The sequence below is a fragment of the Pseudomonas azerbaijanoccidentalis genome, assembly GCF_019145495.1.
Lineage (GTDB): Bacteria > Pseudomonadota > Gammaproteobacteria > Pseudomonadales > Pseudomonadaceae > Aquipseudomonas > Aquipseudomonas azerbaijanoccidentalis.
The window spans coordinates 282,299-339,482 of sequence record NZ_JAHSTU010000007.1; the positions used below are offsets into that span (position 1 = coordinate 282,299).

General features: G+C 59.3%; 54 protein-coding genes (2 of these 54 cut by a window edge). 24 read left to right on the plus strand and 30 right to left on the minus strand.

The window, feature by feature from the left end:
• A protein-coding gene (gene bfr, locus KVG88_RS22555) for a bacterioferritin (RefSeq protein WP_150704012.1) crosses the window boundary here: on the plus strand, positions 1–82 show its end. Its footprint begins 392 nt before the window's first position; 82 of the gene's 474 nt are visible here — the last part of the coding sequence; its start codon lies off the left edge, out of view; it ends in the stop codon at positions 80–82.
• 171 nt (positions 83–253) lie between these two features.
• On the opposite strand, the gene grxD is transcribed toward bfr, so the two are convergent.
• The 3 genes from grxD to plzR form a co-directional block, all read right to left on the minus strand.
• Complete coding sequence (gene grxD / locus KVG88_RS22560) at positions 254–592, minus strand: Grx4 family monothiol glutaredoxin (protein WP_217872805.1); 339 nt, start codon at positions 590–592, stop codon at positions 254–256.
• Between the two features lie 97 nt (positions 593–689).
• Positions 690–2,798, minus strand: a complete 2,109-nt coding sequence (locus tag KVG88_RS22565) for a molybdopterin oxidoreductase family protein (RefSeq protein ID WP_217872806.1) — start codon at positions 2,796–2,798, stop codon at positions 690–692.
• Positions 2,799–2,932: 134 nt separating this feature from the next.
• Positions 2,933–3,223, minus strand: coding sequence for a PlzR type 4 pili assembly inhibitor (plzR, locus tag KVG88_RS22570; RefSeq protein WP_150704015.1), 291 nt, complete (start codon positions 3,221–3,223; stop codon positions 2,933–2,935).
• 407 nt (positions 3,224–3,630) lie between these two features.
• Between plzR and argF the strand changes: the two genes are divergently transcribed.
• Together argF and KVG88_RS22580 are read left to right on the plus strand one after the other, a co-directional pair.
• Positions 3,631–4,551, plus strand: a complete 921-nt coding sequence (gene argF, locus KVG88_RS22575) for an ornithine carbamoyltransferase (protein WP_150702868.1) — start codon at positions 3,631–3,633, stop codon at positions 4,549–4,551.
• Entirely contained in the window at positions 4,548–5,657 is a 1,110-nt protein-coding gene (locus KVG88_RS22580; RefSeq protein WP_150702869.1) for an ABC transporter ATP-binding protein, read from the plus strand. The genes argF and KVG88_RS22580 overlap by 4 nt, the downstream gene beginning before the upstream one ends.
• A gap of 87 nt (positions 5,658–5,744) precedes the next feature.
• Here the strand turns inward: KVG88_RS22580 and KVG88_RS22585 are convergent, their stop codons facing one another.
• Together KVG88_RS22585 and ybaK are read right to left on the minus strand one after the other, a co-directional pair.
• Positions 5,745–6,527, minus strand: coding sequence for a PhzF family phenazine biosynthesis protein (locus KVG88_RS22585; RefSeq protein WP_150702870.1), 783 nt, complete (start codon positions 6,525–6,527; stop codon positions 5,745–5,747).
• Positions 6,528–6,629: 102 nt separating this feature from the next.
• On the minus strand, positions 6,630–7,100 hold the full coding sequence (gene ybaK / locus KVG88_RS22590) for a Cys-tRNA(Pro) deacylase (protein ID WP_217872807.1): 471 nt from the start codon (positions 7,098–7,100) through the stop codon (positions 6,630–6,632).
• A 338-nt stretch (positions 7,101–7,438) separates the two neighbouring features.
• Here ybaK and KVG88_RS22595 point away from each other — a divergent pair, with 338 nt between their 5' ends.
• The 4 genes from KVG88_RS22595 to glpD all read left to right on the plus strand — a co-directional run bounded on the left by KVG88_RS22595 (position 7,439) and on the right by glpD (position 12,505).
• Positions 7,439–8,290 (plus strand): MIP/aquaporin family protein, encoded by an 852-nt coding sequence (locus KVG88_RS22595; protein WP_150702872.1) that lies wholly within the window; start codon positions 7,439–7,441, stop codon positions 8,288–8,290.
• A 73-nt stretch (positions 8,291–8,363) separates the two neighbouring features.
• Complete coding sequence (gene glpK, locus KVG88_RS22600) at positions 8,364–9,869, plus strand: glycerol kinase GlpK (RefSeq protein WP_150702873.1); 1,506 nt, start codon at positions 8,364–8,366, stop codon at positions 9,867–9,869.
• A gap of 95 nt (positions 9,870–9,964) precedes the next feature.
• Positions 9,965–10,720: a DeoR/GlpR family transcriptional regulator gene (locus KVG88_RS22605; protein WP_007971301.1), complete on the plus strand. Its 756-nt coding sequence runs from the start codon at positions 9,965–9,967 to the stop codon at positions 10,718–10,720.
• Between the two features lie 246 nt (positions 10,721–10,966).
• Entirely contained in the window at positions 10,967–12,505 is a 1,539-nt protein-coding gene (gene glpD, locus KVG88_RS22610) for a glycerol-3-phosphate dehydrogenase (protein WP_150702874.1), read from the plus strand.
• Between the two features lie 120 nt (positions 12,506–12,625).
• On the opposite strand, the gene KVG88_RS22615 is transcribed toward glpD, so the two are convergent.
• The 3 genes from KVG88_RS22615 to KVG88_RS22625 all read right to left on the minus strand — a co-directional run bounded on the left by KVG88_RS22615 (position 12,626) and on the right by KVG88_RS22625 (position 16,286).
• Positions 12,626–13,732: an NADH:flavin oxidoreductase/NADH oxidase gene (locus KVG88_RS22615; protein WP_150702875.1), complete on the minus strand. Its 1,107-nt coding sequence runs from the start codon at positions 13,730–13,732 to the stop codon at positions 12,626–12,628.
• Positions 13,733–13,976: 244 nt separating this feature from the next.
• Entirely contained in the window at positions 13,977–15,686 is a 1,710-nt protein-coding gene (gene recJ / locus KVG88_RS22620; RefSeq protein ID WP_150702876.1) for a single-stranded-DNA-specific exonuclease RecJ, read from the minus strand.
• Positions 15,687–15,743: 57 nt separating this feature from the next.
• On the minus strand, positions 15,744–16,286 hold the full coding sequence (locus tag KVG88_RS22625; protein ID WP_150702877.1) for a YaeQ family protein: 543 nt from the start codon (positions 16,284–16,286) through the stop codon (positions 15,744–15,746).
• Between the two features lie 147 nt (positions 16,287–16,433).
• Here KVG88_RS22625 and KVG88_RS22630 point away from each other — a divergent pair, with 147 nt between their 5' ends.
• Together KVG88_RS22630 and KVG88_RS22635 are read left to right on the plus strand one after the other, a co-directional pair.
• On the plus strand, positions 16,434–17,633 hold the full coding sequence (locus KVG88_RS22630; RefSeq protein WP_217872808.1) for a CaiB/BaiF CoA transferase family protein: 1,200 nt from the start codon (positions 16,434–16,436) through the stop codon (positions 17,631–17,633).
• A gap of 67 nt (positions 17,634–17,700) precedes the next feature.
• The gene (locus KVG88_RS22635) at positions 17,701–18,555 is read left to right on the plus strand and encodes a TIGR02285 family protein (protein WP_437179964.1); all 855 of its coding nucleotides are present in this window, start codon (positions 17,701–17,703) and stop codon (positions 18,553–18,555) included.
• 170 nt (positions 18,556–18,725) lie between these two features.
• On the opposite strand, the gene KVG88_RS22640 is transcribed toward KVG88_RS22635, so the two are convergent.
• From KVG88_RS22640 to xerD, 6 genes are all read right to left on the minus strand, one after another.
• A complete protein-coding gene (locus tag KVG88_RS22640; protein ID WP_150702880.1) occupies positions 18,726–19,013 on the minus strand; it encodes a DUF3509 domain-containing protein in 288 nt (95 codons plus the stop codon).
• A 162-nt stretch (positions 19,014–19,175) separates the two neighbouring features.
• Complete coding sequence (locus KVG88_RS22645; protein WP_150702881.1) at positions 19,176–20,531, minus strand: transporter substrate-binding domain-containing protein; 1,356 nt, start codon at positions 20,529–20,531, stop codon at positions 19,176–19,178.
• A 120-nt stretch (positions 20,532–20,651) separates the two neighbouring features.
• On the minus strand, positions 20,652–22,061 hold the full coding sequence (gene thrC, locus KVG88_RS22650; RefSeq protein WP_150702882.1) for a threonine synthase: 1,410 nt from the start codon (positions 22,059–22,061) through the stop codon (positions 20,652–20,654).
• A gap of 66 nt (positions 22,062–22,127) precedes the next feature.
• A complete protein-coding gene (locus KVG88_RS22655) occupies positions 22,128–23,432 on the minus strand; it encodes a homoserine dehydrogenase (protein WP_150702883.1) in 1,305 nt (434 codons plus the stop codon).
• Positions 23,433–23,565: 133 nt separating this feature from the next.
• Positions 23,566–24,297 (minus strand): DsbC family protein, encoded by a 732-nt coding sequence (locus KVG88_RS22660; protein ID WP_217872810.1) that lies wholly within the window; start codon positions 24,295–24,297, stop codon positions 23,566–23,568.
• Positions 24,298–24,499: 202 nt separating this feature from the next.
• Entirely contained in the window at positions 24,500–25,396 is an 897-nt protein-coding gene (gene xerD, locus KVG88_RS22665) for a site-specific tyrosine recombinase XerD (protein WP_150702885.1), read from the minus strand.
• Positions 25,397–25,503: 107 nt separating this feature from the next.
• On the opposite strand from xerD, the gene KVG88_RS22670 reads away from it, so the two are divergent.
• Positions 25,504–27,303: a cation:proton antiporter gene (locus KVG88_RS22670; RefSeq protein ID WP_217872811.1), complete on the plus strand. Its 1,800-nt coding sequence runs from the start codon at positions 25,504–25,506 to the stop codon at positions 27,301–27,303.
• Positions 27,304–27,459: 156 nt separating this feature from the next.
• Here KVG88_RS22670 and rplS read toward each other — a convergent pair whose 3' ends face one another.
• The 5 genes from rplS to ffh all read right to left on the minus strand — a co-directional run bounded on the left by rplS (position 27,460) and on the right by ffh (position 31,031).
• A complete protein-coding gene (gene rplS / locus KVG88_RS22675) occupies positions 27,460–27,810 on the minus strand; it encodes a 50S ribosomal protein L19 (protein ID WP_003175895.1) in 351 nt (116 codons plus the stop codon).
• A gap of 45 nt (positions 27,811–27,855) precedes the next feature.
• Complete coding sequence (trmD, locus tag KVG88_RS22680) at positions 27,856–28,608, minus strand: tRNA (guanosine(37)-N1)-methyltransferase TrmD (protein WP_150702887.1); 753 nt, start codon at positions 28,606–28,608, stop codon at positions 27,856–27,858.
• A gap of 2 nt (positions 28,609–28,610) precedes the next feature.
• Entirely contained in the window at positions 28,611–29,147 is a 537-nt protein-coding gene (gene rimM, locus KVG88_RS22685) for a ribosome maturation factor RimM (RefSeq protein ID WP_053155094.1), read from the minus strand.
• 5 nt (positions 29,148–29,152) lie between these two features.
• A complete protein-coding gene (rpsP, locus tag KVG88_RS22690) occupies positions 29,153–29,404 on the minus strand; it encodes a 30S ribosomal protein S16 (protein WP_003198088.1) in 252 nt (83 codons plus the stop codon).
• Positions 29,405–29,654: 250 nt separating this feature from the next.
• Entirely contained in the window at positions 29,655–31,031 is a 1,377-nt protein-coding gene (gene ffh, locus KVG88_RS22695; RefSeq protein WP_075945558.1) for a signal recognition particle protein, read from the minus strand.
• A gap of 195 nt (positions 31,032–31,226) precedes the next feature.
• Here ffh and KVG88_RS22700 point away from each other — a divergent pair, with 195 nt between their 5' ends.
• The 5 genes from KVG88_RS22700 to rlmF all read left to right on the plus strand — a co-directional run bounded on the left by KVG88_RS22700 (position 31,227) and on the right by rlmF (position 39,233).
• Positions 31,227–32,039, plus strand: coding sequence for a cytochrome C assembly family protein (locus tag KVG88_RS22700; RefSeq protein WP_150702888.1), 813 nt, complete (start codon positions 31,227–31,229; stop codon positions 32,037–32,039).
• Positions 32,040–32,051: 12 nt separating this feature from the next.
• Positions 32,052–33,287: a transporter associated domain-containing protein gene (locus tag KVG88_RS22705; RefSeq protein WP_150702889.1), complete on the plus strand. Its 1,236-nt coding sequence runs from the start codon at positions 32,052–32,054 to the stop codon at positions 33,285–33,287.
• 278 nt (positions 33,288–33,565) lie between these two features.
• Complete coding sequence (locus tag KVG88_RS22710; protein ID WP_217872812.1) at positions 33,566–34,885, plus strand: MFS transporter; 1,320 nt, start codon at positions 33,566–33,568, stop codon at positions 34,883–34,885.
• Positions 34,886–35,114: 229 nt separating this feature from the next.
• Entirely contained in the window at positions 35,115–37,961 is a 2,847-nt protein-coding gene (locus KVG88_RS22715) for a valine--tRNA ligase (RefSeq protein WP_150702891.1), read from the plus strand.
• A 240-nt stretch (positions 37,962–38,201) separates the two neighbouring features.
• Positions 38,202–39,233, plus strand: coding sequence for a 23S rRNA (adenine(1618)-N(6))-methyltransferase RlmF (gene rlmF / locus KVG88_RS22720; RefSeq protein WP_217872813.1), 1,032 nt, complete (start codon positions 38,202–38,204; stop codon positions 39,231–39,233).
• 145 nt (positions 39,234–39,378) lie between these two features.
• On the opposite strand, the gene KVG88_RS22725 is transcribed toward rlmF, so the two are convergent.
• On the minus strand, positions 39,379–39,660 hold the full coding sequence (locus KVG88_RS22725) for an HU family DNA-binding protein (protein WP_007905514.1): 282 nt from the start codon (positions 39,658–39,660) through the stop codon (positions 39,379–39,381).
• A 476-nt stretch (positions 39,661–40,136) separates the two neighbouring features.
• On the opposite strand from KVG88_RS22725, the gene yejK reads away from it, so the two are divergent.
• Together yejK and KVG88_RS22735 are read left to right on the plus strand one after the other, a co-directional pair.
• Positions 40,137–41,141, plus strand: coding sequence for a nucleoid-associated protein YejK (gene yejK, locus KVG88_RS22730; protein WP_150702893.1), 1,005 nt, complete (start codon positions 40,137–40,139; stop codon positions 41,139–41,141).
• Complete coding sequence (locus KVG88_RS22735) at positions 41,141–41,491, plus strand: glutaredoxin family protein (RefSeq protein WP_150702894.1); 351 nt, start codon at positions 41,141–41,143, stop codon at positions 41,489–41,491. Before yejK ends, KVG88_RS22735 begins: the two co-directional genes overlap by 1 nt.
• Before the next feature lie 60 nt (positions 41,492–41,551).
• On the opposite strand, the gene KVG88_RS22740 is transcribed toward KVG88_RS22735, so the two are convergent.
• From KVG88_RS22740 to KVG88_RS22760, 5 genes are all read right to left on the minus strand, one after another.
• Positions 41,552–42,487 carry a glutathione S-transferase family protein gene (locus KVG88_RS22740; protein ID WP_150702895.1) on the minus strand — a complete coding sequence of 312 codons (936 nt, stop codon included), beginning with the start codon at positions 42,485–42,487 and terminating at the stop codon, positions 41,552–41,554.
• Between the two features lie 88 nt (positions 42,488–42,575).
• Entirely contained in the window at positions 42,576–42,887 is a 312-nt protein-coding gene (locus tag KVG88_RS22745; RefSeq protein ID WP_217872814.1) for a GIY-YIG nuclease family protein, read from the minus strand.
• 40 nt (positions 42,888–42,927) lie between these two features.
• On the minus strand, positions 42,928–43,398 hold the full coding sequence (locus tag KVG88_RS22750) for a nuclear transport factor 2 family protein (protein ID WP_217872815.1): 471 nt from the start codon (positions 43,396–43,398) through the stop codon (positions 42,928–42,930).
• Positions 43,399–43,510: 112 nt separating this feature from the next.
• Positions 43,511–44,809, minus strand: a complete 1,299-nt coding sequence (locus KVG88_RS22755; RefSeq protein WP_150702898.1) for a CynX/NimT family MFS transporter — start codon at positions 44,807–44,809, stop codon at positions 43,511–43,513.
• Positions 44,799–45,458, minus strand: a complete 660-nt coding sequence (locus KVG88_RS22760) for a FadR/GntR family transcriptional regulator (RefSeq protein WP_217872816.1) — start codon at positions 45,456–45,458, stop codon at positions 44,799–44,801. Before KVG88_RS22760 ends, KVG88_RS22755 begins: the two co-directional genes overlap by 11 nt.
• A gap of 165 nt (positions 45,459–45,623) precedes the next feature.
• Here KVG88_RS22760 and KVG88_RS22765 point away from each other — a divergent pair, with 165 nt between their 5' ends.
• Complete coding sequence (locus KVG88_RS22765; protein ID WP_150702900.1) at positions 45,624–45,935, plus strand: type II toxin-antitoxin system MqsR family toxin; 312 nt, start codon at positions 45,624–45,626, stop codon at positions 45,933–45,935.
• Positions 45,932–46,435 (plus strand): type II toxin-antitoxin system MqsA family antitoxin, encoded by a 504-nt coding sequence (locus KVG88_RS22770; RefSeq protein WP_217872817.1) that lies wholly within the window; start codon positions 45,932–45,934, stop codon positions 46,433–46,435. The genes KVG88_RS22765 and KVG88_RS22770 overlap by 4 nt, the downstream gene beginning before the upstream one ends.
• A 46-nt stretch (positions 46,436–46,481) precedes the next feature.
• Here KVG88_RS22770 and KVG88_RS22775 read toward each other — a convergent pair whose 3' ends face one another.
• The 4 genes from KVG88_RS22775 to KVG88_RS22790 all read right to left on the minus strand — a co-directional run bounded on the left by KVG88_RS22775 (position 46,482) and on the right by KVG88_RS22790 (position 50,661).
• Complete coding sequence (locus tag KVG88_RS22775; RefSeq protein WP_003178331.1) at positions 46,482–47,246, minus strand: amino acid ABC transporter ATP-binding protein; 765 nt, start codon at positions 47,244–47,246, stop codon at positions 46,482–46,484.
• Positions 47,247–47,274: 28 nt separating this feature from the next.
• Positions 47,275–48,372 (minus strand): amino acid ABC transporter permease, encoded by a 1,098-nt coding sequence (locus KVG88_RS22780; protein ID WP_150702902.1) that lies wholly within the window; start codon positions 48,370–48,372, stop codon positions 47,275–47,277.
• Positions 48,373–48,382: 10 nt separating this feature from the next.
• Positions 48,383–49,564, minus strand: coding sequence for an amino acid ABC transporter permease (locus KVG88_RS22785; RefSeq protein WP_150702903.1), 1,182 nt, complete (start codon positions 49,562–49,564; stop codon positions 48,383–48,385).
• Between the two features lie 65 nt (positions 49,565–49,629).
• Complete coding sequence (locus KVG88_RS22790; RefSeq protein ID WP_150702904.1) at positions 49,630–50,661, minus strand: amino acid ABC transporter substrate-binding protein; 1,032 nt, start codon at positions 50,659–50,661, stop codon at positions 49,630–49,632.
• Between the two features lie 468 nt (positions 50,662–51,129).
• Between KVG88_RS22790 and KVG88_RS22795 the strand changes: the two genes are divergently transcribed.
• The 5 genes from KVG88_RS22795 to KVG88_RS22815 all read left to right on the plus strand — a co-directional run bounded on the left by KVG88_RS22795 (position 51,130) and on the right by KVG88_RS22815 (position 56,326).
• Positions 51,130–51,786 carry an alpha/beta hydrolase gene (locus KVG88_RS22795; RefSeq protein ID WP_217872818.1) on the plus strand — a complete coding sequence of 219 codons (657 nt, stop codon included), beginning with the start codon at positions 51,130–51,132 and terminating at the stop codon, positions 51,784–51,786.
• Positions 51,787–51,885: 99 nt separating this feature from the next.
• Positions 51,886–53,373, plus strand: a complete 1,488-nt coding sequence (rhlB, locus tag KVG88_RS22800; protein WP_217872819.1) for an ATP-dependent RNA helicase RhlB — start codon at positions 51,886–51,888, stop codon at positions 53,371–53,373.
• A gap of 125 nt (positions 53,374–53,498) precedes the next feature.
• Entirely contained in the window at positions 53,499–54,443 is a 945-nt protein-coding gene (locus tag KVG88_RS22805; RefSeq protein ID WP_217872820.1) for an ornithine cyclodeaminase family protein, read from the plus strand.
• 21 nt (positions 54,444–54,464) lie between these two features.
• Positions 54,465–55,592, plus strand: a complete 1,128-nt coding sequence (locus tag KVG88_RS22810) for an NAD(P)/FAD-dependent oxidoreductase (RefSeq protein WP_217872821.1) — start codon at positions 54,465–54,467, stop codon at positions 55,590–55,592.
• A gap of 92 nt (positions 55,593–55,684) precedes the next feature.
• On the plus strand, positions 55,685–56,326 hold the full coding sequence (locus KVG88_RS22815) for a helix-turn-helix transcriptional regulator (protein WP_217872822.1): 642 nt from the start codon (positions 55,685–55,687) through the stop codon (positions 56,324–56,326).
• A gap of 85 nt (positions 56,327–56,411) precedes the next feature.
• Here KVG88_RS22815 and KVG88_RS22820 read toward each other — a convergent pair whose 3' ends face one another.
• Positions 56,412–57,184: the 3' portion of an ABC transporter substrate-binding protein gene (locus tag KVG88_RS22820; RefSeq protein ID WP_217872823.1), read on the minus strand. Its footprint extends 4 nt past the window's final position; the window shows 773 of its 777 coding nt (coding positions 5–777); the start codon falls outside the window, past its right edge; its stop codon occupies positions 56,412–56,414.

Sequence of the window (57,184 nt, forward strand, 5' to 3'; positions counted from 1 at the left end):
CGACTGGCTGGAAACCCAACTGGGCCTGATCGACAAAGTGGGTCTGGAAAACTATCTGCAATCGCAGATGGGCGAAGAGTAGGAGCTGTCGAGTGAAACGAGGCTGCGATCTTGGTAGCGCGCCTCTCCAGTAACTTGTTAAGCAAATAAAAAGCCCCGCCACCTCATTAGAGGGGCGGGGCTTTTTAGTGGCTGGAGATCAAGGATCGCAGCCTTGTTTCACTCGACAGCTCCTACAGGGAGCTAATCGAAATTACGCTTCGGACTTGGCAGCAGCAGTTTCAACAGCAGCCTTGATGGTGGTTTGCAGCGAACCGTCTGCAGCCATCTCGGTCATGATGTCGCTACCGCCAACCAGCTCACCACCGACCCACAGTTGCGGGAAGGTTGGCCAGTTAGCGTATTTTGGCAGGTTGGCGCGGATTTCCGGGTTCTGCAGGATGTCCACGTACGCAAACTTTTCGCCACATGCCATCACGGCCTGCGCGGCTTTAGCGGAGAAGCCACACTGCGGGGCATTCGGCGAGCCTTTCATGTAAAGCAGAATGGTGTTGTTGGCAATCTGCTCTTTAATCGTTTCGATGATATCCATGGAGCACCTCGGCTGAACTTTCCGACTCATGGGTCGGCACGGTGGCGCATTGTAACGGAAAGCCGAGCGCCCTGCTCGGTCTCTCCGTCAGATCCGGTCATGCCGCCGCCACAGTCACAGGGACGCCATTGAGCGCCGCATTCCCTGACAGCTCGTCGAGCTGGCATTCATCCGTCAGGTCGTTGGCGCTGGAGCCCGGCTGGCCACTGGCAATGGTCATCTGTACGCCCGGGCGCGCATGACCCCAACCGTGTGGAAGACTGACCACACCTTTCATCATATCCGGACTTCCCAGCACTTCCACTTCAATGACCCCGACCCGCGAGCTGACCCGCACACGCTGGCCGTCGCTCAACCCCCGACTGGCCAGGTCCTGCGGATTCATCAACAACTGATGGCGCGGTTTGCCTTTCACAAGACGGTGGTAGTTGTGCATCCAGGAGTTGTTACTGCGCACGTGGCGACGGCCGATCATCAACAACTCATCAGCCGCTGGGGCCTGAAGTGTGGCAAACCGCGCCAGGTCGGACAGGATCGCGGCGGGTGCAGCCTGAATGCGCTGATTGTCGGTTTTCAGACGAGGCGCCAGATTGGCTTTCAACGCGCCCAGATCAACCCCGTGAGGATGATCGAACAACGTCGCCAGCGACAGTTTTTGCTCCGAGGCATCGCCGTACTGCCCCATGCGTAAACCACGATCGATCATTTGCGCCGGCGCGATGGTCGGCTTCAGCTCCTTGCCGGTCTTCGCGGCAAACGCCTTGGCCAGCCCGACGAAAATTTCCCAGTCATGCAACGCACCTTCAGGCTTGGGCAGGATCGCCCGGTTGAAGCGGCTGACATTGCGCACGGCGAACATATTGAACGTCGTGTCGTAGTGATCGTTTTCCAACGCCGAAGTGGACGGCAGAATCAGGTCGGCGTACCGCGTGGTTTCATTGATGTACAAGTCGACACTGACCATGAACTCCAGGCCATCCAGTGCTTGCTCCAGTTGACGACCGTTGGGCGTCGACAACACCGGATTACCGGCCACGGTGATCAACGCACGAACCTGCCCTTCCCCTTCGGTCAGCATTTCTTCGGCCAGCGCCGACACGGGCAGTTCACCGGCGTACTCCGGGCGCCCGGAAACCCGACTCTGCCACAAGTTGAAATGCCCACCCGAAGTGGAGGCCACCAGGTCCACCGCCGGCTCAGTGCACAAGGCGCCGCCAACGCGATCGAGATTACCGGTGACCAGGTTGATCAGTTGCACCAGCCAATGGCAAAGCGTGCCGAACGCCTGGGTCGAGACGCCCATACGCCCGTAACAAACCGCACTCGGCGCTGCGGCGAAATCCCGCGCCAACTGGCGGATCTGTTCGGCGGGCACTGCACACAGCGGGCTCATGGCGTCGGCGGTGAATGTCGCGATTGCCTCGCGCACTTGATCCAGTCCGTCCACCGGCAAGTGGCTGTCGCGGGTCAGTCCTTCAGCGAACAACGTGTTCAACAGGCCAAACAGCAACGCTGCATCGCCGCCAGGACGCACGAACAAATGCTGATCGGCGATCGCCGCCGTTTCGCTGCGCCGCGGATCGACCACCACCACTTTGCCGCCCCGGGCCTGAATGGCTTTCAAGCGTTTTTCAACATCGGGCACGGTCATGATGCTGCCGTTGGAAGCCAGCGGATTTCCGCCGAGGATCAGCATGAAGTCGGTGTGATCGATGTCCGGGATCGGCAGCAGCAAACCGTGGCCATACATCAAATGACTGGTCAGGTGATGGGGCAATTGGTCGACCGACGTCGCGGAAAACCGATTGCGGGTTTTCAGCAGGCCGAGAAAGTAATTGCTGTGGGTCATCAGCCCATAGTTGTGCACACTGGGGTTGCCCTGATAGACCGCCACCGCGTTTTGCCCGTGACGCTCCTGAATCGCCGCCAGGCGTTCGGCGACAAGGCTGAAGGCGTCTTCCCACTCGATGGGTTGCCATTCGCTGCCAACGCGGCGCATTGGCTGGTGCAGGCGATCAGGATCATTCTGAATGTCCTGCAGGGCCACAGCCTTGGGGCAGATGTGCCCGCGACTGAACGTATCCAGCGGGTCACCCTTGATCGAGGTGATCTGCAGGCTGCCGGATTCGGCCTCGGTGGTTTCAATGGTCAAACCGCAGATGGCTTCACACAGGTGGCACGCACGGTGATGGAGAGTCTTGGTCATGGCCAGTCTCTATTTTGTTCTGGGCGGGCAATGTCGGCCGCGGGAACAAAACTATGGCGCGTGCCCCGCTGGCGTGCCAGCGACGTTCGTCTCGTGAATCGGTGACCATCAGGCCAGCCGATGGTCGCCGCCCATCAGCTCGATGGCAGTCTTGGCGGCGCTTGCAACTGGATTTCCTGAATAGTTTCGATCTGCTCATGGGCAACGTGCACGCCAGTCAGTTCACCGATCAACCGCCAGTGCTCGTCGAGCCCGGTACTGATGGTGGCCATGCGGTCGATCATGCGGCGACCCGCATCCCTTGTCACTGGATCGCTGCTACGCAGCAATTCGAAAGACATCGAGGTCATTGACGCGGTCAGGTGTGTCAAGGAGCGGGCTGTGAGGCCTAGTAATTCCATTAGCTGCTGTTCTTTCGATTCCATCGCGGTGGCTTCCTGCGTCGCTCGTGATTTATTTATAACCCAGCACTTTGCATTAGCAAATATTTCAGATCAGACGCACGGCCCCCAAACTTCGCGAATTACGGACCGCAAACCGACCACCACGGCACCCACAGCGCCCCGTTTGATTGCCAAGCGGCGCAGGCACGGTGTACAAATGCTTCGCTGCTGTCAGGAAACAGGCTTCAAAAGCGCTACTGCGGTCACCCCGTAGCCCCTCTGAAATCCCCTAAAAACCGTAGCCCTATTGGTAAGACGCGACATTTAATTATAAGATCGCGCCTTCCCCTATTTCGTCGCCCCGTGCGGCTTACGCCGCAGGTCTCGCCCGTTGTTCCGTTAAACAAGGCTTTGAGCATCTGCGGTTTGTAGCAAAAAGGTAGTCAATGATGAGCGCAAGGCACTTTCTCTCCCTGATGGATTGCACGCCCGAAGAGCTGGTCAGCGTGATCCGTCGAGGCGTTGAGCTCAAAGACCTGCGTAACCGCGGCGTACTGTTCGAGCCCTTGAAAAACCGCGTGCTCGGGATGATTTTCGAGAAGTCCTCGACCCGCACCCGTATTTCCTTCGAAGCCGGCATGATCCAGCTCGGTGGCCAGGCGATTTTCCTGTCGCCCCGTGATACCCAACTGGGCCGTGGCGAGCCGATCGGCGACTGCGCCATTGTCATGTCGAGCATGCTCGACGCGGTGATGATCCGTACCTTTGCCCACAGCAACCTGACCGAGTTCGCCGCCAACTCCCGCGTACCGGTAATCAACGGCTTGTCCGACGACCTGCACCCCTGCCAGTTGCTGGCCGACATGCAAACCTTCCTCGAACACCGTGGCTCCATCCAGGGCAAGACCGTGGCCTGGATCGGTGACGGCAACAACATGTGCAACAGTTATATAGAAGCGGCGATCCAGTTCGACTTCCATCTGCGCGTTGCCTGCCCGGAAGGCTATGAGCCCAATCCCGAATTCGTCGCCAAGGCCGGAGACCGCGTCACCATCGTTCGCGATCCGAAAGATGCCGTGCGCGGCGCCCATCTGGTCAGCACTGATGTCTGGACCTCCATGGGCCAGGAAGAAGAAACCGCCAAGCGCCTTCAGCTGTTCGCCCCTTACCAGGTCAACCGCGCGCTGCTCGACCTGGCAGCGCCGGACGTGTTGTTCATGCATTGCCTGCCCGCTCACCGCGGCGAAGAAATCAGTGTCGATCTGCTCGACGACGCGCGTTCGGTGGCCTGGGATCAAGCTGAAAACCGCCTGCATGCACAAAAGGCCCTGCTCGAGTTTCTCGTCGAGCCGGCGTACCACCACGCATGAGCCAGCCATTACTGCTTAACCTGCGCAACCTGGCCTGCGGTTATCAAGACCAGCGGGTGGTGCAAAATCTCAACCTGCATTTGAACGCCGGTGACATCGGTTGCCTGCTCGGCTCTTCAGGCTGCGGCAAGACCACCACGCTACGCGCCATTGCCGGTTTCGAACCGGTGCATGAAGGTGACATTCAACTGGCGGGCGAGACCATCTCCAGCGCCGGTTTCACCCTCGCACCGGAGAAGCGTCGCATTGGTATGGTGTTCCAGGACTACGCCCTGTTTCCACACCTGAGCGTGGCCGACAACATCGCCTTCGGCATTCGCAAGCATCCACAAAAGGATCGCGTCACCGAAGAGCTGCTGGAACTGGTCAACCTCAAAGGCCTGGGCAAGCGCTTCCCCCATGAGCTTTCCGGCGGCCAGCAGCAACGTGTCGCACTGGCCCGCGCCCTGGCGCCGGAGCCGCAATTGCTGTTGCTCGACGAACCGTTCTCCAACCTCGATGGCGAATTGCGCCGCAAGCTCAGCCACGAGGTTCGCGACATTCTCAAGGCCCGTGGCACCAGCGCAATTCTGGTGACTCACGATCAGGAAGAAGCGTTCGCCGTCAGCGATCACGTCGGTGTCTTCAAGGAAGGTCGACTGGAGCAGTGGGATACGCCCTACAACCTCTATCACGAACCGCTGACGCCGTACGTGGCCAGTTTCATCGGCCAGGGGTACTTCATTCGTGGTCAGTTGAGCAGCCCGGAATCGGTGCAAACCGAACTGGGCGAGTTGCGCGGAAACCGGGCCTACACCTGGCCGGTGGGCGGCGCGGTGGACGTGTTGCTGCGGCCGGACGATATCGTTTATGCGCCAGACAGCGCGTTGAAGGTGCGCATCGTCGGCAAGTCGTTCCAGGGCGCATCAACGCTTTACCGCCTGCAACTGCCGACCGGCACGCAACTGGAGTCGATCTTCCCGAGCCATGTCGATCATCAGATCGGCGCAGAGGTCGGCATTCGTGTCGCCGCGGAACACCTGGTGCTGTTTCAGGCGAGCGGCAGCATGGCGGCGCAAATTCCGGCGGTTGAATCCGGTGTTCGGCGGCATAGCACCGCTCACTGAAACGGATCAAAAGATCGCAGCCTTCGGCAGTTCCTGCATGGCTTGTGTACGCCAGTAGGAGCTGCCGAAGGCTGCGATCTTTTGCTTTCAACCCAACATCAGCGTCCCACTCGCCACCAGCGTCGCATTCCCGCCGATCTTCACCCGATCGCCTTCCAGTCGGCAGAACAACTCGCCACCCCGCGCCGAACACTGGTACGCCGTCAAACCCGACTTGCCCAAGCGCTTGGACCAATACGGAATCAGGCTGCAATGGGTCGAACCGGTCACCGGGTCTTCATTAATGCCAATGGCCGGCGCGAAGTAACGGGAAACAAAGTCGTGCTTGCTGCCCCGGGCTGTCACGATGGCGCCCAGCCATGGCAGTTTTGCCAATGCGGCCATGTCCGGTTTGCAATCGAGCACCGCCTGCTCGGACTCCAGCACCACGAACAATTCATTCGAGCCCAACACATCGACCGCTTCGACGCCGAGCGCGCGCTCGACGTCCAGGGTCACGCCCACTTCCGACGGGATGATCGCCGGAAAATCCAGCCACAATCGCCCACTCTCGCGGCTGACACTCAGCGGGCCGGACTTGCAGGTGAAGTCCAGGCGCTCAACCGGTTCCTTGTAGATCTCGAACAAAACGTAAGCACTGGCCAGCGTTGCGTGGCCGCACAACGGGACCTCGGTGGTCGGGGTAAACCAGCGAATGTGCCAGCCCTGCCCTTCTCGTACGACAAATGCCGTTTCGGCAAGATTGTGTTCAGCGGCGATCTTTTGCATCAACTCATCGGCGAGCCAGGCGTCCAGCCGATAGACCATTGCCGGGTTGCCACGAAAGGGTTGATCGCTAAACGCGTCGACCTGATGAAACTCAAGTTGCATAACCATCTCCCTATGTCAGGTCGTCGAGCATGCGGTCGCCGGGGAAAACACACCAGTGACAGAACAGACCGATTTTCGCCATACAGCGCCGTGTCTGATCCCTCAGGCCCGGCCGATGTCAGCGAATGTCGCCTGAGTATGTTCAGCCAGCACCGCCGGTGCCAATTCGACCTCCAGGCCACGTCGACCGGCGCTGACAAAAATGCTCGCGAAGGGCTGGGCGGAGTTATCTATAAAGGTGCGCAAACGCTTCTTTTGCCCCAACGGGCTGATACCGCCTAACAGATACCCCGTCGAACGTTGCGCAGCGGCGGGGTCGGCCATTTCGACTTTTTTCACCCCGGCGGCGTGTGCCAGGCCCTTCAAGTCCAGGCTGCCGACCACCGGCACCACCGCCACCAGTAACTCGCCTTTCTCGCTCGCCGCCAGCAAGGTCTTGAAGACCTGCGCCGGATCCAGGCCGAGTTTTTCTGCAGCTTCTAGCCCGTAGGACGCAGCCTTCGGATCATGTTCGTAACTGTGCACTCGGTGTTCGGCCCGAACCTTTTTCAGCAAATCCAATGCGGGTGTCATGACAGCTCCAGACTTGGCGGGAGTAAAAAAATCCTGCGCCGGATTCTAGGACATTGATTCATAAAAGGCTCTATCCGGCACCGTTTGCACGGGCAACCCACCGTCACCCGTTACGATCATTCACCGAACTAATAGTTTCTTTGTGACCAACGGTTCACTTTCGACCTTTGACAGCAGTGTTTCTTGTCTATATTTTTTCGTTTCTGAAACTGTACGAAAAGCCTTACCGCAGTGCCCCGCTGTAAACCGGGAACAGGATGGGGATCCTGCCTCGGGGAAAAACGCGCTTTGACCCTCAAGGAATGAAAGCGCCAGACAAGAAAAAAAATGAGGTTTCAATGACTACTGCTTTAAAACCACCGTCGCTCTCGAGCCAATGCATGGCCGAGTTTTTGGGGACTGCGCTTCTGATCTTTTTTGGTACCGGTTGCGTTGCCGCGCTCAAGGTCGCGGGCGCCAGCTTTGGATTGTGGGAAATCAGCATCATCTGGGGCGTCGGCGTGAGTATGGCGATCTACCTGACCGCCGGGGTTTCGGGGGCACACCTCAATCCAGCCGTCAGCATCGCGCTGAGCATTTTTGCCGACTTCGAAAAGCGCAAACTGCCGTTCTATATTTTCGCCCAGGTCGCAGGGGCCTTCTGCGGCGCCCTGCTGGTGTACACGCTATACAGCAACCTGTTCTTCGATTTCGAACAAACCCACCACATGGTTCGTGGTACTGAAGCCAGCCTCGAATTGGCATCGGTGTTCTCGACGTTCCCCAACCCGAGCCTGTCCACGGCGCAAGCGTTTCTGGTCGAAGTCATCATTACCGCCATCCTGATGGGCGTGATCATGTCGCTGACCGATGATAACAACGGCCTGCCCAATGGCCCGCTGGCGCCGATCCTGATCGGTTTGCTGATTGCGGTGATTGGCAGTTCGATGGGGCCGCTGACCGGTTTCGCGATGAACCCGGCTCGTGACTTCGGCCCCAAGCTGATGACTTTCTTCGCGGGCTGGGGTGAAATTTCCTTCACTGGCGGCCGCGATATTCCGTATTTCCTGATTCCGATCTTTGCACCGATCGTCGGTGCCTGCCTGGGTGCAGCGGCCTATCGCGGCTTGATTGCCCGCCATCTGCCGAGCGCCGTACCTGCTACAAAGGAAGCACGACCTGCCATTGACGGCAAACCGAGAATTTCTTGATACCGTTGGCGCATGATCCTGCCGAACAGATCGCGCCAGAACTCGCTCCCTTATTTCGTCCAAGGCAATCGACATGACCGACATTCAGAATAAGAACTACATCATTGCCCTCGATCAGGGTACGACCAGCTCGCGCGCGATCATTTTCGACCGCGACGCCAACGTAGTCTGCACCGCTCAACGTGAGTTCGCGCAGCATTACCCGCAAGCCGGTTGGGTCGAACATGACCCGATGGAAATCTTCGCCACCCAAAGCGCGGTGATGGTCGAGGCCCTGGCGCAGGCTGGCCTGCATCACGATCAGGTCGCGGCCATCGGTATCACCAACCAGCGTGAAACCACCGTGGTCTGGGACAAGAACACCGGGCGCCCGATCTACAACGCCATCGTCTGGCAATGCCGGCGCAGCACCGAGATCTGCCAGCAACTCAAGCGCGACGGCCACGAGCAATACATCAGCGACACCACTGGCCTGGTGACCGACCCGTACTTCTCCGGCACCAAGCTCAAGTGGATTCTCGACAACGTCGAAGGCAGTCGTGAGCGCGCGCGCAACGGCGAACTGCTGTTCGGCACCGTCGACAGCTGGTTGATCTGGAAATTTACCGGCGGCAAGGTGCACGTCACCGACTACACCAACGCTTCGCGCACCATGCTCTTCAACATCCACACGCTGCAGTGGGACGCGAAGATGCTGGAGGTGCTGGACATCCCGCGTGAGATGCTCCCGGAAGTGAAATCGTCGTCGGAAATTTACGGCCGCACCAAAAGCGGTATCGCCATCGGCGGCATCGCTGGTGACCAGCAAGCTGCGCTGTTCGGCCAGATGTGCGTCGAGGCCGGCCAGGCCAAAAACACCTACGGCACCGGTTGCTTCTTGCTGATGAACACTGGAGACAAAGCCGTGAAATCCAATCACGGCATGCTCACCACCATCGCCTGCGGCCCGCGTGGCGAAGTGGCTTATGCGCTGGAAGGCGCGGTGTTCAACGGTGGCTCCACCGTGCAATGGCTGCGTGACGAGCTGAAGATCATCAACGACGCCCACGACACCGAATACTTCGCCAACAAGGTCAAGGACAGCAACGGTGTGTACCTGGTCCCGGCGTTTACCGGTCTGGGCGCGCCGTACTGGGACCCGTACGCCCGTGGCGCACTGTTCGGCCTGACCCGCGGTGTGCGTGTGGACCACATCATCCGCGCCGCGCTGGAGTCGATCGCCTACCAGACTCGCGACGTGCTCGACGCCATGCAACAGGACGCTGGCGAACGCCTCAAAGCCCTGCGCGTAGACGGTGGAGCGGTGGCGAACAACTTCCTCATGCAGTTCCAGGCCGACATTCTCGGCACACAAGTCGAGCGCCCGCAAATGCGCGAAACTACGGCGCTGGGCGCGGCTTACCTGGCGGGCCTGGCCTGCGGTTTCTGGGGCAGCCTGGAAGAGTTGCGCGGCAAAGCTGTCATCGAACGCAAATTCGAACCGACACTGGACGAAACCGCGAAGGAAAAACTCTACGCTGGCTGGAAAAAAGCCGTCAGTCGCACCCGCGATTGGGCGTCTGAAGACGAAGCCGAATAAGCCAAGCTGAGGACTCGTATCCGCATGTAACTGGTCGGGAGCAGATTCCTGCGGCATCATGGGCAAATTTTGCACGGCAGCCCAAAGGACGCCCCATGAATCTGCCTCCCCGTCAGCAGCAAATCCTCGAACTGGTCCGCGAACGCGGCTACGTCAGTATCGAGGAAATGGCCACGCTGTTCGTAGTTACCCCGCAAACCATTCGCCGCGATATCAATCAGCTGGCGGAAGCCAATTTACTGCGTCGCTACCATGGCGGCGCAGCTTACGACTCCAGTGTCGAAAACACCGCTTACGCCATGCGCGCCGATCAGATGCGCGATGAAAAGCAGCGTATCGGCGAAGCCATCGCCGCACAGATTCCCGACCATGCCTCGTTGTTCATCAACATCGGCACCACAACCGAATCCATCGCCCGCGCATTGCTCAATCACAGCCATCTGAAGATCATCACCAACAACCTGCATGTGGCCTCGATGCTCAGCGCCAAGGACGACTTTGACGTACTGCTGACCGGCGGCAACGTGCGGCGCGACGGTGGCGTGGTCGGTCAGGCCAGCGTCGATTTCATTAATCAGTTCAAGGTCGACTTCGCCCTGGTCGGCATCAGCGGCATCGACGAAGACGGCAGCCTGCTGGATTTCGATTATCAGGAAGTGCGGGTGTCACAGGCGATCATCGCCAACGCCCGGCAAGTGATACTCGCCGCAGACTCCAGCAAATTCGGGCGCAACGCCATGATTCGCTTGGGGCCGATCAGCCTGGTCGATTGCCTGGTGACTGATCAGCAGCCGTCGCCAGCGCTGGCGCAGTTGTTGAACCAGCATAAGGTTCGGCTGGAAGTGGTTTAAGGCTTTTCAGCCTCAAAAGATCGCAGCCTTCGGCAGTTCCTACAGGATCCATGCACCTGTAGGAGCTGCCGAAGGCTGCGATTTTTTGCTTTTATGTTCGTAAATTTTCCTTTATCTGCCCTTCGATGAGTATTTTCAATCGAAGCCGACTGGCTGCGCGCGTCTTTATCGGCTAGTATTTTCGCAAATGAACATTTATGTTCGAATTCAAATACAGAAAATCAAAAAAGTCCGAGGCCTTAGCCGATGCCCACTTCTACCTTGCCTACGCCCCCTCTTGCCGAGGTCTACGATATCGCCGTCATCGGTGGCGGGATCAATGGTGTGGGGATCGCAGCAGACGCCGCCGGTCGTGGCCTCTCGGTGTTCCTTTGCGAAAAGGATGACTTGGCCAGCCATACCTCATCGGCCAGCAGCAAGCTGATCCACGGCGGCCTGCGTTATCTCGAACATTATGAGTTCCGCCTCGTACGCGAAGCCCTGGCCGAACGTGAAGTGCTGCTGGCGAAGGCGCCGCACATCGTCAAGCAAATGCGCTTCGTGCTGCCACACCGCCCGCACTTGCGTCCGGCCTGGATGATCCGCGCGGGCCTGTTTCTGTACGACAATCTCGGCAAACGCGAACAGCTCCAGGGTTCGAAAAGCCTGAAGTTCGGTGCCGACAGCGCACTGAAAAGCGAAATCACCAAAGGCTTTGAATACTCCGACTGCTGGGTCGACGATGCGCGCCTCGTGGTGCTGAACGCCATGGCCGCCCGGGAAAAAGGCGCCCACGTCCATACTCAGACCCGTTGTGTCAGCGCTCGCCGCACCAAAGGCTTGTGGCACCTGCACCTGGAACGCGCCGACGGCAGCCTGTTTTCGATTCGTGCCAAAGCATTGGTGAACGCGGCGGGCCCTTGGGTGGCCAAGTTCATTCGCGACGATTTGAAAATGGAATCCCCGTACGGCATTCGCCTGATCCAGGGTAGCCACCTGATCGTGCCGAAACTCTACGAAGGCGAACACGCGCACATTCTGCAAAACGAAGATCAGCGCATCGTGTTCACCATTCCGTACCTGAACCACTTCACCCTGATCGGCACCACCGATCGCGAATACACGGGCGATCCGGCAGCGGTTGCGATCACCGAGGGTGAAACCGATTACCTGCTGAAAGTGGTCAACGCCCACTTCAAAAAGCAGATCAACCGCGACGACATCCTGCACAGCTACTCCGGCGTCCGCCCGCTGTGCAATGACGAATCGGACAACCCATCGGCCGTGACCCGCGATTACACCCTAGCGCTGTCGGGTTCCGGCGAAGAAGCCCCACTGTTGTCGGTGTTCGGCGGCAAGTTGACCACGTATCGCAAACTGGCCGAGTCGGCGCTGGCGCAATTGGCACCGTACTTCACGCACATCCAACCGAGTTGGACTGCCAGTGCGCCCCTGCCGGGCGGCGAAGACATGAGCACGCCGCAGGCGTTGAGCTCACAAATTCGTGACCGGTTCGATTGGGTACCGACGGAAATCTCGCGCCGCTGGGCCACCACCTACGGCAGCCGAACCTGGCGCATGCTCGAAGGCGTGCAAAACCTGAGCGATCTGGGTGAACACATCGGCGGCGGTCTCTACACCCGTGAAGTCGATTACCTGTGCAGCGAAGAATGGGCCACCACCGCCCACGACATCCTGTGGCGTCGCAGCAAGCTTGGTTTGTTCACCACACCGGCAGAACAGGACAAGCTCAAGGACTACCTGAACAAGGTCGAGCAGAACCGCAGCAAGATCGAAGCAGCCTGATCGACAAAGATCAAAAGATCGCAGCTTCGCTTCACTCGCAGCGCCTACAGAGGAACGAATTCCCCTGTAGGAGCTGCGAGTGAAACGAAGCTGCGATCTTTTTTTTCGTATTTGGCAGGTTTAGTCGCGAAGGTCCGACTCGTGGATGGGTTGATCACGATGAGTGGCGCGTTGGTACTGCGCCGGCCAGATGGCCTTGCGTCCCCCGAGATCATCATCGGCGTGCAGCGGCCAGTACGGATCGCGCAACAGTTCGCGCGCCAGGAAAATGATATCCGCCTGACAGGTGCGCAGAATGTGCTCGGCCTGCGCCGGCTCGGTAATCATCCCCACGGTGCCGGTGGCGATGTCGGCTTCTTTGCGCACACGCTCAGCAAAGCGCGTTTGATAGCCAGGCCCGGTCGGGATCTCCGCGTTGACCGCCGTGCCGCCCGACGACACATCGATCAGGTCTACCCCCAGCGCCTTCAGGCGTCGCGCCAGTTCGACGGTTTCATCCGGATTCCAGCCATCCTCTACCCAATCCGTGGCCGAAACCCGGACGAATAGGGGCAATTCTTGCGGCCATACCGCACGGACCGCCTCCGTAACCTGCAACACCAGGCGAATGCGGTTTTCGAAGGAACCGCCCCATTGATCGCGCCGCTGATTACTCAGCGGTGAAAGAAATTGATGCAGCAGATAACCATGGGCCGCATGCACTTCCACCACTTTGAACCCGGCTTCCAGCGCGCGCTTGGCTGAATCGACAAAGGCCTGAATCACCTCGGCGATTTCATCGTCGTCGAGCTGTTTGGGTTGTGTGTGCTGAGGGTCGAATGCAATTGGCGATGGGCCGACCGGCAACCAGCCTCCGTCGTCCGGTTTTACACTGCCGTGCTTGCCGAGCCACGGCCGATAGGTGCTGGCCTTGCGCCCCGCATGGGCCAACTGAATGCCCGCTACGCCGCCCTGAGCAGCGATGAAACGGGTGATGCGTTGCAGCGGTTCGATCTGTTCATCGTTCCACAGACCCAGGTCTTGCGCGGTGATGCGGCCGTCGGCGGTGACCGCCGTGGCTTCGGTAAACACCAGCCCCGCTCCGCCGATCGCACGGCTGCCGAGGTGGACCAGGTGCCAGTCATTGGCCAGGCCATCGACGCTTGAGTATTGGCACATCGGCGATACCGCGATGCGGTTGAGCAGGGTCAATTGGCGAAGGGTATAGGGTTCAAGCAGCAGACTCATGGGGCACCTCTCGAATCAGTGGTCAGGCTCCAGGGTTCTGTTTGAAAAGTCGACGAGTGACAGGAAAAAGCTAAGGCACCCGCCCCCGCGGGCAAAAAATTCGACAAGACGTCACAAGGATAATCAAGCAGTGTTTAGAGACTAGTCGACATCGGGGCTCAGTGGGGGGTTCAACAAAAGATCGCAGCCTTCGGCAGCGGCCAAAGGCCCGTAGGAGCTGCCGAAGGCTTCGATCTTTTTATGCTTAACGCGGTTCGATATGGGCAATCATCAACTGAACCGTCTCATTGCCGCGAAACTCGTTTACGTCGAGCTTATAGGCCAACTCCACCCACTTGATGGTCGGATTCGGCCACACCTCCCGGTCGATGCCAAAGGCAATGCCATCGAGCTTGACCGAGCCACACTCGCTTCTGAGCACCACTTTCAGGTGCCGTTCGCCGACCACGCGCTGCTCGACCAACTGGAACACCCCGTGAAACAGCGGCTCCGGAAAGTGCTGTCCCCAAGGCCCGGCATGGCGCAGCGCGCGGGCCAGTTCCAAGTGAAACTCCTCGACCGCCAGCGTGCCGTCCGACAGCAAGCGCCCGGTCAGGTCTTCTTCGCGCAATTGCCGACGCACCTCGGCATCAAACGCTTCGGCAAACAGCGGGAAATTCGCTTCCGGCAACGTCAGGCCGGCAGCCATCGCGTGGCCGCCGTATTTGGTGATCAGGTTCGGATGCTGCGCCGCCACCACACTCAGGGCGTCACGAATATGAAAGCCCTGGACTGAACGTCCCGAGCCCTTGAGCAGGCCATCCCCGGCATCGGCAAACGCGATGGTCGGGCGGAAATAGCGCTCCTTCATGCGCGACGCGAGGATACCGATAACCCCCTGATGCCACTCGGGATCGAACAGGCACAAGCCGAACGGCATCGATTCCACCGGCAGATCCTTGAGCTGAGCCAGCGCTTCACGCTGCATGCCCTGCTCGATGGATTTGCGGTCCTGGTTCATGCCGTCCAGCTGCGCGGCCATTTCGCCGGCAAGGCCGGCGTCTTCGGTCAACAAGCATTCGATGCCCAGGCTCATGTCATCCAGACGCCCCGCCGCGTTCAGGCGCGGGCCGACAATAAAGCCAAGGTCGGTGGAGGTGATGCGCGCGTGATCACGCTTGGCCACTTCGAGGATCGCCTTGATCCCCGGCCGGGCACGACCGGCACGAATCCGCTCCAGTCCCTGATGCACCAGAATGCGGTTGTTGGCATCCAGCGGCACCACGTCGGCCACACTGCCCAGTGCCACCAGATCGAGCAATTCGCCGATGTTCGGCTGCGGCTTGTTCGCGTACCAGCCGAGTTCACGCAGCCGCGCGCGCAAAGCCATCAGTACATAGAAAATCACCCCGACACCGGCCAGCGCCTTGCTCGGGAACTCGCAACCCGGCTGATTCGGATTGACGATGGCATCGGCCAGCGGCAGTTCATCCCCGGGCAAGTGGTGATCGGTGACCAGCACGTTGAGCCCGGCCTTCTTCGCCGCCGCCACGCCTTCGACGCTGGAGATGCCGTTGTCCACGGTGATCAGCAACTGAGGTTGACGCTCCAGCGCTACCGCGACGATCTCCGGCGTCAGGCCGTAGCCGTAGTCGAATCGATTGGGCACCAGGTAATCGACATGCGCCGCACCCAGCAAGCGCAAACCCAAAGTGCCCACGGTACTGGCCGTCGCGCCGTCAGCGTCAAAGTCGCCGACGATCAGGATCCGCTGACGTTGCTCCAGCGCGGTCACCAGCAAATCCACGGCCGCCTCGATGCCCTTGAGCTTCTGGAACGGAATCAGCCGCGCCAGGCTCTTGTCCAGCTCGGCTTCGGACTGCACACCCCGCGCCGCATACAGGCGGGTCAGCAAAGGCGGAATATCACCGAGGAAGGGCAAGGTGTCGGGCAGCAGGCGGGGTTCGATGCGCATGGGGTGACAGAAGCTTCTCTTGGGTACGTAGGATAAAACCGGATGACGTGCGAGGACTTAGCCGCGCTCGCCCGACAACCATTGCAGCTGGACTTCATGCTGACCACGGTCGTCGGTAACGAAAATCGTCCCTTCGCTGATCATCACGTCCCACTTGATGACGCGGGGCATGTCTTTGGCCAGGGTTTCCAGGACTTCCTGAGGCACGGCAGCAATGTGGACGTTTTTCAGGTTCTTGATCGCCGGGATCACTTTACCTTCCCAGACGCGCAGGCTGCCGTAAGCCAGCAGGCTGGTGCGCTCGGTGCGACGCGAGCACCAGGTCAGGCGATCAACGTCGGGCTGGCCGACTTCGATCCAGTGCAGGACGCGGTCATCCAGGCTTTTTTCCCACAGGGCCGGTTCATCCACTTCTGACAGACCACGGCCAAAAGACAGCTGCTCGTTGTACCAGAGGGCGTAGGCCAGCAGGCGCACGGTCATGCGCTCTTCGGTTTCCGAAGGGTGACGGGCGATGGTCTGCTTGACGCTCTCGTAGACGCTGCGGTCGAGGTCGGTGAGGTTCAGTTCAAACTTATAGGTCGTGGACGGCTGGGCCATGAACGGGCTTCTTGATACGGGGAAAGGCGGCAAGTCTAACCGATGCAGGCACCAATCCACGAATAGAAGGCGATCTACCTCGCACGCCTGACGGTCGGCTATGTTAAAACTCTGTATTCGCTCAACCCTTGTCCTACAGGATCCCGTATGTCGTTGACCGCCAAACCGCTCTCAGGCCTTAAAGTCGTTGAATTGGGCACGTTGATTGCCGGTCCGTTTGCTTCGCGCATTTGCGCCGAATTCGGTGCCGATGTGGTCAAGGTCGAGTCTCCGGACGGCGGCGATCCCCTGCGCAAATGGCGCAAATTGTACGAGGGCACTTCACTGTGGTGGTTTGTCCAGGCGCGCAATAAAAAGTCGCTGACGCTGAATCTGAAGCATCCTGATGGCCTGGCGATTCTGAAACAGCTGCTGAGCGAAGCCGACATCCTGATCGAGAACTTCCGTCCCGGTGTGCTGGAAAAACTCGGCCTGGGTTGGGACGTATTGCATGCCTTGAACCCGAAGCTGGTGATGGTGCGGCTCTCGGGCTTCGGCCAGACCGGGCCGATGAAAGACCAGCCAGGGTTTGGTGCGGTCGGTGAATCCATGGGCGGCCTGCGCTACATCACCGGTTTCGAAGACCGTCCGCCGGTGCGCACCGGGATTTCCATCGGCGACTCGATTGCCGCGCTCTGGGGTGTGATCGGCGCGCTGATGGCCTTGCGGCACCGCGAGGTCAACGGCGGCCAGGGCCAAGTGGTCGATGTGGCGCTGTACGAAGCGATCTTCGCCATGATGGAAAGCATGGTCCCTGAGTTCGACGTGTTTGGGTTTATCCGCGAGCGTACCGGCAACATCATGCCCGGCATCACGCCCTCCTCGATCCACACCAGCGCCGACGGCAAGCATGTGCAGATCGGCGCCAACGGTGATGCGATCTTCAAACGCTTCATGCTGATCATTGGCCGCGAAGACCTGGCCAACGATCCGCAACTGGCCAGCAACGACGGCCGTGACAGCCGTCGCGACGAGCTCTACGGGGTCATCGATCGCTGGGTCAATTCGCTGCCGCTGGACCGGGTCATTGAGCTGCTGAATCAGGCCGACGTCCCGACCAGCCGGATCTTCAGCGCCGAAGACATGTTCAGTGATCCTCAGTACTTGGCCCGGGAGATGTTCCTGCAGGCCAAACTGCCGGATGGCAAAGATTTCAAGATGCCGGGCATCGTGCCGAAACTCTCTGATACACCCGGTGATTGTGAATGGGTCGGGCCACAACTGGGCGAGCACAACGCGCAGGTACTCCAGGAACTTGGCTATGACGCGTCGCAGATTACACAACTGCGCAAAGACGGAGCCATCTGAGCTGAAGCGTCGGATTGCGCGGTTCATTGAGCACTGCCTGATACAAAACCGGCGGGCGTTGAGCGCTATGGTGGGCGTGCTGCTGATCGCTATGCTCGCGCCTCCGGCGTTGGCGCAACCCAAAGAAACGCTGGTCTGGCTTAAACGTGATCTGCCTCCACTGTTCATTTTCGAAGGGCCGAAAAAGGGTCTGGGGATCATCGATCAACTGTTGACGAAACTGATCGCCGGCATGCCCCAGTACCAACACAGCGTGATGAGGGTCAATCGCGCACGTGGCTTGCAGATGCTCCACGAGCCGTCCCTGACCTGCGATGCAGCGCTGAACTGGAGCAAAGAACGCGAAAGCTGGATCGCGTTTTCCATCCCGGTATTTCGCGCCATGAGCAATGGCCTGGCCGTGCGCCGTGTTGATCGCGAAGTGTTAGCGCCGTTTATCAAGGATGGCGAAGTGGATCTGGCCGCCTTGCTGGCCACCGGTAGCGTGACGCTGGGAATTGTCGCCGAACGTAACTATGGCGAATTCCTTGATGCACTGCTCAAACAGGCGCCACCCAAGGCGCTGACACTCCATTACGGCAACGACGCGTTAGGCAGCCTGCTGCAAATGCAACGCCTTGGCCGCCTGCGTTTGCTGCTGGGCTATCGCCCTGAAATCCGCTATCAGGCGCAACAGCAAGGGATCGAGGAGGATGAATTGCAGTTCTACCCGATTCGCGGCACGGGCAAATATTTGTCCGGCTACATCGGCTGCACCGACACACCGCAGGGTCGACAGGTCATCGCCGAAATCAACCAACTGTTGCGCACCCTGCCTCGCGACTACCTGAGCGAGGCCTATGCCGCCTGGCTGGACCCGGAAAGCCGCCGCGAATACCTGGAAGCCTCCAGAACCTTTTTCGAGCGCCAGAACGGGCAGTGATAAATCCCGGGCAAAAAGAAACCCCGAGAAGTGGGGAGACGACTCGGGGTTAAACGTGGCCTACATAAAGACCCGTAGCAGCAAGCTACAAGCACCGGAGCACAATGCTTGATCCTGCTGTTAAAGGCTCTGACTGACCTTGGTGCAGGAAGGTTCCCACAAAAGACGATTCAATTTCGGCTGGCCAACAGCTTGTCTTGAGCGGCATTGCGTAACGCCGCGATCACACAGGGCTCCAGGCGTCCTTCCGCAATCAGCACATCACGGTGCAAGCCATCGACCACATCGGTCAGTAATCGCTTGTCGCTTAACTGTGCCTGATTGAACTCGCGATCGACCACAACCGCGCCGGCCGCGTTCTTCAATGTCACACGGCATTCGCCATGAATGCCTGACGGGGTCAGTGTCACCTGATACGGGCTCAGAGCCTCACCGAGCAAGAGACTGATACTTTCCATCTCGATCACCACTCAATAGTCCGAAAACAAAGTGCCTGGGGCATGTCCACATTAAATGACCGCCGGCCCGAGAAGAAAGTTCTGAATACCGAGTGCAAACCAACCTGCGTCCCGGGTCGATAGAGCATGCATGGCAAAGATGACAGAGAAAAAACGCTCATGTCACGTCTGTCGGGTTCGCCGCGCGATTTCGCTCCACCCCCCCATCAAACCGCGTAGCTGACCATCGGCACCGTAGAACGGGACGGTCCACTGGTAGATGTCCCTGAGACCGTGCTTGAACATCAACTGCCGCTCGCTGAAACGTGGCTTGCGCGTCTGCAGTTGAGCCATGAACTCGGCATGCAAAAGCGCTGCTGTGTCCTTTGGAAAGACATCGATTTCGATCAGTTGCCTTCCTTGCATTTGCTCAAGCCGGGCCGAAAGGTGTTCCTCATAACTTTTGTTGCAGGTCAGCAAGCGTCCTTGTTGGTCGCGAACGAACATTGGGTCAGGCATGGCGTCCATCAACGTGCGCTGGAAGGCCAACTGATCGCGCAGGTCGCTCTCTGCGTCCTTACGCTGCTCGACCAGCGCCGCGAGCCGACGATTCCACAACAGCGACAACACCGTAAACACACCGATGATCAACATCCCCCAGCACGCTTGCCAGGCAATGCTCTCCCGGATAGAGGGTGCCGTTGCGGGCGCCGTGGCTTCGAACCATTTATGGCGTATCGCGCGCAGTTCGCTGGGCGAAAATGCATCCAGCGCTTTATTGAGGATGCTCAGCAGCGGCGGCTGACCTTTGCGCACGGCCAGGTAATCGGCGTCCCACTTACCTTCCAGCACATCACCGACCTTGAGCCGCCCTGAGGGGTAGAGGCGGGCACCGATTTCATTGTCGATCGTAGCGTACGCCTCACCGCTTTCGACCAGTGCACGAGCTTCAGCGTAGGTTTTGACCACACGTAATTCGATGGATGGATGATCACGCCGAATCGTGGCTTCCAGCGCATGCCGGGCCGGCAGTGCCAGGACTTTTTTTGCCAGGTGCGCCAGTGACTGCACCGAGGGTTCTTCTACATGACCGATCAACACCCAACCTGCTCCACCAAAGGCATGGCTGAAGTCGAGAAACATCCGGCGTTCGTCGTTCATGGACAGCATCGTGCTCATGTCGGCTTCGCCACTTTCCAGACGTTCGAGCAACTGCTCCGAAGAAAATGTCTCGTCGTAGACAAACCGCAACCCTGTCATGGCGCTGATGCGTTCCAGCACATCGTGATGGAAACCGCTCCAATGACCGTGCTCGTCCTTGAACAGGTACAGCGGGTACTGAGTCAAGGCGACCACCACTTGCGGCTGTGCGGCCAGCCATTTTCGTTCCTGCGCATCCAGCTCGATCATCGGGCCGGCGAGCGCTGCATCCGCGCTGTAAACCAACATTTGCGCCGCTACGGCCCACTGGGCCAGGCCTAGCAGCGCAACAAAAGTCAGCCAGCGCAGCGCTGGCTTAAAGCCTTCGAAAAACGGCATTTGCCACATCCTTGTGTTCTGCTCGCCCGTCCTCAATGAGCGATTTCACGGCCAGTGTGGCATGCAAAAACAACAAAGCCCGTCAGGAGACGGGCTTCAATGTGTGACAGCTTTTGCCGGTTACAAAGGCTTACCACGGTTGCCATGCTGGCTGACAAAGGCCTGAACGGCTTTCAGGTCATTCGGCAACACGGTGCAACGCTCGTCTCTCTCAAACAAATCAGAAAGATGTGCAGGGAGTTCGAGCGCTTTTCCTACGCCGGCTTTTTCCACGGCATCCGGGAACTTGACCGGATGGGCCGTCCCCAGAATCACCATCGGAATATCCAGGCTGCGACGGCACTCGCGTGCGGCCTTGACGCCGATGGCCGTGTGCGGGTCCAGCACTTCGCCGGTCTGCTCGTAGACTTCAGCGATGGTTTCGCAGGTTTGTGCGTCATCCACGGCCAGCGAGTCGAACAGTTTGCGGGCTTCGGTCCAGCGCTCTTGTTCCACGCTGAAACCACCACCTTGCTTGAAGCTGTCCATCAGGCCGGCAATCGCCGCGCCGTTGCGACCGTGGAGGTCGAACAGCAAGCGTTCGAAGTTCGACGACACCATGATGTCCATCGACGGCGACAGCGTAGCGTGCAGGGTTTCCTTGACGTACTGGTTGCCGCTCATGAAGCGGTGCAGGATGTCGTTACGGTTGGTGGCGACGATCAACTGGTTGATCGGCAGGCCCATGTTGCGCGCCAGGTAACCGGCGAAGATATCGCCGAAGTTGCCGGTCGGCACCGAGAACGACACCGAACGTGCCGGGCCGCCCAACTGCAGGGACGCATGGAAGTAGTAGACGATCTGAGCCATGATCCGCGCCCAGTTGATCGAGTTCACCGCGACCAGACGCGTGCCTTTGAGGAAGCTCTGGTCGGCGAAGCTGTTCTTGACCATTTCCTGGCAGTCATCGAAGTTGCCTTCGATGGCGATGTTGTGGATGTTCTCACCGAAGATGGTGGTCATCTGCCGACGCTGCACTTCAGACACACGGTTGTGCGGATGCAGGATGAAGATGTCGACGTTTTCGCAGTGCTTGCAGCCTTCGATGGCGGCCGAACCGGTGTCACCGGAGGTGGCGCCGACGATCACCACGCGCTCGCCGCGCTTTTCCAGCACGTAGTCGAGCAAGCGACCGAGCAGTTGCAGGGCGAAGTCCTTGAACGCCAGGGTCGGGCCGTGGAACAGCTCCAGCACCCATTCGTTGCCGTTCAGCTGACGCAGCGGCGCAACGGCGCTGTGGGCGAATACGCCGTAGGTTTCTTCAAGGATCTTTTTGAAATCGGCGTCTGGAATGCTGCCGGTAACGAACGGGCGCATGACGCGGAAAGCCAACTCGTGATACGGCAGGCCAGCCCAGGAAGCGATTTCTTCCTGGGTGAAACGTGGCAGGTTTTCCGGGACGTACAGACCGCCGTCGGTGGCAAGACCTGCCAGCAGGACGTCTTCGAAATTCAGGGCCGGTGCCTGGCCGCGGGTACTGATGTAACGCATGACTGACTCCAATGGACAGTGTTCGTAGTGCCGGGCCCGCAAGCGAGCCCGGTCAACGATATCGGCTTAGTTCAGGTGCTCGACACGGATCCGCACGACCGGACCGACCACACCCGCCAAGGCTTCGAGAGCCGCGATGGCATCGTTGATATGCTGCTCCAGCACGCGGTGGGTCAGCAGGATCATCGGTACCAGGCCGTCGTGTTCCTCGACTTCCTTCTGCATGATCGACTCAATGTTGATGCCGCGCTCCGACAGGATGCTCGCCACCTGGGCCAACACGCCCGGATGGTCCTTGGCCTGGATGCGCAGGTAGTAGGCGCTTTCGCAGGCTTCGATCGGCAGGATCGGGTGAGCCGACAACGAATCCGGCTGGAACGCCAGATGCGGCACACGGTTTTCCGGGTCGGAAGTCATGGCGCGAACCACGTCCACCAGGTCGGCGATTACCGATGAAGCGGTCGGTTCCATACCGGCGCCGGCGCCGTAGAACAAGGTCGAACCGGCAGCATCGCCGTTGACCATCACCGCGTTCATCACGCCGTTGACGTTGGCGATCAGGCGATCGGCCGGGATCAGCGTCGGATGTACGCGCAATTCGATACCGGAAGCGGTGCTGCGCGCCACGCCCAGATGCTTGATGCGGTAACCCAGCGCTTCGGCGTAATTCACGTCGGCGGTGGTCAGCTTGGTGATGCCTTCGGTGTAAGCCTTGTCGAATTGCAGCGGAATGCCGAATGCAATCGAAGCCAGGATCGTCAGCTTGTGGGCCGCATCGATGCCTTCGACGTCGAAGGTCGGATCGGCTTCGGCGTAACCCAGGGCCTGGGCTTCGGCCAATACGTCTTCGAAGGTGCGACCCTTCTCGCGCATTTCCGTCAGGATGAAGTTGCCGGTGCCGTTGATGATGCCAGCGACCCAGTTGATGCGGTTGGCGGACAGGCCTTCACGGATCGCCTTGATCACCGGGATGCCACCGGCCACGGCCGCTTCGAACGCAACGATCACGCCCTTCTCGCGAGCCTTGGCGAAAATTTCATTACCGTGAACGGCGATGAGCGCCTTGTTCGCGGTGACCACATGCTTGCCATTCTCGATGGCCTTGAGTACCAGCTCGCGGGCAACGGTGTAGCCGCCCATCAGCTCTATAACGATGTCGATCTCAGGGTTCGTGGCCACTTCGAAGACATCGTTGGTAATCGCAATACCGGTCGTTTGGAACTGAGGCTTTGGCGTGCGCATGGCAATTTGTGCCACTTCGATCCCACGCCCGGCACGACGAGCAATTTCCTCGGCGTTACGCTGAAGTACGTTGAAGGTACCGCCACCGACGGTCCCTAACCCACAGATGCCTACTTTGACCGGTTTCACTGTGAACTCCCCATAAAACGGCCGACTCAAGGCCGGCCGTGAAAACAGCCGCATGCTCGCGGCTCTCTATTGATGGCCCGGCGATGTTGCTGCCGGACCATGATCGTCACTGGCTGACCGTGACGATACGAAATTACTTCGCGCCCAACGCCAGTTTGGCGACTTGTGGCGCAGGCTGGTAGCCCGGAATGACCTGACCGTCGGCCAAAACGATGGCCGGTGTACCGTTCACGCCGATCGACTGGCCCAGGGCGAACTGCCTGGAAACCGGGTTATCGCACTTGGCGGCCTTGATTTCCTTGCCGTCGACCATTTTATCCATGGCCGCTTTCTTGTCTTTGGAGCACCACACTGCCTGCAGTTGCTCGTCGCCCGGCGAACCCAGGCCCTGGCGTGGGAACGCCACATAACGCACTTCGATCCCGCGCTTGTTCAGCTCCGGGATTTCGGCGTGCAGTTTGTGGCAGTACGGGCACGTGGTGTCGGTGAATACGGTGATGTGCGACTTGGTTTCGCCGATGGCCGGGTAAACCACGGTTTCAGCGACCGGGATCTCATTGACCAGTTTGGAGATGCCCAGGCGTTCGGTCTTCTCGGTCAGGTTGACCGGCTTGCCGTCCTTGAGCTGGAACATGTAACCCTGCACGACGTATTGGCCGTCGGCGCTGGCGTACAGCACGCGGCTACCCTTGAGTTTGACTTCATACAGGCCCGGCAGCGGGCTGGCGGTGATGGTCTCTACCGGCACTTCGAGCTGGAGGTTTTCCAGGCTTTTACGAATGGCTTTGTCGGCCGCGTCATCGGCGACGGCAAAGGTGCTGACCAACGCAATGGCTGCGGCGGCGAAAATCTGGGTCAGACGCATGAGAACTCCTGAAGGCGGACAAATGGGACGATCAGAACGCCCGTGCCGAAACACCGGGTCATAACCGCCCATCGTGCAAACCGGCAAAGCCTATCACATAAGGCCGGCGTGGCCGACTCCCGGTGATGCAAGGCATTGACCCACTGATCTGTAGCAGCTGGCGAAGCCTGCGTTCGGCTGCGCCAGCTGCTACAAGTCAGCGTTAACCTCGTGGGTGGTGTTTGGCATGCAGATCCTGCAAGCGAGCCCGCGCAACATGGGTGTAGATCTGGGTTGTGGAAAGGTCACTGTGACCAAGCAGCATCTGCACCACCCGCAAGTCCGCGCCATGGTTCAGCAGATGCGTGGCGAACGCGTGACGTAGAGTATGTGGCGAGAGTGACTTGCCGATCCCCGCCACTTTGGCCTGATGCTTGATGCGATGCCAGAAGGTCTGGCGGGTCATCTGCTCGCCGCGCTGGCTGGGGAACAACACATCGCTGGGACGGCCGCCGAGCAGTTCGCCACGACCATCGCGCATGTAGCGCTCGACCCAGACAATCGCTTCTTCGCCCATCGGCACCAGCCGCTCCTTACTGCCCTTGCCCATCACGCGCAACACGCCCTGGCGCAGGTTGACCTGCTCCAGTGTCAGGCTGATCAGTTCGGTCACCCGCAAGCCGCAGGCGTAGAGCACTTCGAGCATGGCGCGATCGCGCTGACCAATGGCTTCGCTCAAATCAGGAGCCTTCAGCAACGCTTCCACGTCGGCTTCCGACAGTGACTTTGGCAGCGGCCGGCCGAGCTGCGGCATATCGATTCGTAAGGTTGGATCGACTGCGATCAACTTTTCCCGCAGCAAATAGCGATAGAAGCCACGCACACCAGAGAGAAACCGCGCGGTAGAACGAGGCTTGTAGTTCTGCTCCAGACGCCAGGCCAGGTGGTCGAGAATCAACTCGCGCCCGGCATTGATCAGCTCCAGCCCTTTATCCAGCAACCAGCCGTTGAACAGCGCAAGGTCACTGCGATAGGCGTCGCGGGTGTTATCGGAAAGGCCTTTCTCCAGCCACAGGGCATCGAGGAATTGGTCTATCAAGGGATGATCGATGGCAGGCATGGGCACTCAAGTCACACCGCCCCGGGGCGGCACACAAAATTAAAAATGGACATGGAAACGGCCGCTAGTCTTTCATAGGCCGCCATTACAAGGAACAGGGAGCCGCAATGAGCGAACAGCAGATCTTATTGGCATTTGGCGGAATCGGCGCGGCAGCGCTGCTCTGTCAGTGGCTGGCCTGGCGCTTGAAGCTGCCGGCGATTCTCTTCCTGCTGCTGGCCGGCATTTTGGTCGGCCCCGTGCTGCACCTGCTCGACCCGCAAGAAATGTTCGGTCCACTGCTGATGCCGCTGGTGTCTCTGGCCGTTGCGCTGATCCTGTTCGAAGGCAGCCTGACCCTGCATCTGTCGGAATGGCGAGAAATCGGCAGCGTCGTCCATCGTATGGTGTCCATCGGCGCCCTTTCGACATGGGTGGTCATTGCTGTCGCCACCCACTGGCTGCTGGATTTCGACTGGATGCTGGCCATTCTGTTCGGCAGCCTGACCCTGGTCACCGGGCCTACGGTGATCGTACCGATGCTGCGCGTCGTGCGCCCGAAAGCCTCGATCGCCAACATCCTGCGCTGGGAAGGGATTGTCATCGACCCGATCGGCGCCCTGCTGGCGGTGGTCGTCTACAGTTTCATTATTGCCAGTGCCGAGGGCAACGGCCTCAAGGAAAGCCTGCTGACCTTCGCTGGCGTGATCTTGTGCGGCAGCCTGTTCGGCATCTTTGGTGGTTGGTTGCTCGGCACATTGATTCGTCGCCAGTGGTTACCGGAATATCTGCACAACCTGGCAGCGCTAGCAGCGGTACTCGGCATTTTCATCGCTTCTAACGAGGTCACGCATGAATCCGGGTTGCTGGCCGTGACCCTGATGGGCATGTGGCTGGCCAATATGAAAGGCGTGGATGTGCGCCACATCCTGCACTTCAAGGAAAACCTCAGCGTCCTGCTGATTTCCGGACTGTTCATTCTGCTGGCAGCGCGCCTGGATCTGAATGCCATGATTGGCCTCGGACCATTGGTAGTGATTCTGCTGCTGATCATTCAATTCATTGCGCGGCCGCTGAACGTAATACTCAGCACCCTGGGCTCGAGCCTGAACTGGCGCGAGCGGGCATTGCTGGCCTGGATTGCACCTCGCGGGATCGTTGCGGCGGCCGTCTCGGCGATCTTCGCCATTCGCTTGCATGAGGCCGGTCACGAAGGCGCACTGTTGCTGGTGCCGCTGACTTTTGCCGTGATCATCGGCACTGTCGTACTGCAAAGTGCCACAGCGCGTCCATTGGCGCGCCTGTTAAAGGTGGCGGAACCGGCGCCGAGCGGCTTTCTCATCATCGGCGCCAATGGCCCGGCGCGCACGCTAGGCAAAGCGCTGCAACAACTGGGCAGCCGCGTGCTGCTGACCGATTCGAGCTGGGAAAACATCCGGGCGGCGCGCATGGAAGGTTTGCCCACCTATTTCGGCAACCCGGCCTCTCAGCATGCCGATGCGCACCTGGACCTGGTGGGACTTGGGCATTTACTGGCACTGTCGCCATCCGGCGAACTGAACACTTTGGCTTCGATGCGCTTTCGCCATGACTTCGGTCATCAACGCTTGTTCGGGCTGGCCAGTGGTCAAGAGAGCCGCCGCACCGACAAGCACCGCGCCAGCCATGAACACCGCGGGCGTTTGCTGGGCAATGAGGAATTAACCTACATCAAGCTGGCCAATCAGCTGCATCAGGGGGCCGAGTTGTACAGCACGCACCTGACCGAGGGCTTCGGCTGGAAGGACTATCAGGCGTTGCATGGCGAGCGTGCGACGCTGCTGTTTGCTCGCGATGACAGTGGCTGGGTGCATGTCGCGACGTCCGATAGCGCGGTCATACCTTCGGCGGGATGGACGTTGTTGGCGTTGATTCAGCCGGAGTCCTAGAAAATGCAAAAAATCGCAGCCTTCGGCAGCTCCTACGGGAGATCTGCATTCATCCTGTAGGAGCTGCCGAAGGCCGCGATCTTTTTCAGCATTACTAAATTCCAGGCAACAAAAAAGCAGCCCGTAGGCTGCTTTTTTCTGCATCGGAAGCTGGACTTAAGCCAGTTTTTCCTTGATGCGAGCTGCTTTACCCGACAGGTCGCGCAGGTAGTACAGCTTGGCTTTACGTACGTCACCGCGACGTTTAACAGCCATGCTGTCGATCTGCGGGGAGTAGGTCTGGAAAGTACGCTCTACGCCAACACCGTTGGAGATTTTACGAACGGTGAATGCACTGTTTACGCCGCGGTTACGCTTGGCGATAACAACACCTTCGAACGCTTGCAGACGCGAACGGTCGCCTTCCTTTACTTTTACCTGAACGACAATGGTGTCGCCCGGTGCAAAGGTAGGGATCTCTTTGGTCATCTGCTCTGCTTCGAGTGCAAGGATGATTTTGTTAGTCATGCTGTGCTCCTAAGGTAAATCGTCGGATCTACCATCGATACGTTGTTAACTATCGTCCCGCTCGCGGATGTATTCCTCGAGCAGCTTCTTCTCTTCTCCAGAAAGCGAGCGGCTTTCCAGAAGATCGGCGCGTCGTTCAAAGGTCCGACCAAGGGACTGCTGTAAACGCCAACGCCGGATGTGCGCGTGATTGCCACTTAGCAATACGTCGGGAACACGCTGATCCGCATACACCTCCGGTCGGGTGTAGTGCGGGCAATCCAGCAAACCATCCGTAAAGGAATCTTCCTCAGCGGAGTCCGCATGCCCTAAAGCTCCAGGCAGCAGTCGTGTAACCGCATCGATCAGGACCATCGCCGGCAGCTCGCCGCCAGACAGTACATAGTCGCCAATCGACCACTCTTCATCGACATGAGCATCAATAAAACGCTCGTCAATGCCTTCATAGCGGCCGGCAATCAGGATCAATGCATCCAGATTCGCCAACTCGCGCACCGCCGACTGAGTCAGTTGACGGCCTTGGGGCGACAGGTAAATCACCTTCGCGCCCTCCCCGGCGACTGCCTTGGCCTGAACCAGAGCATCTTCCAGGGGCTTGATCTTCATCACCATGCCCGGACCACCGCCAAATGGGCGATCATCCACAGTGTGATGTCGATCCGTCGTGTAGTCTCGCGGGTTCCAACAGGTCAGCTGCAACAGCCCCTGTTTCACCGCCCGACTGGTGATGCCGTACTCGCTGATGGCGGAGAACATCTCGGGAAACAAACTGATCACTTCTACGCGCAAGTTAGCCACGCTTAGAAATCCGCGTCCCAATCCACCTTCATCTCGCCTGCTGCCAGGTCGATGGCCAACACGCATTGCTCGGTATACGGCAACAGGCGTTCGCGATCATCCAGGCTGCCAGCGCAAGGCTTGACCACCATTACATCATTCGAGCCGGTCTCCAGCAGGTGATCGATCTTCCCGAACAGTTGCCCGAGGGTGTCGATGACCTTGAGACCTTCCAGCTGGTACCAGTAGTACTCGCCGTCGGTCAGTTCAGGGAACAGGTTGCGCGGCACGCAGATCTCATAACCGGCCAGAAGACGAGCTTCTTCACGATCATCAAGACCCTTGAGCTTTGCGACCAGGAACTTGTCGTTCCCGCGTCCGCTGACCAGCTCAACCTGCTTTACATTACCGTCACGCTTGAGCGTCCAGGTTTTGTATTCCAGCAGGTTCTTAATCGGATCAGTAAAGGAATACACCTTCACTTCGCCGCGAACGCCGTGAACCGAGTAAATCTTGCCGATAACGATCAAATCATCAGCAACAGCTGGCGTCGCGTTCATATTGCTCAGGCCGCAGCCTTAGCAGATTCCTTCAACAACTGAGCAACGCGCTCAGAAGGTTGTGCACCAACGCTCAGCCAGTAGGCTACGCGCTCTTGGTTCACGGACAGACGAACTTCTTGACCACGAGCAACAGGGTTGAAGAAACCAACCTGTTCCTTGTGCGAACCGTCGCGCGGGTTGCGGCTGTCGGTTACGGTCAAGTGGTAAAACGGGCGCTTTTTGGAGCCGCCAAGGGCAAGACGGATTGTTAGCATGTGAACATCGTTCCTGTAGTCGGTGCTGCAAATCTAAAGGCACAGCGGGCATGGGTGCCCGAAAGGCCGCATATTCTAAGGAATATCCGGACTTTTGCAAATGACTTTTTCCGGCGCCCTTTCGGTCGCCATGCAGATTTGCTATAGAGCCGTCGTTGAAAACGGCCGGTCAGCTCCCGCCAAGTGCGGGTTTGCTGTGTATCCCACGTCCGTGTGGGGCAGCGCCGACCTGATGGCCGGCGCGGATTCTTTACATTTTTGGCATGCCGCCGCCGGGCAACATACCGCCCATGCCGCGCATCATCTTGGCCATTCCGCCTTTCGCGGAGAATTTCTTCATCATCTTCTGCATCTGCTTGTGCTGCTTGATCAAGCGCCCGATGTCCTGCACCTGGGTACCGGAGCCCATGGCGATACGGCGTTTGCGCGAACCGCTGATCAGCTCAGGGTCGCGGCGCTCGGCCGGGGTCATGGAGTTGATGATGGCTTCCATCTGTTTGAACTGCTTCTCTGCCGCATTCTGGGCATTGCCCATTTGCGCCAGGTTCACACCGCCCATGTTCGGCAGCTTATCCATGAGGCCGCCGAGGCCGCCCATGTTCTTCATCTGTTGCAGCTGATCGCGGAAGTCTTCGAGGTCGAAGCCCTTGCCCTTCTTCAGCTTCTTGGCCAGTTTGTCGGCCTTATCCTTGTCGAGGGTCGCTTCCGCCTGCTCGATCAGGCTGAGCACGTCGCCCATGCCGAGGATGCGCGACGCAATACGCTCAGGGTGGAACGGATCGAGCGCTTCGCTCTTCTCGCCCATACCGATGAACTTGATCGGCTTGCCGGTGATGGCGCGCACCGACAGTGCGGCACCGCCACGGGCGTCGCCGTCGACCTTGGTCAGGATCACACCGGTCAGTGGCAGCGCATCGCCAAAGGCCTTGGCCGTGTTGGCGGCGTCCTGGCCGGTCATGGCGTCGACCACGAACAGGGTTTCGACCGGGTTGATCGCGGCATGCAGCGCCTTGATCTCGCCCATCATCTCTTCATCGATGTGCAGACGACCGGCGGTGTCGACGATGACCACGTCGATGAATTTGAGTTTTGCTTCCTTAATAGCCGCTTGCGCGATCTCGACCGGCTTCTGGCTCAGGTCGGACGGGAAGAAGGTGACGCCGACTTCACCGGCGAGCATTTCCAGCTGCTTGATCGCCGCCGGACGGTAAACGTCCGCGGACACGACCATGACCGACTTCTTCTTGCGCTCTTTAAGGAAGCGCGCGAGCTTGCCGGCGGTGGTGGTTTTACCCGCGCCCTGCAAACCGGCCATGAGGATGACCGCTGGCGGCACGGCGCTCAGGTTCAGATCCTCGTTGGCGGCGCCCATCAGGCTTTCGAGTTCGGCCTGGACGATTTTCACGAAGGCCTGGCCCGGTGTCAGGCTGCGCGACACCTCGGTGCCGACAGCGCGTTCCTTGACCGAGTTGACGAAGTCCTTGACCACCGGCAGGGCGACGTCGGCTTCGAGCAGCGCCATGCGCACTTCGCGCAAGGTGTCTTTGATGTTGTCTTCAGTCAGCTTGGCCTTGCCGGTGACATGGCGCAGCGTCTGCGAGAGACGGTCGGTTAAGTTTTCAAACATTGCGCGATCCTTTCAGGCCCTGAGTAGACCGGGATAATGGCGGCCCAGACCGGACTAAAACTGTGCTCGGCGAGCCTGCGGCGTGGGCAGGTCGCGGATTATAGCGAAGACTGCGTCTGGCGGACACCTCGCACTTTCGTGCCGCGTGGGTTCTATGCCAAACTCAGCGCCTTTCGGGCTTGCCTAACAGGACTTATGCTCCCCTTGTCACCCAGTTTGCTTACCACCCTCGCCGCCGCCTGCTTATATGCCGCTGCGACTCTTTATCAGGGCACTCGTCTGGCCACCGGTGCCAAGGCCAACAAACGCCTGCTGGTCACGCTCGGCGTGCTTGCGGTACTGGCCCACAGCGCCAGCCTGATCACCCACCTGCTAACGCCGATCGGCCTGGGCCTGGATTTCTTCAGCGCCGCCAGCCTGATTGCCGCTGCGGTCATCGCCTTGACCCTGCTGGCGTGCTCGCGCATCCCTGTGGAGAACCTGCTGGTCTTGCTGTTCCCCCTCGGTGCCCTGACCGCTCTGCTGGCACAGTTTGCGCCCGCTGGCACAGTACAGATCATCGACGAAGAGCCGGGCATACTCGCGCACATTCTGTTGTCGATCCTCGCCTACGGCATGTTCACCATTGCGGTGTTCCAGTCGCTGTTACTGCTGGTCCAGGACCATCAGCTCAAGCACAAGCACCCGTCCGGGCTAATCAAGAACTTCCCGCCGCTGCAAACCATGGAGAGCCTGCTGTTCGGTTTTCTCTGGGCCGGCTGGACCCTGTTGTCGATGTCGCTGATTTCCGGATGGCTGTTCGTCGAGAACCTGTTCGCCCAGCATCTGGTGCACAAAACCCTGCTGGCCTGCCTGGCCTGGATCGTTTTCAGCGTGTTGCTCTGGGGCCGAAACCGCCTCGGCTGGCGCGGACACAAGGCGATTCGCTGGACCCTCGCCGGATTCTGCTTGTTGATGCTGGCGTATTTCGGCAGCAAGCTGGTCCGTGAATACATCCTGCATATCTGACGGGCGGCATTAATGGACGATTTGCCCTTAGGGCCGATGCTCGCTGTAGTGGCCCTGCTGATTCTGTGGTCGGGACTGTTTTCAGCCATTGAAGCGGCCCATCAACATTTACTGGCAAAGCGCATTGCTTCGCGCTCCAGCGACAAGCCGCTGGCCAGGCTGAGCTTCCCGCTCGACAGCCTGATTTTCTGCAATACCCTGTGTCGCGCGCTGGTGGTGGTCATCTGTACCCTGTTGGCGATTTTCACCTGGGCGGAAAATGGTCCATGGGTAGCCTGCCTGGGCGCCGGCGCCATCCTGCTGGTATTCGCCGACTTCTTGCCTCGCGCCCTCGCCGTCCGCCACCCGGATGAAATCCTGGCCTTTGGCAACAACCTGCTTCGCGTGCCGCTGAAAATCGTTTATCCGGCCGCCTGGCTGCTCAATGCCATTGGCCAACTGCTGATCCGTCCGTTCGCCCGCAGGGCCAAGGTCGTACAGCAGAGCGAGGACGAAGCCCCCAAAGACCCGCACGACGATCACGAACCGGCGGTCCATCGTCCGCATCCGTTGCCCGGCATCCATGCGCTGGACAACATTACAGTCAACGACATTCTGGTTCCGCGCAGTGAAGTCGACGGGATCAACCTCGACGACCCGATCGAAGAAATCATTGCTCAACTGCGTAAAAACACGCGCACGCGCCTGCCGTTGTTTCACAGCGACATCAATCAGGTCGAAGCCGTCCTCAACACCCGGCAAATCGGCCATCTGCTCGATGATGGCAGCCTGACGCTGGATGCCCTGATGGCGGCCAGTCGCGAGCCGTACTTCGTACCGGAAAGCACCCCGCTGCAACTGCAACTACTCAATTTCCACAAGCAGCAGCGCCGCCTGGGGATGGTCGTCGACGAGTACGGTGAAGTGCTTGGCATCGTGACCCTGGAAGACATCCTCGAAGAAATCGTCGGCGAGTTCGAAAGCCAGCAAAGCCTGGACAATCCTCACATCCATCCTCAGGCCGATGGTCGCCTGGTGATCGATGGCGCCGCGTCCATTCGCGAGCTGAACAAGAGCCTCGGCTGGCACCTGCCAAGTGACGGCCCGAAAACCCTCAACGGCCTGGTGACCGAAGCGTTGGAAACCATTCCAGAGAGCTCGGTATGCCTGAAGATCGGCCGCTACCGCCTGGAAATCCTCCAAACCGAAGACAACCGCGTCACCCGGGTTTTGATCTGGCAGTCCAACCCTGCCCCCGTCCTCCAGTAACACCCCAAAACCTCCGAAGCAGGCTTCGCCAGCTGCTACACGGATTTTCGTCTTGTTGAATCGTTAGCCACCTTTCTATAATCGAATCGCTTACCCAAGCCTCGCCGGCCCGGTGCTTACCCCGCACCTTTGAGGTTCCGGCCTGTCCATGAGCAGAATCTGCTACAGACCAACGACTGTTCCTACCGGGAACAGCGACCGTTCCTCCACCCACATCCCTGGGTTCTCCACCATAATAATTCGCTCCACTGGGGCACATGACTGTCAGGGATAACCGCATGACAACCAGCACGACTTACGACGACGCACCTGCGCAACCGACGAACTCCGCCACCCGCGTGGCCACCGCGAGCTTCATCGGTACCGCCATCGAGTTCTACGACTTCTATGTCTACGCCACCGCCGCCGCGCTGGTGATCGGCCCGGTATTCTTTCCGCAAACGTCCGGCACGGCCCAGATGCTCTCGGCCTTCCTTACGTTCGGTATCGCGTTCCTGGCGCGACCGCTGGGCTCGGCGCTGTTCGGCCACTTCGGCGACCGCATCGGCCGTAAATCCACACTGGTAGCCTCGCTGCTGCTGATGGGCGTATGCACCACGCTGATCGGCGTGCTGCCGGGTTACGACAGCATTGGCGCCTGGGCTCCGATCCTGCTCTGCGTGCTGCGTTTCGGCCAAGGCCTGGGGCTGGGGCTGGGTGGTGAATGGGGCGGCGCAGCCTTGCTCGCCACGGAGAACGCGCCGAAAGGCAAGCGCGCCTGGTTCGGCATGTTCCCGCAGCTTGGGCCGTCCATTGGTTTTCTGGCAGCGAACGGCTTGTTCCTGACGCTGGCCATGACGCTGGACGATGAGCAATTCCGGTCGTGGGGCTGGCGGATTCCGTTCCTACTGAGTGCCGCTCTGGTAATGGTCGGCCTCTACGTACGTTTGAAACTGCATGAAACACCTGTGTTTGCCAACGCCGTGGCCCGTCAGGAACGGGTGAAAATCCCGCTGGTCGAGCTGTTCAGTCAATACTGGGTTCCCGTGCTGCTGGGTGCCGGTGCGATGGTGGTGTGTTACGCGCTGTTTTACATATCGACGGTGTTTTCCCTGAGCTACGGCGTCGCAACACTGGGCTACAGCCGTGAAACCTTCCTCGGCCTGCTGTGCTTTGCCGTGTTGTTCATGGCTGCCGCTACTCCGCTGTCCGCTTGGGCCAGTGACCGCTACGGGCGCAAACCGGTGCTGATCATCGGTGGCGTACTGGCCATTCTGTCCGGCTTCCTGATGGAACCGCTGCTGACCCAGGGTTCGACTTGGGGCGTGGCGCTGTTCCTGTGCATCGAGCTGTTCCTGATGGGCGTTACATTTGCCCCGATGGGCGCACTGCTGCCGGAGTTGTTTCCGACCCACGTGCGTTACACCGGCGCGTCGGCTGCTTATAACCTGGGCGGCATTGTCGGGGCCTCGGCGGCGCCGTTCTTCGCGCAGAAGCTGGTGGCGATGGGTGGCTTGAGTTATGTCGGCGGGTATGTGTCCGGTGCAGCGGTATTGAGTTTGATTGCGGTGCTGTGCCTGAAGGAAACACGGCATAACGATTTGAATCAGATCGCCTGACAGATCGCTTTCGCGGGCAAGCCCGCTCCCACAGGGTTTGGTGTCGTTCACAAAATAGCAATACGACACATAACCTGTGGGAGCTGGCTTGCCAGCGATGGGGCCCTCTCTGACAAAACACAACTCAACTTTTCCCCCGCCCATTGTCACCTCGCTCTACGCGCATCCGCTTATCCCCGCTATACTTCCCGGCTTTTCCTGAATAAATGCCAATAGGGTCCCGCCGCGCATGGATAAGACCTACCAGCCGCACGCCATTGAAACTTCCTGGTACAACACCTGGGAGTCAGAGAATTACTTCGCCCCGCAAGGCGCGGGCGAGTCCTACACCATCATGATCCCGCCGCCGAACGTCACCGGCAGCCTGCACATGGGTCACGGCTTCAACAACGCGATCATGGACGCCCTGATCCGTTTCCGCCGCATGCAGGGTCGCAACACCCTGTGGCAGCCAGGCACCGACCACGCCGGTATCGCTACGCAGATGCTGGTGGAGCGTCAACTGGAAGCCCAAGGCCAGAATCGCCACGATCTGGGCCGAGACAAGTTTCTTGAGAAAGTCTGGGAGTGGAAGGATCAGTCGGGCGGCAACATCAGCCGTCAGATCCGCCGCCTCGGTTCGTCCGTGGACTGGAGCCGCGAGCGCTTCACCATGGACGACGGCCTCTCGGAAGCTGTGAAAGAAGCGTTTGTACGCTTGCATGAAGACGGTCTGATCTACCGCGGCAAGCGCCTGGTCAACTGGGACACGAAGCTGCACACGGCGATTTCCGACCTCGAAGTGGAGAACCACGACGAAAAAGGTTTCCTGTGGAACCTCAAGTACCCGCTGGCCGACGGCGCCAAGACCGCTGAAGGCAACGACTTCCTGATCGTCGCGACCACTCGCCCGGAAACCATGCTCGGCGACGCCGCCGTTGCGGTTAACCCGAACGATGAACGCTACAAAGCCCTGATCGGCAAATTTGTTGAGCTGCCGCTGGTTGGCCGTCGCATCCCGATCATCGCCGACGATTACTGCGACCCTGAATTCGGCACCGGCTGCGTGAAAATCACCCCGGCCCACGATTTCAACGACTACGAAGTCGGCAAGCGCCACAACCTGCCGCTGCTGAACATCTTCGACAAGAACGCTGCGGTCCTGCCGGCCTGCCAGGTGTTCAACCTCGACGGTACGCTGAACGAAACCATCGACGGCAAGATCCCGGCCGAATACGCCGGCCTCGACCGCTTCGAAGCGCGCAAGCAGATCGTCGCCGCGTTCGACGCTGCCGGCCTGCTGGTCAGCGTTGACGATCACGCCCTGAAAGTGCCGAAAGGCGACCGCTCCGGCACCATCATCGAGCCGTGGCTGACTGACCAGTGGTACGTATCGACCAAGCCGCTGGCCGAGCCTGCGATTGCTGCCGTTGAAGACGGTCGCATCCAGTTCGTGCCGAAGCAGTACGAAAACATGTACTTCTCGTGGATGCGCGACATCCAGGACTGGTGCATCAGCCGTCAGCTGTGGTGGGGTCACCGTATCCCGGCCTGGTACGACGAGTCGGGCAAAGTCTACGTTGGTCGCGACGAAGCCGAAGTGCGTGCCAAGCACAACCTCGGCCCGGACGTTGCGCTGCAACAGGACAACGACGTTCTCGACACCTGGTTCAGTTCGGGCCTGTGGACATTCTCCACCCTCGGCTGGCCGGAACAGACCGAGTTCCTGAAGAAATTCCACTCCACCGACGTACTGGTAACTGGCTTCGACATCATTTTCTTCTGGGTTGCCCGGATGATCATGCTCACCATGCACTTGGTGAAAAACGAAGACGGCACGCCGCAGGTTCCGTTCAAGACGGTTTACGTTCACGGCCTGGTGCGTGATGGCCAAGGCCAGAAGATGTCCAAATCCAAGGGCAACGTCCTGGACCCGCTGGACATCATCGATGGCATCGAGCTGGAAGAACTGGTGCAGAAACGCACCTCCGGCATGATGCAGCCGAAACTGGCGAAGAAGATCGAGAAGCAGACTCGCGACGAATTCGCCGAAGGCATCGCCAGCTACGGCACCGATGCCCTGCGCTTCACCTTCTGCTCGCTGGCGTCGACCGGTCGTGACATCAAGTTCGACATGGGCCGCGTCGAAGGCTATCGCAACTTCTGCAACAAGATCTGGAACGCCGCGCGTTACGTGCTGGACAAGGGCGAAGACTGCGGCCAGAACGGTGAAGCCTACGAGCTGTCGCTGGCTGATCGCTGGATCATTTCGCAACTGCAACGCACCGAAGCCGAAGTGACCCGTCAACTGGATCAATTCCGTTTCGACCTGGCCGCGCAAGCCCTGTACGAGTTCATCTGGAACCAGTATTGCGACTGGTACCTGGAACTCTCCAAGCCTGTGCTATGGGACGAAAACGCACCGGTCGAGCGTCAGCGCGGCACCCGTCGCACACTGGTACGCGTTCTGGAAGTGGCCCTTCGTCTGGCGCACCCGTTCATGCCGTTCATCACCGAAGAAATCTGGCAGCGCCTCGCGCCGCTGGCCGGTATCGAAGGCAAGACGATCATGCTGCAACCTTGGCCAGTGGCCAATGAAACCCGCATCGATCAAGCCGCCGAAGACGACATCGAATGGCTCAAGGGCCTGATGCTCGGCACACGGAACATCCGTGGTGAAATGAACATCGGCCCGGGCAAACCGCTGCCGCTGTTCCTGAAGAACGTCAGCGCTGAAGATCAACGTCGCCTGACCGAGAACGAAGCGTTGCTGAAGAAACTGGCGCGTCTCGAATCGATCACAGTCCTGGCGGCGGGCGAAGAAGCTCCGCTGTCCGCTACCGCACTGGTTGGCGAGATGGAAGTGCTGGTGCCAATGGCCGGCCTGATCGACAAAGGTGCCGAGCTTGCGCGTCTGGACAAGGAAATCCAGCGTCTGCAAGGCGAAGTGCAGCGCGTCGGTGGCAAGCTGTCCAACGCCGGTTTCGTTGACAAGGCTCCGGCCGAAGTCATCGAGAAAGAGCGCGCCAAACTGGCCGAAGCTGAACAGGCTTTGGGCAAGTTGGCCGAGCAGCATGCGCGGATTGCCAGCCTGTAACGGCAAATCGCAACGAAAAAGGGAGGCCCATGTGGCCTCCCTTTTTTATGCCCACCACAAATCCCCCTGTAGGAGCTGACGAGTGAAACGAGGCTGCGATCTGTTGATCATGTTTTTTTAAGAGCAATAGCAAAAGATCGCGGCCTTCGGCAGCTCCTACAGGGGTACAGGGGGCACGCCGATTGTGTTGGGATGTGGGACAATGCCCGCCACTTTTAGCCATACCCGAATCGACACGCCATGACCGCCCCCCGCACACCCAAACCTGCGCGTAAAAAGCCTGAGCCCGCCACCCCGGCCAAAGCCGTGGAACCGCGTGAAAAGGCCAGCCTGCATCCGCGCAATCGCCATCAGGGTCGTTACGACTTCCCGGCGCTGATCAAGAGCACGCCGGAACTGGCGAAGTTCGTGATCATCAACCCGTACGGCAAGGAAAGTATCGACTTCGCCAGCCCGGACGCGGTGCGCGTGTTCAACCGGGCTCTGCTCAAATCGTTCTACGGCATCGCCCATTGGGACATTCCAGCAGACTATCTGTGCCCACCGGTTCCCGGGCGTGCGGATTACGTGCATTTTCTGGCCGACCTGCTAGCCAGCGGCAATGACGGTGTGATTCCCCGTGGCGCTGCGGTGAGGGTCCTGGACGTCGGCATGGGTGCCAACTGCGTATACCCGCTGATCGGTCACAGCGACTACCGTTGGCAGTTCCTCGGCTCTGAAATTGACGCCACAGCCATCGCTGCGGCCAAGGCAATCATTCAGTCCAATGGCTTGAACAAGGCGATCCAGATTCGCCAGCAGAACAACCGCAAACAGATTCTGCTGGGCCTGCTGGAAAGCACCGAGCGGTTTGACCTGACCATGTGCAACCCGCCGTTCCATGCCTCGCTGGAGGAAGCCACACGCGGCAGCACACGCAAGTGGCGTGCGTTGGGCAAGGCCGATCCGAAACGCAAACTGCCGGTGCTGAACTTCGGCGGCCAAGCGGCGGAATTGTGGTGCGAAGGCGGGGAAGCGCGATTCGTCACGCAACTGATCAGCGAAAGTGCGCAGGTCAGCCAGCAAGTGTTGTGGTTCAGCACCTTGGTATCCAAGGCCTCGAACCTGCCGGCCATCCAGACTGCGCTGAAAAAGGCCGGAGCCCTGCAAAGCCAGGTCGTGGAAATGTCCCAAGGGCAGAAACAGAGCCGCTTCGTGGCCTGGACGTTCCAGACGCCAGCGCAACAACAGGCCTGGTCTCAGACGCGCTGGCAAAAGGCCGGCGCCGAGTAAAAGCCAGCCGATAGTCTGTAGCAGCTACCGAACGCAGCCTTCGGCAGCTGCTACACGGTTCGCGTCTGCCATGGGCGGACATTTTCAGCAGACACAAAAAAACCGTGCCCGGATCGCTCCGGTGCACGGTTTTTTTTAACAAGTCTTACTTGTTAACAGCGTCAGTCAGGCCTTTGGCCACAACCAGCTTGATCACTTTCTTGGCAGCGATTTCGATGGCAGCGCCAGTCGAAGGGTTGCGGCCGGTACGGGCAGGACGCTCAGTCACTTTCAGTTTGCCGATACCTGGCAGAGTGATTTCGCCGCCGTTTTCCAGCTGATCAGCAACGATTTGGCCCAGTTGGTCCAGAGCGTTACGCGCGGTGGTTTTTGGCGCGTCGATAGCTTCAGCGATGTCGGCGATCAGTTGGTCTTTAGTAAGAGCCATGTAGTGTTCCTTCCCTATCAAATTCATATGGATTGCAGAGTGCAATGTCAGCCATCGAGCCCGATCTTCTGGATCTGGCACCCTCGGCGAAATAACCTCGGGATCGGGGTTATAGATGCCGAAATCAGGGTTTGGTTCGACCTGACAAAAGCTGACTGCAGGCTTAACGCAGTGACTTCGCGCAAGACCGGGCAAAACTAGCACAGAGACGGGGAAATATCCGCCTCTAGCTACCCATTTGGTCAGCTTTATTGCTCTAAACCGGGAAAAAATCGCATAAGCGCCATCGGTCGCCGTGCAACTGCCCTCTGCCCGCCCTGTAGGAGCTGCCGCAGGCTGCGATTTTTTGATTTTGTATTTTGTAAAATCAGGAACAAAAGATCGCAGCCTACGGCAGCTCCTACAGAGGGATGCGGGTACACTTAGCAATTTTTCGGGGGAGCACGCCCTCCTCTCTTCAACCAGCCGAGAAGCCCATGCCGATCCGTCATTGCATCGTCCACCTGATCGACAAAAAACCCGACGGCACGCCTGCAGTTCTCCACGCCCGCGACTCTGAACTGGCCGAGTCCGCCGCCATCGAGAACATGCTTGCCGACCTCAACGAAAGCTACAACGCCAAGCAAGGCAAGGCCTGGGGGCTGTTTCATCCGGAGTCCGGTGCTTTCCCGTTCAGCGGCTGGCTGAAGGAATACCTCGACGGCGGCCAGGACTTCACAGCCTTCAGCCGCGTGGCCGTGGAACACCTGCAAAAGCTGATGGAAGAATCCAACCTGTCGGTCGGCGGCCACGTGTTGTTCGCGCACTATCAACAAGGCATGACCGACTATCTGGCCATCGCCCTGCTGCACCACAGCGAAGGCGTCGCAGTGACCGAGCAACTGGACGTCACGCCGTCCCGTCACCTGGACCTGGGCCAGCTGCATCTGGCAGCACGCATCAACGTGTCCGAGTGGCAGAACAACAAACAATCCAAGCAGTACATTTCGTTCATCAAAGGCAAGAACGGCAAGAAAGTCTCGGAATACTTCCGCGACTTCATCGGTTGCCAGGAAGGCGTCGACGGCCCGGGCGAAACCCGCACGCTGCTCAAGGCCTTCAGTGACTTCGTTGAAAGCGAAGACTTGCCCGAAGACGACGCTCGCGAGAAGACCAAGACCCTGGTCGACTACGCCAGCAGCCAGGCCAAACTGGGCGAGCCCATGGGCCTTGAGGAGCTGTCTGGACTGATCGATGAAGAACGCCCGAAGGCTTTTTATGATCACATCCGCAACAAGGACTACGGCCTGTCCCCGGAAATCCCGGCCGATAAGCGTACCCTGAACCAGTTCCGCCGCTTCACCGGTCGCGCCGAAGGCCTGTCGATCAGCTTCGAGGCACACCTGCTGGGCTCCAAGATCGAGTACGACGAAGAAGCCGGCACACTGATCATCAAAGGCCTGCCGACCTCGCTCACTGATCAGCTCAAGCGACGCAACTGATGCTCGGCAACGTCCTGAAAAAATTCCTGCTGATCCTGCTGGTGGTTGTGGTCTATCAGAACTGGGGCAAGATCGAGCGGGTGTTCAATCCGTCGCAAGTGGTGTCCGAGCAGACTCAGGCCAAAGCCAACGTCGTGCTCTACGCCACCGAATGGTGTGGTTACTGCAAACTGACCCGGCGCTTTCTGGATCAGAAAGGCATTCCGTACAAGGAATTCGATATTGAGAAAGATGCCGTGGCGCGCAAGGACTACGAGGCGCTGGGCGGCGGTGGGATACCCATCATCGATGTGAACGGGACGCTGATTCGCGGGTATGACCCGGATGCGATTCTGGCTGCACTGAAATAACTTTTGGTCACCTGCAGGAGCTGGCAAGCCAGCTCCTGCAGGGTCGGTGTGAGGCTGGACCTACTGCGCTTCGATGCGGAAACCAAAGCGCGGGAAGTGCACATGTACCACACCGCCACGCTCATCCTTACGACGCACAATCAATTCCTCGCTGCCCGCAAACAGCAACTCCCCCACCACCGGATCAACGCCGTAGTCGGTAGCCGCGATCACCACCTGCTGACCGGCCTTGAAACCGTTTGGATCAACGAATTGCTCGTCCGGCAATGGCGCCGGTGTCGACGTGCGAGCCACCTCCAGCGCCTCTTCGGACGTCATCTCGCTGGATGCGCCATGCCCGAAGCCCAGCACCCGCGCATGCCATGCACTTACCGCGGGATAAGCATCAACCAGCGGCGCAGTAACAGGCGTCGCCTTGAGAAACCACAGCGAATGCGCCAGCGCGAAGTCGGCAATCGATGGCTCGCCGAACAGGAAGTCGCCCTGCTCGCGCTGCAATTGCAGCTCCAGGCGTGACATGAGGGTTGGCCATTGATGTTTGGCCAGTTCAGCGGACAGCTTTGTCGCGCTCCCACCGCTGAACAATCCGGCGCGGTCGGCAATAAACGCCTTGATCGCTTCCGGCGGCAGATGGCCGAAACGCACCGCTATCGACTCCGGTTGGAACACCAGGCTGACGGCATGCTGGAACACCACAGAATCGGCCCAGGTCGCAAAACTGGCCGCGATCATTTCCTGTCCTTCCGGAAAGAACGCCGGCAGGGTTTTTTCTTGCTCCAGCCGACGGGCGATCAGCGCCGTGTCGCAATAAATATCCGCACCGATCTGCAACACCGGGGTCTTGCGGTAGCCACCGGTCAGGGCCGTGAGGTCGGGTTTTGGCATCACCGGCGAGATCTTTACCGAACGCCAGGACAGCCCTTTGAAGCCCAGCAACAGGCGGGCCTTTTCGGCAAAGGGGGACGTTGGGTAATGATGCAGAATCAACTCGGACATGCTCGGCTCCGCCGCAAAGATCAGGAGCCCGCAGCTTAGCGCGCAATCGGTTAGCAGCCTACAGATCCGCCTGATGGGAACCAATCAGTCAGATTGATAAGGCTACCGTGGCGCTCGCCACGAGGCATTCCTTGGCGCTCTTGCGCAGTTTTTTGATCAGCCGCTCCTGGCGCAACGCTTCGCTTTTGTCGCGACAGGCTTCGGTGTAGACCAGCGCCATGGCCGGGCTGGAAAGAAAGAACCGTGCGCCCTTGCCGCTTTGATGCTTGGCGAAGCGGCGCACCGGATCGTCGCTGATGCCGCAATAGAGTGAACCATTGGCCGCGCGCACCAGATAGACAAACCACGGTTTGCTTGCCGGTGCTTCGACGTCGATTGGATTTTCGCTGAGGGTGGTCACGGAACGATCAGGGCTGCAAAGAAAACACGCCGCAATCTTATCAGCGACTGGCCTGAAATGCCTTCAGCCCCTTCAACGCCTGCGCGCGAACGGCGTTGCGCACCAGCGGCGTCCAGCCCAACAGCAAGCCCTTGAAACCCAGGGCCTGACGCGACCAGGTCCACAGGTCAAAAGTGTCATGGTGCTCGCAGATCTTGCCGTCGCGAAAAACAAAACGCGCTTGAATATCGTTGACCACGGTGTTGCCGGTCTGACTGAACAGATAGTTCGCCACCCAATGAGCGCCACCGGTGCGTTCGTCGCTGCGCACATTGTCGAAAGTCAGGGAGAAATCCTTGGCCCGAGTGGTCAGCATGCGCCACATGTCGCCGGCATCGCGACCGCGAAGTTCGCCGAAAGCCGGATCGCTGAACACCACATCGTCGGTGTAGCAGGCCGCCATCGCTTCGGCATCGAGGCGCTGGAAGGCTTGGTAAAACCGGGTGATCAAGGCGCTGTGGACGTCACTCATGGGCAGACTCCCTGTTGTGCAAAACGGCTTCAAAAGATTGCCTGCACGATAGTCTGCAATCGAGCGAAACACTATCGGCATTCGCGAGCCGAATACCGACAGTGTGCGGGGTTCAGAGCTTTTCGCTTTCTACTTGAACGTACAGCGCACGCCCGGCTCCGAGCCCGGCGATGATCGCGCCAAGGCCGATCACCCCGAAAATCCAGCCCACGGCCGTCCAGCCGCCAGTCCAGTCATGCACGATACCGACCGCGAACGGCCCCATGGACGCCAGGGTGTAACCGAAGCCTTGCGCCATGCTCGACAGGTTCGCCGCCACATGGGAATCGCGCGACCGCAGTACGATCAGGGTCAACGCCAGGCTGAACGTAGCGCCCTGCCCCAGACCGAGCACAATCGCCCAGCCCCACAGGCCTTCGATCGGTGCGTACAGGCAACCGAACAAGCCGCCGAGGGTCAGCGCCATCACGATCACAATCGCCAGACGCTGGTCCTTGCCGCGAGTCGCTAGCCACGGTGCAGCGAGGGAACTGACCAGTTGCACAATCACCGAACCGGACAGTACCAACCCTGCCTGGGTAGGCGTCAACCCGCGACCGATCAGGATCGACGGCAACCAGCCAAACACGATGTAGGCCAGTGACGATTGCAGGCCCATGTACAAGGTCACTTGCCAGGCCAACCGATCGCGCAGCAAACCCCGCACGCGATAGGCGACGTTGTGCGTGCCGTGTTTCTGGCCGGTTTGCGGCAACCAAAATAGCGCGGCGGCCAAGGCTGGAATGACCCAGAAACCGAGACCCATCGCCCAGCTGTTGTCGAAGTGCTCGCTCAGCGGCACGGTCGAACCGGCGGCCATCGCCGCCCCCAGACACAGGGCCATGGTGTAGACGCCGGTCATGGTGCCGGCCTGTTTCGGGAAGTCGCGCTTGACGATACCCGGCAGCAATACACCGATCACGCCGATGCTCGCCCCGGCTAACACGCTGCCGGCAAACAAGCCGATTTCGCCAAACGAGCTGCGCAGAATGATCCCGCCCGCGAGCGTCAGCAAAATCCCCAGCACCACACGTTCGGCGCCGAAACGTCGTGCCAGCAGCGGCGCCAACGGCGCAAACAGGCCGAGGCAAAGCACCGGCAACGTTGTCAGCAAACCGGCCTGGGAGGCCGACAGCCCGAGGGACTTCGAGACTTCGCTGAGCATTGGCGCCATGCTCGACAGCGCCGGGCGCAGGTTCAGCGCCACCAAAATCAATCCCAGCAACAACAGCCATGGCCGACGCAGGACGGGATGAGTTTGCTGGACCTGCTCGTCATCGACCTCTGCGTCGATCAGCAGCTCTTCAAGCTCCGCTGTACGTTTGGACTGTGGAGCGTTAACGGACATGGTTTTCTCGGTTTCAAGGTTCATTGATCAACTGCCTCGACAGGGCTTTGGCCCGTTCAGGGTCGCGTTGTTCGACGGCATCGAGCAGTTCGATGTGCAGGTCGAACACTTCCTGGCGGCGGGGCGTGATGTTCAGGCAATGGCGCAATTGCGCGCCGACCACGCTGGAAAAGTAGCGATACAACTCGCTGAGTGTGGGGTTGTGCGCGGCGTCCACCAGACGGCGGTGGAACACCAGATCGCAGGCGATGTAAGTGTCGAGATCGCCGTGATAGTGGCTGCCGCTGACACCCAGTGCTTCGCGCAGCGCCGCCAGATCCTCATCCGTGCGACGCAATGCCGCCAGGCCGATGGCCTCGACTTCGAGGATGTGCCGGGTCTCGCGCGCCTGTTCCCGCGAACAACTGGAGAGCGCCTTCAAGGTGTCCAGCGGATCGACCACCGCTCGCAGATAACTGCCGTCGCCCTGGCGGATTTCAATCAACCCGGAAAACGCCAATACGCGCATGGCTTCACGCACGGTGTTGCGGCTGATGCCCAATTCTGCCGACAGCTCGGGCTCGGTCGGCAGGCGCTGGCCAACGGCCCAAACGCCCTGCGTGATGCGCAGACGCAACTGATCCAAAGCCTGATCGACCAGGGATCGTTTAACTAATGGAGAAATTTCAGACATAAGACTCGCCCTTTCATCCAATCATAGGATGAATTTTCTGACATGTTAGTCAGCTCCGCGTAGGACGACAACCACCTAGGGTCATTGAGCAGGGAATGAGCAGAATTTTCGAATGGTCAAAATTACCCTTAAAGGGTAATTTTAGGGACAGGGTTTTGGTTTCTTATGGAAAAGAACACACCCCATTACGACTTGGCGGTGATCAAGGCTGAAGTCAGGCGGCTCGGAAGAAAAGCTTTCACCAAGACGGCGCAGAAAGCCGGTCTGGATCTCGGCTTTAGCCTCAAAGAAATGCAAGAGATCGTTTTCGAGTTGCAGAACAGGATGTTGTACAAATCGATGACCTCCCATGATGACCATCGAGTCTGGCAGGACGTGTATCACATCAACTCACAAGGCCTGGAGATTCACATCAAGGTGACCTACCGCCCTGCCGGCGGCCCACCGGTAATCTCCTTCAAGGAGAACAACCCATGAAAACCCAGCAATGTTTCAGCTGCGGTGCACGTGAGGGAATGAGACATTTCGAGGGGCGCGGCGAAACCCTGACTGTCAAAGGCATGGAGTGCCGAGTAGATGATCTATCTGGCTGGGAGTGCCAGAAGTGCGGCGAAGTCGAGTGGGACCCTGATACCGATAGTGGGGAGCGTTATGGGGAAGCTGGTGATGCGCTCGTCATCGCGGCCCGGCAAATGATCGGTGCCGAGATGAAGCGTATCCGTCGCAAATTGCACCTTACGCAAAAAGAGACGGTGCAACTGCTCTCCGGAGGCGGGCACAACGCATTCTCACGTTACGAACGCGGCGAAGTACTTCCGCCGAAGGCGTTAATGCTGCTCATGCGCCTGCTGGACCGCTACCCGCATTTACTCGCCGATGCGAAAGCCTTGGCTGAAGGAGCGGACTTGAGGGACGCGTTCAAAATTACTCAGCACAAAGAACACGAAACCCTCACCGTTTCTGACCCACAGACGTAAAAAAACCCGGCACGAGGCCGGGTTTGTTTTACGCGTCAGCCAGGCATCAATGCAAAATCTGACTCAGGAACAACTTGGTCCGATCATTCTGCGGATTGTCGAAGAAGTCGTTCGGCGCAGCCTGTTCGACGATTTCGCCCTTGTCCATGAAGATCACGCGGTTGGCCACGGTACGGGCGAAGCCCATTTCGTGGGTCACGCAGAGCATGGTCATACCGTCTTCGGCGAGACCGATCATGGTGTCGAGCACTTCCTTCACCATCTCCGGGTCGAGTGCCGACGTCGGTTCGTCGAACAGCATGATTTTCGGTTTCATGCACAGTGCGCGGGCAATCGCCACGCGCTGTTGCTGACCGCCGGACAATTGCCCTGGATACTTGTGCGCCTGCTCCGGAATGCGTACGCGTTCCAGGTAGTGCATGGCGATTTCCTCGGCCTTGCGCTTGGGCATCTTGCGCACCCACATCGGCGCCAGGGTGCAGTTCTGCAGGATGGTCAGGTGCGGGAACAGGTTGAAGTGCTGGAACACCATGCCGACTTCGCGGCGGATCGCTTCAATCTGCTTGAGGTCGTTGGTCAGCTCCACGCCATCGACCACGATGCGGCCCTGCTGGTGTTCTTCCAGACGGTTGAGGCAGCGGATGGTCGTGGACTTGCCGGAACCCGACGGCCCGCACAGAACGATACGCTCGCCCTGCTTGACGTTGAGGTTGATGTCCTTGAGTACGTGAAACTGGCCGTACCACTTGTTGACGCCCTGCATCTGAATAATGCCTTCAGGGCTTACAGGCTGCTTGATTGCTTCGCTCATCACAAAACTTCCTAAATTGGGTAGCGCCTCAGCGCTTGTGGCCAGTGTCGAGCTTGCGTTCCAGATGCATGGAATAGCGCGACATACCAAAACAGAAAATCCAGAACACCAGGGCCGCGAACACGTAGCCTTCGGTGGCCATGCCCAGCCATTTCGGATCGGCAGCCGCTTGTTTGACGCTGTTGAGCAGGTCGAACAAACCGATGATGATCACCAGACTGGTGTCCTTGAACAGTGCAATGAACGTGTTGACGATACCGGGGATCACCAGCTTCAGGGCTTGCGGCAAAATCACCAGGCCCATGCTGCGCCAGTAACCCAGGCCCATCGCCGCAGCCGCTTCGTACTGACCTTTAGGGATCGCTTGCAGACCGCCGCGCACCACCTCGGCCACATAGGCCGACTGGAACAGGATCACGCCGATCAGCGCCCGCAGCAGTTTGTCGAAGTTCATGCCCTCAGGCAGGAACAGCGGCAACATCACCGAGGACATGAACAGCACCGTGATCAACGGCACGCCGCGCCAGAATTCGATGAAGGTCACGCAGACCACACGAATCGCCGGCATGTTCGAACGACGACCCAGCGCCAAAACAATCCCCAGCGGCAATGCACCGGCGATACCGACGGTGGCGATCACCAGGGTCAGCATCAGGCCGCCCCACTGGCTGGTCGCCACGGCAGGCAGGCCGAACACGCCGCCGTGCAGCAGGCACCAGGAAATGATCGGGTACAGCACCAGGAAGCTCAGGCCGTACACCGCTTTACGCGGGAAGCGCGAGATGAACAACGGTGCCACGCCAATGACCGCCAGCCACACGGTCAGGTCCACGCGCCAGCGCATTTCCGGCGGGTAATAGCCGTACATGAACTGACCGAAACGCTGCTGGATGAACACCCAGCAAGCGCCGTCCTTGGTGCAGTCGGCGCGGGTAGTGCCGACCCAGTTGGCGTCGATGATCGCCCATTGCAGGATCGGCGGAACCACCAGGTAGATCAGGTAGAACGCGAACAACGTCAGCAGGGTGTTGAGCCAGCTGGAGAACATGTTCGCGCGCATCCATGCCACCACACCGATGCTGCTGCTCGGTGGGGGCATGTCAGGTTTGAAAGTGTGAGTACTCATGCGCTTTTCCTTACCGCTCGATCAGCGCAATGCGCTTGTTGTACCAGTTCATCAGCAGGGAAATGCTGATACTGATCGCCAGGTACACGCTCATAGTGATGGCAATCACCTCGATCGCCTGACCGGTCTGGTTCAGCACCGTACCGGCAAACAGCGAGACCATTTCCGGGTAACCGATACCGGCCGCCAGCGAAGAGTTTTTCGCCAGGTTCAGGTATTGGCTGGTCAGCGGTGGAATGATCACGCGCAGGGCTTGCGGGATGATCACTTTGCGCAGGGTCGGACCGTTGCGCAGGCCGAGGGAATGCGCCGCTTCGGTCTGGCCGTGGCTGACCGACTTGATGCCCGAACGCACGATCTCGGCGATGAACGCCGCGGTGTACACCGTCAGTGCCAGGGTCAACGCCAGCAGTTCCGGGATCAGCACCCAGCCACCGACAAAGTTGAAGCCCTTGAGCTCCGGCATTTCCCAGTGCACCGGCGCGCCGAAAATCAGCGCGCACAGCGCCGGGATCACCAGGAACAACGCAAGGCCGACCCAGAACTTGTGGAACGGCACACCGGTGGCTTCGAAGCGCTTGTTGGCCCAGCGGCACATCAGCACGATGGCAACGATGGCTACCACGACGCTGACCACAAACGGCCAGAAACCATCGGCCATCAGCGCGGCCGGCATGTTCAGGCCACGGCTGCTGACGAAGAAGGTGTCACCGAAATTATGGCTGTTGCGCGGCCCCGGCATGGTCAGGAATACCGCGAAGTACCAGAACAGGATCTGCAGCAGCGGCGGAATGTTGCGGAAGACTTCCACATACACGGTCGCGACTTTGGCGATGATCCAGTTCTTCGACAAACGCGCCACACCGACGATGAAGCCGAGGATCGTCGCGAGGATCACGCCGATGAACGTCACCAGCAGGGTGTTGAGCAGGCCGATGACAAACACCCGGGCATAACTGTCCGCTTCGGTGTAGTCGATCAGGTGTTGAGCGATGCCGAAACCGGCACTGCGCTCCAGAAAGTCGAAACCGGAGGTAATGCCCCGGTGTTGCAAGTTGGTCTGGGTGTTATCGAACAGATACCAGCCCAGCGAGACCACCCCGATAATCGTGATGATCTGGAATACCCACGCACGCACTCGTGGATCGCTGAGGCTGAGCCTCTGCTTTGGTGCGCCGATTGAATTTTGCATGTAGTGCCCCGCAAATAATGGAACAGAACATCACCCGGCGGTTGGCCCACCGGGTGATAGAACCATCAGCGCACTGGTGGTGCGTATTGAATGCCGCCAGCGTTCCACAAGGCGTTCAGCCCGCGGTCGATTTCCAGCGGAGTGTTCTTGCCGAGGTTTTTTTCGAACACTTCACCGTAGTTGCCGACTTGCTTGACGATCTGCACGACCCAGTCTTTCTTCACTTTCAGGTCTTTGCCGTACTCGCCATCAGTACCCAGCAGACGGGCTACGTCCGGGTTCTTGGTAGCCTTGGCTTCCGCTTCGACGTTCTTCGAAGTGATGCCGGCTTCTTCAGCGTTGAGCATGGCGTAGCCAGTCCAGCGCACGATGGCCAGCCACTCGTCGTCGCCATTACGCACGACCGGGCCCAGAGGTTCTTTGGAAATGGTTTCCGGCAGAACCACGTAGTCCTTCGGCGAAGCCAGCTTGCTGCGCTGGGCGAACAGTTGGGACTTGTCGGAGGTCAGCACGTCGCAACGACCGGATTCCAGCGACTTGGCGCTTTCGTCGGAGGTGTCGAAAGTGATCGGGGTGTATTTCAGACCGTTACCGCGGAAGTAGTCGGAAACGTTCAGCTCGGTGGTGGTACCGGCCTGGATGCAGATGGTCGCGCCATCCAGCTCTTTGGCGCTTTTCACGCCCAGCTTATTGTTTACCAGGAAGCCGATGCCGTCGTAGTAAGTGATGAAGCCCGGGAATTTCAGACCCATGCCTGCGTCACGGGAGCTGGTCATGGTGGTGTTGCGCGACAGAATGTCGATTTCGCCAGATTGCAGCGCGGTGAAGCGCTCTTTGGCGTTCAACTGGCTGAACTTGACCTTGGTCGCGTCGCCGAACACTGCAGCGGCTACAGCGCGGCAGTAGTCAGCATCGATACCAACGATCTTGCCGGTGGAGTCTGGAACCGAGAAGCCAGGCAGGCCATCGCTGACGCCGCACTGTACGAAACCTTTCTTCTGCACTGCATCCAGGGTCGCGCCCGCCTGAGCGAACCCACTGACGCCGAGTACTGCGGCTGCAGTCACGACTGCCAGGGTGGATTTCAACATCTTCATTCAAACCTCCAGTTTTGCTCTTGTTGTGTCGGAGCGTGAGTCCAGTCGCACCCTTTTGAGGCGTTGTTGACCCGTGTTGGCTTTTTTTAGGGTCAACCGACGTAGGACCGTAGCTATGAGTCTAGTAGGAGAGAATCCACATCATGGATCACTCACTTCTCACCAATCGGCCGAACGGGCTGTAGCCCTTTCACGTTCGCGAAGCCCGTAGCGGCCACTGGCGAACATCCATTACCGGATTTTTTGCTATCCCACTGCCAACAATGGCCTGATAGTGTTACCGACAGTTGTGGGATTTTTAGTACGCGCTTCCCTATAGCAAAGCCCGTACCACACCGGCCGCTCAAGCGGTTCAGCGACAGGTCAATAGCAAAACTTGTAACCTTGCGACATCTTCGTAACTGATCAACCAGCCGCGCACTCAGACCTCGCACTCTATGAGAGCGCCCGCACACATTTGGAGCAGACATGACCGAGCCCTTGATTCTTCAGCCCGTAAAGACCGCAGACGCCTGCGTGATCTGGCTGCACGGCCTGGGCGCCGACCGCTATGACTTTTTGCCGGTAGCCGAAGCCCTGCAGGAAACCCTGCTGACGACCCGCTTCGTTTTGCCTCAGGCACCGACCCGTGCTGTCACTATTAATGGTGGCTACGAGATGCCGAGCTGGTACGACATATTGGCCATGAGCCCGGCGCGTGCAATTAACCCGGAGCAACTGGAAGCGTCGGCGGATCGGGTCATCGAATTGGTCGAAGAGCAACGGGCCAGCGGAATAGACGCCTCGCGGATTTTCCTCGCCGGTTTTTCCCAAGGTGGCGCCGTGGTTTTTCACACTGCATTCCTGAAATGGCAGGGGCCACTCGGTGGCGTACTTGCCTTGTCTACTTATGCACCGACGTTCAGCGACACCCTCGAACTGTCGGCCAGCCAGCAACGCATTCCGGTGCTATCGATGCACGGCCAGTACGACGACGTGGTGCAAAACTCGATGGGCCGTACTGCCTACGAGCATTTGAAGCAGCGTGGTGTCACCGTGACATGGCAGGAATACCCAATGGGCCACGAAGTGTTACCCGAAGAGATCCGCGACATTGGCGTCTGGCTTGCCGAGCGCCTGCGCTAACCCTTTCATGCTTTAAAACGCCCTTTGATCCATCCCACTACGCCGCGCCCGATTCTTGCATTACACTGGCCGGCGTACATTCCTTAACCAATTGATGAGATGACCGTGCTCAAAGCACTCAAGAAAATGTTCGGTAAAAGCGAGACTGAGCAACTCGCGCCAGTCACCAGCGCTCCGTCTCACACGCCCAGCCACCGCACCGACGGTAATCAGCCTGGCCGGACCGCCCCTGTAGCGGCCCCCAAACACGAGAGCCGCGACGCTCCGGCTGCCCAGCCTGTTGTGCCAGCCGCCGCCGAGCAACCGCGCAGCGAAACACCGAAACCTGCCAAACCGCGCCGCGAACCCAAGCCCAAGGCGCCGGTCATCCCATGGAAACTCGAAGACTTCGTCGTCGAACCCCAGGAAGGCAAAACCCGTTTCCACGATTTCAAACTCGCCCCTGAACTGATGCATGCCATTCAGGACCTGGGCTTCCCGTATTGCACGCCGATCCAGGCGCAGGTGCTGGGTTTCACCCTCGCCGGCAAAGACGCCATCGGCCGCGCCCAGACCGGCACCGGCAAAACCGCCGCGTTCCTGATTTCGATCATCACCCAACTGCTGCAAACCCCGCCGCCGAAAGAGCGCTACATGGGGGAACCACGGGCATTGATCATCGCGCCGACCCGCGAGCTGGTGGTACAGATCGCCAAGGACGCCGCCGACCTGACCAAGTACACCGGCCTCAACGTCATGACGTTCGTCGGCGGCATGGACTTCGACAAGCAGCTCAAGCACCTCGAAGCCCGTCACTGCGACATCCTCGTCGCTACGCCGGGCCGCTTGCTGGACTTCAACCAGCGCGGCGACGTGCACCTGGACATGGTCGAAGTGATGGTGCTCGACGAGGCCGACCGCATGCTCGACATGGGCTTCATCCCGCAAGTGCGCCAGATCATTCGCCAGACGCCACCGAAGTCCGAGCGCCAGACGCTGCTGTTCTCCGCGACCTTCACCGAAGACGTGATGAACCTGGCCAAGCAATGGACCACCGACCCTGCCATCGTCGAAATCGAAGTCACCAACGTGGCCAGCGAAAACGTCGAGCAGCACATCTACGCGGTGGCCGGTGCCGACAAATACAAACTGCTCTACAACCTGGTCAACGACAACGGTTGGGAGCGGGTGATCGTGTTTGCCAACCGCAAGGACGAAGTGCGGCGCATCGAGGAACGCCTGGTGCGCGACGGCATCAACGCCGCGCAACTGTCCGGCGACGTGCCGCAGCACAAGCGTATCAAGACTCTGGAAGGCTTCCGCGAAGGCAAGATCCGTGTACTGGTCGCCACCGATGTGGCCGGTCGCGGTATCCACATCGACGGCATCAGCCATGTGATCAACTTCACCCTGCCTGAGGTTCCGGACGACTACGTGCACCGCATCGGCCGCACCGGGCGTGCTGGCGCTGACGGCGTGTCCATCAGCTTTGCCGGTGAAGACGACTCCTACCAGCTACCGTCCATCGAGGCGCTGCTGGGCAAGAAAATCAGCTGTGAAACCCCACCGACGCATCTGTTGCGGGCGGTTGAGCGCAAACGTCCGTAACGGACGAGTTGCAGAAAAAGGCGCAGCCGGAAACGGCCTGCGCTTTTTTTTCGTCTGGAGATTGCTCAACACAACTAAAAGTCCATAATGGACAAATTAGTTTACGCCCAACTCCGGAGCCGACCATGTCCAGTACGCCTCATGTGATCAACCAAGCCCAGGCTCGCGAGTTGCTGGCACAGGTCGACGTGCCGCAGATCCTGCGCAAACTGTTTCGCGACCTGGCCACCGGGCAAGCCGTGCAACCGGCTCAGCAGCTGGTGGAGTTTCCGCAAGGCGCGGGGGACTTCATCAACTATTTGGGCGTGCTGGCGCAAGACGGCGTTTACGGCGTGAAGACTTCGCCATACATCGTGCGCGAACAAGGGCCGCTGGTGACCGCGTGGACGCTGCTGATGTCGATGCAAACCGGTCAACCACTGCTTTTGTGTGATGCCGGCGAACTGACCACGGCGCGCACTGCCGCGACGACTGTCGTGGCGGTCGATGCACTGGCGCCTTTGAACGCGACTCGTCTGGGGATCATCGGCAGCGGCAAGGTGGCCCAGGCGCATCTGCATTACGCGAAAAACCTGCGGGACTGGCAGAGCATCAGCCTGTATTCGCCAAGCCTTTGTGAAGATGCGCAAACCGTCAGCCTGCTGAAAAACATCGAGCCACGCCTGAACATCGTTGATAGCCGCGAAGCCGCTGTTCAGGATGCCGACGTGATCATGCTGTGCACCTCGTCCGCCGGCCCGGTGATTGATCCGTCCAGCCTCAGCAAACCGGCGCTGATCACGTCCATCAGCACCAACGCCCCACGCGCCCACGAAGTGCCGCCGCAGAGCCTCAATGACATGCAGGTGTTCTGTGACTATCGCCTGACCACCCCGGGTTCGGCCGGTGAAATGCTGATCGCCGGTGAGCAGCACGGTTGGGACAAGAACGCGATTGTGGGCGACCTGGCGGATCTGCTCAGCGACAAAGTCCAGCGCCCTGCGTACGACCGCCATGTGTTCTTCCGCTCGATTGGCCTGGGCCTGGAAGACATAGCGCTGGCGAACGCAATCTACCGCCAACTACCCTAATCCCCCCTGCAGGAGACCTTCATGAGCCAGGCAGACTTCATCATCATCGGCGGCGGGATTGCCGGCGCTTCCACCGGTTTCTGGCTGTCGCAGCACGGGCGCGTGGTGGTGCTCGAACGTGAATCCCATCCGGCCTACCACTCCACCGGACGCTCCGCCGCACTGTACACCGCGGCCTACGGCACCCCGCAGGTTCGCGCCTTGACCCAGGCCAGCCGCGACTTTTTCGACGCGCCACCGAGCGGTTTCTGCGAACACCCATTGCTGACGCCGCGCGGCGAAATGACCGTGGACTTCACCGGTGATCCGGCCGAACTGAACAATCAATACCTGAGCGCAAAAGCCACGGTGCCGGAGATGCAGTTGCTCAGCGCCGAAGAAGCCTGTGCGCGCCTGCCAATCCTGCGCCGGGAAAAAGTCCACGGCGCGATCTACGACCCGACTGCCAGCGACATCGACACCGACGCCTTGCATCAGGGCTACCTGCGCGGCATCCGTCGCAACCAAGGCGAAGTGCACACCGATACCGAAGTGCTCGGCCTTAGCCGCGATGCTAGCGGTGCATGGCAGGTGCAAACCAACAGCCAAACCTTTAGCGCACCGATCATCATTAACGCCGCCGGCGCCTGGGCCGACAGGATCGGTGAATTGGCCGGCGCCCGACCACTGGGCCTGCAACCGAAACGCCGGGCCGCGTTCATCTTCGCCGGCCCCGAGGGCGTAGACATCCACCACTGGCCGATGCTGGTCAGCCTCGACGAATCCTTCTATATGAAACCTGACGCCGGGATGTTCCTCGGCTCCCCGGCCAACGCCGACCCGGTAGAACCTCACGATGTGCAGCCCGAAGAGCTGGACATCGCCATGGGCATCTACCAGATCGAAGAAGCCACCACCCTGACCATCCGCCGCCCGACCCGCACCTGGGCCGGCCTGCGCAGTTTTGTCAGCGATGGCGACTTGCTGTCCGGTTTCGATCCACAGGTGCCCGGGCTGTTCTGGGTCGCGGCTCAAGGCGGTTATGGCATCCAGACCTCACCGGCCATGGGCCAGGCCAGCGCTGCACTGGTACGTGGCGAGCCCCTGCCCGAGCCACTCACCCGCTTCGGTCTGAGCGCCGAAATGCTCTCCCCTGCCCGCCTGGGTTGATTGACCGCCTCAGGTGACGCGCCGACTCGATTACGGCACACTTTCAGAGCCCCGTACGGCGGGGCGCTGAAGCTGCCCCGGAGCACCACCGTATGAACGCCCCAGAAAAAGACCCGGCCCTGAACAACACGTCCCTGGATAATTTCCGGGCGATCGCCGATGCCATCGCCACGTTGTTCTTTCCCCATGCCGAGGTGGTGCTGCACGACCTGCGCACGCAAAAGGTCGACTACATCGCCAACAACCTGTCGAAGCGGGAAATCGGCGACGACTCGGCGCTGGAGGACATGCTCAGCGACGACGTCAGCGAACGAAACATCGGGCCGTACGAAAAGTTGAATTGGGATGGTCAGAAGATTCGCAGCCTGAGCACGGTGCTACGCGACAGCGAAGGTCATCCGCTGGCGGTGCTGTGCATCAATCTGAATATTTCGCTGTTCGAAAATGCCAAGGCTGCGCTGGACCTGTTCCTGTCGCCAACCAAGCTGATCCCGCAACCGGACTCACTGTTTCGCGATGACTGGCAAGAGCGGATCAACACCTTCCTCCACGCCTGGCTGCGCGAACGCCAACTAAGCCTGAACCTGCTGACCCGCGATCACAAACGCGAACTGGTGCTGGCGTTGCACGCCGAAGGTGCGTTCAAAGGCAAAAGCGCGTCGAACTACGTGGCCAATGTGCTGAACATGGGACGGGCGACGGTATACAAGCATTTGAAAGAATTGAAGGGCTGAAGATCAACAGATCGCAGCCTGCGGCAGCTCCAACATTGGATGCATTCCCCTGTAGGAGCTGCCGCAGGCTGCGATCTTTTATCGATCAATCGCCGTAGATATCCGACTTGAAATACTTCTCGGAAATCTTCTGATACTCACCATTCGCCCGAATACCATCAATGGCCGTATTCAACTGGCTGACCAACTCGCTGTTGCCCTTGCGCACCGCAATCCCCGCACCCTCGCCCACGTATTTCGGGTCTTTCAACTCCGGCCCGACAAACGCGTAACCCTTACCCCGCGGCATCGACAGGAAGTCATTCAGAGGAATGGTGTCGGCAAAAATCGCATCAAGGCGCCCTGCCGCCAGGTCCATGTAGATTTCTTCGTTGTTGCTGTAGCGCTTGACGTTGATGCCCTTGGGCTCGAACACCTCGGTAGCATAGCGGTCGGTAGTGGTGGCGCGCTGCACGCCGATGGTTTTGCCCTTGAGGCTGGCGTACTGATCGTCAACCACCGCGCCGTCTTTCATCACCAGTCGCGACGAAGTGAAATAGTACTTGTGGGTGAAGTCGACCGACTTTTTGCGGTCCTCGTTGATGGTCATTGACGAGAGCGCCATGTCGATCTTCTTCACTTTCAGCGAAGGAATCAGACCGTCGAACTCACCTTCAACCCACACACACTTGACCTGCATCTGCGCGCACAGGGCGTTGCCGATGTCGTAGTCGAAACCGACGATTTCACCTTTGTCGGTTTTCGAGGCAAACGGGGGATAGGCCGCTTCGATACCGATGCGCAGGGTTTTCTCGGCGGCGAACACAGTGCTGCACGCCAACAGGCTCAGGGCCAGACCGGTGATGAGGGGGAGTTTCT

Coding starts and splice junctions, on each gene's coding strand:
- KVG88_RS22625 (WP_150702877.1), bottom strand. CDS start 16,286: ATGGCCCAGCCGTCCACGACCTATAAGTTTGAACTGAACCTCACCGAC.
- KVG88_RS22775 (WP_003178331.1), bottom strand. CDS start 47,246: ATGAGCGAAGCAATCAAGCAGCCTGTAAGCCCTGAAGGCATTATTCAG.
- KVG88_RS22595 (WP_150702872.1), top strand. CDS start 7,439: ATGACTACTGCTTTAAAACCACCGTCGCTCTCGAGCCAATGCATGGCC.
- KVG88_RS22795 (WP_217872818.1), top strand. CDS start 51,130: ATGACCGAGCCCTTGATTCTTCAGCCCGTAAAGACCGCAGACGCCTGC.
- glpD (WP_150702874.1), top strand. CDS start 10,967: ATGCCCACTTCTACCTTGCCTACGCCCCCTCTTGCCGAGGTCTACGAT.
- KVG88_RS22585 (WP_150702870.1), bottom strand. CDS start 6,527: ATGCAACTTGAGTTTCATCAGGTCGACGCGTTTAGCGATCAACCCTTT.
- KVG88_RS22645 (WP_150702881.1), bottom strand. CDS start 20,531: ATGCCGTTTTTCGAAGGCTTTAAGCCAGCGCTGCGCTGGCTGACTTTT.
- KVG88_RS22790 (WP_150702904.1), bottom strand. CDS start 50,661: ATGAAGATGTTGAAATCCACCCTGGCAGTCGTGACTGCAGCCGCAGTA.
- KVG88_RS22670 (WP_217872811.1), top strand. CDS start 25,504: ATGAGCGAACAGCAGATCTTATTGGCATTTGGCGGAATCGGCGCGGCA.
- KVG88_RS22705 (WP_150702889.1), top strand. CDS start 32,052: ATGGACGATTTGCCCTTAGGGCCGATGCTCGCTGTAGTGGCCCTGCTG.
- rplS (WP_003175895.1), bottom strand. CDS start 27,810: ATGACTAACAAAATCATCCTTGCACTCGAAGCAGAGCAGATGACCAAA.
- yejK (WP_150702893.1), top strand. CDS start 40,137: ATGCCGATCCGTCATTGCATCGTCCACCTGATCGACAAAAAACCCGAC.
- rimM (WP_053155094.1), bottom strand. CDS start 29,147: ATGAACGCGACGCCAGCTGTTGCTGATGATTTGATCGTTATCGGCAAG.
- glpK (WP_150702873.1), top strand. CDS start 8,364: ATGACCGACATTCAGAATAAGAACTACATCATTGCCCTCGATCAGGGT.
- KVG88_RS22785 (WP_150702903.1), bottom strand. CDS start 49,564: ATGCAAAATTCAATCGGCGCACCAAAGCAGAGGCTCAGCCTCAGCGAT.
- rhlB (WP_217872819.1), top strand. CDS start 51,886: ATGACCGTGCTCAAAGCACTCAAGAAAATGTTCGGTAAAAGCGAGACT.
- KVG88_RS22605 (WP_007971301.1), top strand. CDS start 9,965: ATGAATCTGCCTCCCCGTCAGCAGCAAATCCTCGAACTGGTCCGCGAA.
- KVG88_RS22635 (WP_437179964.1), top strand. CDS start 17,701: ATGGTGGGCGTGCTGCTGATCGCTATGCTCGCGCCTCCGGCGTTGGCG.
- KVG88_RS22765 (WP_150702900.1), top strand. CDS start 45,624: ATGGAAAAGAACACACCCCATTACGACTTGGCGGTGATCAAGGCTGAA.
- KVG88_RS22700 (WP_150702888.1), top strand. CDS start 31,227: ATGCTCCCCTTGTCACCCAGTTTGCTTACCACCCTCGCCGCCGCCTGC.
- KVG88_RS22750 (WP_217872815.1), bottom strand. CDS start 43,398: ATGAGTGACGTCCACAGCGCCTTGATCACCCGGTTTTACCAAGCCTTC.
- ffh (WP_075945558.1), bottom strand. CDS start 31,031: ATGTTTGAAAACTTAACCGACCGTCTCTCGCAGACGCTGCGCCATGTC.
- rlmF (WP_217872813.1), top strand. CDS start 38,202: ATGACCGCCCCCCGCACACCCAAACCTGCGCGTAAAAAGCCTGAGCCC.
- KVG88_RS22740 (WP_150702895.1), bottom strand. CDS start 42,487: ATGTCCGAGTTGATTCTGCATCATTACCCAACGTCCCCCTTTGCCGAA.
- KVG88_RS22760 (WP_217872816.1), bottom strand. CDS start 45,458: ATGTCTGAAATTTCTCCATTAGTTAAACGATCCCTGGTCGATCAGGCT.
- thrC (WP_150702882.1), bottom strand. CDS start 22,061: ATGCGTTACATCAGTACCCGCGGCCAGGCACCGGCCCTGAATTTCGAA.
- KVG88_RS22710 (WP_217872812.1), top strand. CDS start 33,566: ATGACAACCAGCACGACTTACGACGACGCACCTGCGCAACCGACGAAC.
- rpsP (WP_003198088.1), bottom strand. CDS start 29,404: ATGCTAACAATCCGTCTTGCCCTTGGCGGCTCCAAAAAGCGCCCGTTT.
- argF (WP_150702868.1), top strand. CDS start 3,631: ATGAGCGCAAGGCACTTTCTCTCCCTGATGGATTGCACGCCCGAAGAG.
- KVG88_RS22805 (WP_217872820.1), top strand. CDS start 53,499: ATGTCCAGTACGCCTCATGTGATCAACCAAGCCCAGGCTCGCGAGTTG.
- KVG88_RS22580 (WP_150702869.1), top strand. CDS start 4,548: ATGAGCCAGCCATTACTGCTTAACCTGCGCAACCTGGCCTGCGGTTAT.
- KVG88_RS22815 (WP_217872822.1), top strand. CDS start 55,685: ATGAACGCCCCAGAAAAAGACCCGGCCCTGAACAACACGTCCCTGGAT.
- grxD (WP_217872805.1), bottom strand. CDS start 592: ATGGATATCATCGAAACGATTAAAGAGCAGATTGCCAACAACACCATT.
- KVG88_RS22770 (WP_217872817.1), top strand. CDS start 45,932: ATGAAAACCCAGCAATGTTTCAGCTGCGGTGCACGTGAGGGAATGAGA.
- KVG88_RS22735 (WP_150702894.1), top strand. CDS start 41,141: ATGCTCGGCAACGTCCTGAAAAAATTCCTGCTGATCCTGCTGGTGGTT.
- KVG88_RS22565 (WP_217872806.1), bottom strand. CDS start 2,798: ATGACCAAGACTCTCCATCACCGTGCGTGCCACCTGTGTGAAGCCATC.
- recJ (WP_150702876.1), bottom strand. CDS start 15,686: ATGCGCATCGAACCCCGCCTGCTGCCCGACACCTTGCCCTTCCTCGGT.
- ybaK (WP_217872807.1), bottom strand. CDS start 7,100: ATGACACCCGCATTGGATTTGCTGAAAAAGGTTCGGGCCGAACACCGA.
- KVG88_RS22640 (WP_150702880.1), bottom strand. CDS start 19,013: ATGGAAAGTATCAGTCTCTTGCTCGGTGAGGCTCTGAGCCCGTATCAG.
- KVG88_RS22660 (WP_217872810.1), bottom strand. CDS start 24,297: ATGCGTCTGACCCAGATTTTCGCCGCCGCAGCCATTGCGTTGGTCAGC.
- KVG88_RS22715 (WP_150702891.1), top strand. CDS start 35,115: ATGGATAAGACCTACCAGCCGCACGCCATTGAAACTTCCTGGTACAAC.
- KVG88_RS22810 (WP_217872821.1), top strand. CDS start 54,465: ATGAGCCAGGCAGACTTCATCATCATCGGCGGCGGGATTGCCGGCGCT.
- KVG88_RS22725 (WP_007905514.1), bottom strand. CDS start 39,660: ATGGCTCTTACTAAAGACCAACTGATCGCCGACATCGCTGAAGCTATC.
- KVG88_RS22630 (WP_217872808.1), top strand. CDS start 16,434: ATGTCGTTGACCGCCAAACCGCTCTCAGGCCTTAAAGTCGTTGAATTG.
- KVG88_RS22780 (WP_150702902.1), bottom strand. CDS start 48,372: ATGAGTACTCACACTTTCAAACCTGACATGCCCCCACCGAGCAGCAGC.
- xerD (WP_150702885.1), bottom strand. CDS start 25,396: ATGCCTGCCATCGATCATCCCTTGATAGACCAATTCCTCGATGCCCTG.
- KVG88_RS22755 (WP_150702898.1), bottom strand. CDS start 44,809: ATGAACCTTGAAACCGAGAAAACCATGTCCGTTAACGCTCCACAGTCC.
- plzR (WP_150704015.1), bottom strand. CDS start 3,223: ATGGAATCGAAAGAACAGCAGCTAATGGAATTACTAGGCCTCACAGCC.
- KVG88_RS22615 (WP_150702875.1), bottom strand. CDS start 13,732: ATGAGTCTGCTGCTTGAACCCTATACCCTTCGCCAATTGACCCTGCTC.